41 protein-coding genes (1 of these 41 running past the window's edge) are annotated in these 57671 nt (G+C 66.7%); 7 read left to right on the forward strand and 34 right to left on the reverse strand.

Translation table 11 applies throughout. From position 1 onward, the window contains the following. Positions 1-364 precede the first annotated feature (364 nt). A complete protein-coding gene (locus tag GXP39_04255; protein NOZ27253.1) occupies positions 365-2104 on the forward strand; it encodes a hypothetical protein in 1740 nt (579 codons plus the stop codon). Beyond that, a complete protein-coding gene (locus GXP39_04260; GenBank protein ID NOZ27254.1) occupies positions 2104-3240 on the forward strand; it encodes a LysM peptidoglycan-binding domain-containing protein in 1137 nt (378 codons plus the stop codon). Before GXP39_04255 ends, GXP39_04260 begins: the two co-directional genes overlap by 1 nt. 548 nt (positions 3241-3788) lie before the next feature. Here GXP39_04260 and GXP39_04265 read toward each other — a convergent pair. The 4 genes from GXP39_04265 to iolB all read right to left on the reverse strand — a co-directional run bounded on the left by GXP39_04265 (position 3789) and on the right by iolB (position 9378). Next, the gene (locus GXP39_04265; GenBank protein NOZ27255.1) at positions 3789-5678 is read right to left on the reverse strand and encodes a hypothetical protein; all 1890 of its coding nucleotides are present in this window, start codon (positions 5676-5678) and stop codon (positions 3789-3791) included. Between the two features lie 20 nt (positions 5679-5698). Then, positions 5699-7300, reverse strand: coding sequence for a chaperonin GroEL (locus tag GXP39_04270; GenBank protein ID NOZ27256.1), 1602 nt, complete (start codon positions 7298-7300; stop codon positions 5699-5701). 228 nt (positions 7301-7528) lie between these two features. Next, positions 7529-8452, reverse strand: a complete 924-nt coding sequence (locus tag GXP39_04275; GenBank protein ID NOZ27257.1) for a sugar phosphate isomerase/epimerase — start codon at positions 8450-8452, stop codon at positions 7529-7531. A 77-nt stretch (positions 8453-8529) separates the two neighbouring features. Next, positions 8530-9378 carry a 5-deoxy-glucuronate isomerase gene (gene iolB, locus GXP39_04280; GenBank protein ID NOZ27258.1) on the reverse strand — a complete coding sequence of 283 codons (849 nt, stop codon included), beginning with the start codon at positions 9376-9378 and terminating at the stop codon, positions 8530-8532. Positions 9379-9705: 327 nt separating this feature from the next. On the opposite strand from iolB, the gene GXP39_04285 reads away from it, so the two are divergent. Both GXP39_04285 and GXP39_04290 read left to right on the forward strand, forming a co-directional pair. Then, positions 9706-11040: a M20/M25/M40 family metallo-hydrolase gene (locus tag GXP39_04285; protein NOZ27259.1), complete on the forward strand. Its 1335-nt coding sequence runs from the start codon at positions 9706-9708 to the stop codon at positions 11038-11040. A 28-nt stretch (positions 11041-11068) separates the two neighbouring features. Continuing rightward, the gene (locus tag GXP39_04290; GenBank protein NOZ27260.1) at positions 11069-11539 is read left to right on the forward strand and encodes a hypothetical protein; all 471 of its coding nucleotides are present in this window, start codon (positions 11069-11071) and stop codon (positions 11537-11539) included. Positions 11540-11830: 291 nt separating this feature from the next. Here GXP39_04290 and GXP39_04295 read toward each other — a convergent pair whose 3' ends face one another. The 3 genes from GXP39_04295 to GXP39_04305 form a co-directional block, all read right to left on the reverse strand. Then, positions 11831-12910 (reverse strand): site-2 protease family protein, encoded by a 1080-nt coding sequence (locus GXP39_04295; protein NOZ27261.1) that lies wholly within the window; start codon positions 12908-12910, stop codon positions 11831-11833. Positions 12911-13046: 136 nt separating this feature from the next. After that, positions 13047-14285: a DUF3048 domain-containing protein gene (locus GXP39_04300; GenBank protein ID NOZ27262.1), complete on the reverse strand. Its 1239-nt coding sequence runs from the start codon at positions 14283-14285 to the stop codon at positions 13047-13049. A 31-nt stretch (positions 14286-14316) separates the two neighbouring features. Continuing rightward, entirely contained in the window at positions 14317-15339 is a 1023-nt protein-coding gene (locus GXP39_04305) for a type I 3-dehydroquinate dehydratase (GenBank protein NOZ27263.1), read from the reverse strand. 635 nt (positions 15340-15974) lie between these two features. Between GXP39_04305 and GXP39_04310 the strand changes: the two genes are divergently transcribed. The 3 genes from GXP39_04310 (at position 15975) to GXP39_04320 (ending at position 19607) form a co-directional block, all read left to right on the forward strand. After that, positions 15975-17258: a glucarate dehydratase gene (locus GXP39_04310; GenBank protein ID NOZ27264.1), complete on the forward strand. Its 1284-nt coding sequence runs from the start codon at positions 15975-15977 to the stop codon at positions 17256-17258. A gap of 90 nt (positions 17259-17348) precedes the next feature. Then, a complete protein-coding gene (locus GXP39_04315; GenBank protein NOZ27265.1) occupies positions 17349-18719 on the forward strand; it encodes a M20/M25/M40 family metallo-hydrolase in 1371 nt (456 codons plus the stop codon). A gap of 30 nt (positions 18720-18749) precedes the next feature. Further along, complete coding sequence (locus GXP39_04320) at positions 18750-19607, forward strand: dihydropteroate synthase (protein NOZ27266.1); 858 nt, start codon at positions 18750-18752, stop codon at positions 19605-19607. A 163-nt stretch (positions 19608-19770) separates the two neighbouring features. Here GXP39_04320 and GXP39_04325 read toward each other — a convergent pair whose 3' ends face one another. The 27 genes from GXP39_04325 to GXP39_04455 form a co-directional block, all read right to left on the reverse strand. After that, positions 19771-25617 carry a DNRLRE domain-containing protein gene (locus GXP39_04325; protein ID NOZ27267.1) on the reverse strand — a complete coding sequence of 1949 codons (5847 nt, stop codon included), beginning with the start codon at positions 25615-25617 and terminating at the stop codon, positions 19771-19773. Between the two features lie 645 nt (positions 25618-26262). After that, positions 26263-26985, reverse strand: coding sequence for a sugar transferase (locus GXP39_04330; GenBank protein ID NOZ27268.1), 723 nt, complete (start codon positions 26983-26985; stop codon positions 26263-26265). Positions 26986-27039: 54 nt separating this feature from the next. Beyond that, on the reverse strand, positions 27040-28659 hold the full coding sequence (locus GXP39_04335) for a DNRLRE domain-containing protein (protein NOZ27269.1): 1620 nt from the start codon (positions 28657-28659) through the stop codon (positions 27040-27042). Between the two features lie 231 nt (positions 28660-28890). Continuing rightward, positions 28891-31512, reverse strand: a complete 2622-nt coding sequence (locus GXP39_04340; GenBank protein NOZ27270.1) for a hypothetical protein — start codon at positions 31510-31512, stop codon at positions 28891-28893. An 86-nt stretch (positions 31513-31598) separates the two neighbouring features. Beyond that, positions 31599-32777 (reverse strand): radical SAM protein, encoded by a 1179-nt coding sequence (locus GXP39_04345; GenBank protein ID NOZ27271.1) that lies wholly within the window; start codon positions 32775-32777, stop codon positions 31599-31601. A 417-nt stretch (positions 32778-33194) separates the two neighbouring features. After that, the gene (locus GXP39_04350) at positions 33195-34115 is read right to left on the reverse strand and encodes an NAD-dependent epimerase/dehydratase family protein (GenBank protein NOZ27272.1); all 921 of its coding nucleotides are present in this window, start codon (positions 34113-34115) and stop codon (positions 33195-33197) included. Then, positions 34112-35086, reverse strand: coding sequence for an NAD-dependent epimerase/dehydratase family protein (locus GXP39_04355; GenBank protein NOZ27273.1), 975 nt, complete (start codon positions 35084-35086; stop codon positions 34112-34114). The genes GXP39_04350 and GXP39_04355 overlap by 4 nt, the downstream gene beginning before the upstream one ends. 14 nt (positions 35087-35100) lie before the next feature. Then, positions 35101-36108: a Gfo/Idh/MocA family oxidoreductase gene (locus GXP39_04360; GenBank protein NOZ27274.1), complete on the reverse strand. Its 1008-nt coding sequence runs from the start codon at positions 36106-36108 to the stop codon at positions 35101-35103. 22 nt (positions 36109-36130) lie between these two features. Beyond that, a complete protein-coding gene (locus tag GXP39_04365) occupies positions 36131-37345 on the reverse strand; it encodes a glycosyltransferase family 39 protein (protein NOZ27275.1) in 1215 nt (404 codons plus the stop codon). Next, on the reverse strand, positions 37342-37929 hold the full coding sequence (locus tag GXP39_04370; protein NOZ27276.1) for an N-acetyltransferase: 588 nt from the start codon (positions 37927-37929) through the stop codon (positions 37342-37344). Before GXP39_04370 ends, GXP39_04365 begins: the two co-directional genes overlap by 4 nt. A gap of 7 nt (positions 37930-37936) precedes the next feature. Continuing rightward, positions 37937-38386, reverse strand: coding sequence for a hypothetical protein (locus GXP39_04375; GenBank protein ID NOZ27277.1), 450 nt, complete (start codon positions 38384-38386; stop codon positions 37937-37939). Further along, positions 38383-38859, reverse strand: a complete 477-nt coding sequence (locus tag GXP39_04380; protein ID NOZ27278.1) for a hypothetical protein — start codon at positions 38857-38859, stop codon at positions 38383-38385. Before GXP39_04380 ends, GXP39_04375 begins: the two co-directional genes overlap by 4 nt. Beyond that, complete coding sequence (locus tag GXP39_04385) at positions 38856-39791, reverse strand: glycosyltransferase family 4 protein (protein NOZ27279.1); 936 nt, start codon at positions 39789-39791, stop codon at positions 38856-38858. The genes GXP39_04380 and GXP39_04385 overlap by 4 nt, the downstream gene beginning before the upstream one ends. A gap of 10 nt (positions 39792-39801) precedes the next feature. Then, positions 39802-41616 carry a hypothetical protein gene (locus tag GXP39_04390; GenBank protein ID NOZ27280.1) on the reverse strand — a complete coding sequence of 605 codons (1815 nt, stop codon included), beginning with the start codon at positions 41614-41616 and terminating at the stop codon, positions 39802-39804. Further along, positions 41609-42679, reverse strand: coding sequence for a glycosyltransferase family 4 protein (locus tag GXP39_04395; protein ID NOZ27281.1), 1071 nt, complete (start codon positions 42677-42679; stop codon positions 41609-41611). The genes GXP39_04390 and GXP39_04395 overlap by 8 nt, the downstream gene beginning before the upstream one ends. Beyond that, a complete protein-coding gene (locus tag GXP39_04400) occupies positions 42676-43827 on the reverse strand; it encodes a glycosyltransferase family 4 protein (protein NOZ27282.1) in 1152 nt (383 codons plus the stop codon). Before GXP39_04400 ends, GXP39_04395 begins: the two co-directional genes overlap by 4 nt. Next, positions 43827-44966 carry a glycosyltransferase family 4 protein gene (locus GXP39_04405; GenBank protein NOZ27283.1) on the reverse strand — a complete coding sequence of 380 codons (1140 nt, stop codon included), beginning with the start codon at positions 44964-44966 and terminating at the stop codon, positions 43827-43829. Before GXP39_04405 ends, GXP39_04400 begins: the two co-directional genes overlap by 1 nt. Further along, positions 44963-46399, reverse strand: a complete 1437-nt coding sequence (locus GXP39_04410) for a hypothetical protein (GenBank protein ID NOZ27284.1) — start codon at positions 46397-46399, stop codon at positions 44963-44965. The genes GXP39_04405 and GXP39_04410 overlap by 4 nt, the downstream gene beginning before the upstream one ends. Positions 46400-46459: 60 nt before the next feature. Next, entirely contained in the window at positions 46460-47719 is a 1260-nt protein-coding gene (locus tag GXP39_04415; protein NOZ27285.1) for a glycosyltransferase family 4 protein, read from the reverse strand. 4 nt (positions 47720-47723) lie between these two features. Continuing rightward, entirely contained in the window at positions 47724-48953 is a 1230-nt protein-coding gene (locus tag GXP39_04420) for a hypothetical protein (protein NOZ27286.1), read from the reverse strand. After that, entirely contained in the window at positions 48950-50011 is a 1062-nt protein-coding gene (locus GXP39_04425; GenBank protein NOZ27287.1) for a class I SAM-dependent methyltransferase, read from the reverse strand. The genes GXP39_04420 and GXP39_04425 overlap by 4 nt, the downstream gene beginning before the upstream one ends. After that, positions 50008-51195, reverse strand: a complete 1188-nt coding sequence (locus GXP39_04430; GenBank protein NOZ27288.1) for a glycosyltransferase family 1 protein — start codon at positions 51193-51195, stop codon at positions 50008-50010. Before GXP39_04430 ends, GXP39_04425 begins: the two co-directional genes overlap by 4 nt. After that, positions 51192-52310: a glycosyltransferase gene (locus GXP39_04435; GenBank protein ID NOZ27289.1), complete on the reverse strand. Its 1119-nt coding sequence runs from the start codon at positions 52308-52310 to the stop codon at positions 51192-51194. The genes GXP39_04430 and GXP39_04435 overlap by 4 nt, the downstream gene beginning before the upstream one ends. After that, the gene (locus GXP39_04440; GenBank protein NOZ27290.1) at positions 52310-53779 is read right to left on the reverse strand and encodes a lipopolysaccharide biosynthesis protein; all 1470 of its coding nucleotides are present in this window, start codon (positions 53777-53779) and stop codon (positions 52310-52312) included. Before GXP39_04440 ends, GXP39_04435 begins: the two co-directional genes overlap by 1 nt. Before the next feature lie 42 nt (positions 53780-53821). Further along, positions 53822-54517, reverse strand: a complete 696-nt coding sequence (locus GXP39_04445; GenBank protein ID NOZ27291.1) for a methyltransferase domain-containing protein — start codon at positions 54515-54517, stop codon at positions 53822-53824. Positions 54518-54527: 10 nt separating this feature from the next. Then, complete coding sequence (locus tag GXP39_04450) at positions 54528-57278, reverse strand: alpha/beta fold hydrolase (GenBank protein NOZ27292.1); 2751 nt, start codon at positions 57276-57278, stop codon at positions 54528-54530. Between the two features lie 153 nt (positions 57279-57431). Then, positions 57432-57671, reverse strand: partial view of a glycosyltransferase family 39 protein gene (locus tag GXP39_04455; protein NOZ27293.1) — the end only. The gene runs 1599 nt beyond the window's last position; only the last 240 of its 1839 coding nucleotides appear in the window; its start codon lies off the right edge, out of view — the gene reads right to left on this strand; it ends in the stop codon at positions 57432-57434.

Genomic DNA, 57671 nt, shown 5'->3' on the forward strand with positions numbered 1-57671 from the left:
CTCGGAGGGGCGATAGCCCCTCCGAAGAACTCTATTTTCAGCCCCTCACCTGCCCCGTGGGGCCGGAGGCCACCGGCCAAAGCCCCAACCAGGCAGGGAAAATGCGAGAGAAAGAGTTTTCCTGCGGAGGGGCTTTCCCTCCGCACCTCCCCTTTCAGGCGCGACTGCCCGTGGAGGGGAAAAGCGACAGGCGGGGGCCTCGCTTATGCTGTTCAGTTGATGTGAATAGGGCGACCTGCAGGTCGCCTCTGCCCTTCACTTCGCTTGCCTCCATGGGGCCACAACTTGGGCCTCCACAGGTTGGAGGAGGCGAGCGAATGTGGAAGGTAGATAAGGAGATGGCCCTTAGTTTATGGAGATGCGTGTGAGACGCGGGGTTGAACGACGAATCCGACGTTTGTTCGATGACCGGCTGTTGTGGCTCACGCTGGGGCTGACAGCCTTCGCGTGGGCTGCCCTGCTGTCGCCGGGCTACTTCTTCAAGGCCCACGACGCCCGACACAGCGTCTTCTTCCTGGTGGAGTTCGACGCGGCCATCCGGGATGGCGCGTGGTGGCCGCGCTGGACCATGGACCAGGCGCTGGGATACGGCTATCCACTGTGGCTGTTCTACTCCCCGCTCTCCTACTACGTAGCTGAGGCGTTCCACCTGCTGGGGTTGGGGTTCACGGCCGCCGTCAAGGCCACCTACCTGGTCGGCTTCCTGGCGGCCGCCTGGGCCATGTACGCGCTGGTACGGCGGTGGTGGGGCCGCCCGGCTGCCATGGTGGCCGCGCTGGCCTACACCTACGCGCCCTATCACCTGGTGGACATCTACGTGCGCAGCGCGCTGGCCGAGTTCATGGCCTTCGTCTGGTTCCCGTTGACCCTGCTGACCTTCGACGCGCTGGTGAGCCGGGGCGGGCGCCGCAACCTGGCATGGGCGGCGCTGACCTTCGCCGGGCTGACGCTCACCCACTCGGTGACGGCGCTGGTGTTCACGCCGTTGCTGGCCGCGGCGGTGCTGTGGGATCTCCTGCGGCTGCACTGGCGCGATCGGGAGCGGCTGCTGACTCGCGCCGGGAGCGCGCTGGCGGCCGCGCTGCTGGGCATCGGCGCCAGCGCCATCTTCCTGGTGCCCATGCTCCTGGAGCGCCCCTTCATCGTCCAGGAACAATGGATGCACGGCACCTACCAGTACCAGCAGCACTTCATCTACCTCTTCCAGTTCCTCTCGCCGCTGTGGGACTTCCTGTACTCGGTGGAGGGACCGGGCGACGGAATGCCCTTCCAGCTGGGCGCCGCGATCACGGTCCTGGCGCTGGGGGCATCCGTCGTGGCATGGCTGCGCCCGGATCGGGACCGGGGGCGCATCCTGTTCCTGGTCGGTGCCACCCTGTTGCTGCTGTTCATGATGACGGGCGCCGCCCGGCCGCTGTGGGACGCGATCTCTCCGATCCAGCTCGTCCAGTTCCCCTGGCGACTGCTGGCACCGGTGGCCGTGACGCTGGCCATCCTGGCGGGGGCCTCCATCATCATCCTGCCCACGACGGACGCGAACGCCACGTCCACCGTGGCCGCCCTGTTGCTGGTCCTGGCCAGCCTGCCGTACACCGTGCCCCAGTTCACGCCGGTCACGCCGGAGGACGAGAGCGCCCTGGCCATCTTCCGCTTTGAGACCGAATATCCGGACATGGTGGGCATGACGGCCTGGGCCGAGGCGCCGCCGAAGAACTCGCCGATCCTGGAGCAGCTGAAACAGAATCGGCCGTTCGATCAGATGGATCGGATCCGGATCATGAGCGGCCGGGGCGAGGTGGAGACGACGCGCATCGGGGGCGCGTCGGTGGAGGGCCGGGTGCGGGCCCAGGAGCCGGTCACGGTGCAGTTCTTCACGTATTGGTTCCCTGGCTGGCAAGCCCGGGTGGACGGGAAGAAGGTAGACAGCTACCCCTCGGGGAAATACGGGTTGCTAGCCATCGATGTCCCGGCCGGAGAGCACACCGTATCCATTCGCATGGGCGGCACGCCGGCGCGCAACGCCGGGGCCGTCATCTCGGGGATCAGCCTATTGCTCATAGGAGCCATCGCCTTGCCTTTGCGGAGGCGACGGGAGGGGACGTAATGTCTCAGCCCATTGAACGGCGCTGTCCCAACTGCGGTATCCGGATCTCCTGGCGAGCCAAGACCTGTTTCATGTGCGGCGTCCGCCTCGACGAGCCACCGCGCCGGGGCCTGCGCATCGCCTGGTTCGAGGTGGCCCTGGTGGTGGGGATCCTGGCCGCCGTCTGGCTGTGGTGGGCGCGTGGCTACCGTCCACAGGACGTGCTCCCCTTCGCATCCCCATCCCCGCTGCCCATCGCCCACGTCTCGCCGACGCCGATCTCGACGCCGACGCCGACGCCCACCAGCACGCCCTCACCGGAGCCCACGCCGACGCCCGCCCCCATCATCCATATCGTGCAGGCAGGCGAGAGCCTGGAGTACATCGCGGGAAACTACGGGCTGCGCATGGACGATCTGATCGCCGCCAACGACCTGGAAGACCCCAACCTGCTGGTCGTCGGGCAGAAGCTGATCATCCCCCCACCGACGCCCGACCCACGTCGGCTGACGCCATCGCCCACGCCGGCCGGCGGGATCGTCAACTACGAGGTGCAACGCGGGGATACGCTGAGCGCCATCTCCGTCCGATTCGGCGTCTCGGTACGCGCCATCCAGCGGGCCAACAAGCTGGGCGACAGCGAGATCATCTTCCCGGGCGAGGTGCTGCTCATCCCGCTCCCCACCCCCGAGCAGGCGGAGCCCGCCGGGCCCACGCCCACCCCCACGCCGGAGGGATCCTATCGCTGGCCGGCTCCCTTCCTGCTCGGTCCGCCGGATGAGGCCCTCATCGCGAGCACGGCGTCCCCCGTGCTGCGGTGGGCTGCGGTGGGCCTGCTGGACGAGGACGAATGGTACATCGTGCGGATCTGGCCACAAGATCCGCGGCTGCCCCGCCCACCGGCGTATTGGACCAAGGGCACGAGCTGGCGGGTGGGGGCGGAGTGGCGGCCGCCCGACACCTCCGGCGAGCGGCGGTACTTCTGGCAGGTGATCGTGGTGCGTGCGGAGGGGGAGGGCGCAGATCGTCATGCGACGGAGGCCACCAGCCCCATGAGCGCCACCCGCAGCTTTATCTGGGGACAGCCGATCGGCGGCGCGAACGCCGGACAGGACACCGGGGGCAAAGGCGATAACGACGCCCACGAGGCCGGGTAGCTCGATTCGGAAGGAGGGCCGGTTTCCATACCGGCCCCTCTGCGCAGCACGAGGCCGAGACTGACGATCCCGCCCGAGAACCCAACAGGGCGGCCATCGAAAGCCACCCCCAATAAGGGCCGGTTTCCATACCGGCCCCTCTGCGCAGCACAAGGCCGGGGCTAACGATCTCGCCCGAGAACCCAACAGGGCAGCCATCGAAAGCCACCCCCAATAAGGGCCGGTTTCCATACCGGCCCCTCTGCGCAGCACAAGGCCGGGGCCGACGATCCCGCCCGAGAACCCAACAGGGCGGCCATCGAAAGCCACCCCCAACAAGGAGGGCCGGTTTCCATACCGGCCCCTCTGCGCAGCACAAGGCCGGGGCTAACGGTCCCGCCCGAGAACCCAACAGGGCGGCCATCGAAAGCCACCCCCAATAAGGGCCGGTTTCCATACCGGCCCCCTTCGCACAGCACAAGGCCGGGGCCGACGATCCCGCCCGAGACACAACAGGGCGGCCATGAAAGGCCGCCCTGACGGATGAACTGAAGGGATCGCGCCGCAACTCACTTCAGCCGATATCGCCACAACGTGCCGCCGGGGACCATCAACAACAGGCTCCGATCCTCCTCATCCAGGTGCACGTCCAGGATCGCCTGCCCTTCCAGCGGCCCCGGCACCGGATACCACGTCCGGCCGGTATCCTGCGAGCGGTACAACCCCAGGCTCGTGCCGGCATACACGGTCCGGGTCAGGCTGTCCACCACCAAGCTCAACACGGAAGCCGACTCCTCGCCGATGGGCACGGTGGTCCAGGTGTCCTTGCGCTTCCCCGTGGACACGATGCATACCCGGCCGGCTCCCAGGATGGCCCGGTCATACGGGCGGCGGCCGCGCACTGGCGGCACCGCCAGCACCAGCCAGGGGACCTCGGTCTTGGTCTCGTACACCATCTCCCATGAGCGGCCATCATCCAGCGAGCGCCACAGACGTGCGACCGAGTTCTCCTGCGCCAACGAGCCGACCAGCAACGTGTGATCCTCCTCGAAGTAGGGCGAAGGGGCCATGGCCAGGACCGTCTCGCCGGTGAACGGTGCCCTGGGAAGCCCCTCCCAACACGCGCCCCCGTTGCGAGAGGAGAACAGGTAGCCATCCCCCGTGGCCGCCCACGCCCGCTGCCCGCCGCGATCGAAGACCAGCACGGTGGCGGGGATGCCCACCGCACACGATGCCCAGCTCGCGCCGGCGTCCGTCGAGCGAAGGATGTGGCCCTCCTGGGTGCTGACGAGCAGGACGGGCGGCTTCTCCGCGCCCTGATTCGCCGCGGCGACGGCGTTCAACGGCAGGTAGTCGTCCAATCCGGGCACAGGCTGCCAGCTCGCCCCGCCATCCTGGCTCTGCACGATGCCGTCCTGTGGCCCAAAGGCCAGCACCAGGCCGGGATGCTTCGCCACCGTCAGCACATGGAGGAAGGGGCGCGCCGCCAGGCCCTCGTTCGACACCCGCCATCCCTGACCGCCATCCTGCGACCGCAGGATCCCCTGCTCCACCGTCCCCGCACATACGGAGGACTCGGTGCCCGCCAGGGCAAGCGGCATATCGCTACCCTGGTAGACGGGCTTCCACGTGTCGCCGCCATCGGCGGAGCGCAGGATGCCCGTCAGGGTCCCGGCCAGCACCAATCGGTCCTGGGAGAAGTTCGGGGAAACCCAGAGGCAGTTCACGGTCATGCCTTCGGTGCCCGTTCCGCTGGGCGCCCACGTCAGCCCGCCATCGGTGGAGCGGTAGACGCCATCGGCCTCTGTGCCCGCGAACAGCGTCCGATCCTCCGCGAAATCCGGGCTGATCGCCAGGGCCTGCACGACCTTTCCCTCCAGGCCCTCCCCCATGCCTCGCCAGGCCCGCCCACCGTTGGTGGAGCGATACACCCCCTCCGCCGTGGCGGCGAAGACCTCCTCATGAGCGTCCCAAACGGGGGCACAGGCCACCGCCAATACGTTGAGGTCCATCAGGCGGAAATTCGCCGGCGACCAATGATTGCCGCGATCGCTGGATCGCAACACGCCTCCCCCATCGGTGCCCACCAGCAATGTGGCATCCTCCGCGTATCGAGGGGATGGGGCGATCGTCGTGATCGGCTGATCCAGCCCGGCCGAGCGCGTTGCATACCAGGAACGCCCTCGATCCGTGGAGATCGCGATGCCACCGGAGAGTCCGCCGGCAAAGGCCGTGCCGTCAGGCGAAAAGGCCAGCGCGCTCACCTGCAACGACGGCAGGCCCTCGTTGGCCATCGTCCAACTCTGACCTCCATCCTCGGACCGGAAAATCCCCGTCTGCGTGGCTGCCAGGAAGACCTCCCCCTCCTCGCCACGGTGAGCGGCCAGCGCCATTACGGTTCCGCCGGGATAGATAGGCCCCACCTTTGTCCAACGAGTGTCTGCATTGCGTTCCGTCATCTCTATCTCCTGGCGTCGACTTATGGTTCTATGCTCTGAGAAGGATCACGATGCAGGACCAGAGCGCCGGTGGTGAAAGCCATCGTCGCGCCGCTGACGGCCGTCTCCAACGCCGTGCGCAGCACCTTGACCGCATCCATGATGCCGGCCTCCATCATATCCTTCATCTCGCCGGTAAGGATGTCGTAGCCATGCCCCGTCTCATGCCGCCGGATCTCGTCGATGATGACCGGCGGATACAGCCCGGCGTTGCGGAGCAACCGCTCCAGGGGCGCCTGCAGAGCGCGCGCCAGGATCTCTACGCCGAACGCTTCGTCACCCTCCGCCTCGATGGAACGCACGGCCGGAATCAGGTTCAAGTACGCCACCCCGCCGCCGGGGACGACCCCCTCCTCCATGGCGGCGGCGATGAGCTTGGCCGCCTCCTGAGCACGTTCCTTCTTGATCTCCCGCTCCTTTGCGGATGAGGCCCCGATCTTGAGGATGCCGATCCCACCGGACAGCCAGCCGATCCGCTCTCGCAGCTTCTCTCGCTCGTCCAGATCGGAGGTCTGCTGCAGCTCCGCCTTGATCTGCGCCAGACGCTGGCGAATCGCGGTGGGGTCTCCCTGTGGGCCGATGATGGTGAACTCCTTCTCGCCCACCTCGATCCGGCGGGCCCGGCCCAGGTCGTCCAACGTGGCATCGGCCACCCGCATGCCCGCCTGCTCCGTGATGAACCGGGCGCCGGTCATGATCGCCATGTCCTCCAGCGCCCGCAGGCGATGGTCGCCCAGCAGGCCGAACTTCACGGACACCGCCGGGAGCACCTTGCGCTGATGGTTGGTCACCAGCACGCTCAACGCCACGCCGGATACCCCCCAGGCGATGATGGCCAGCGGGCCGGCCTTGGACCGGATCATCTGCTCCATGATGGGCTGAATGTCGGACAGCTCGGAGATGCGTGCATCGGTGATCAGGATGCGAGGGTTCTCCAACACGCATCGCCGGTGAGGCGTATCATTGATGAAATAAGGCGAATCATAATTCCCCTTCCAACGAGCACCCTCCAGGTACTCACGCTCCAGATAAGTGCTGGCATACTCCTCGACGACCAGGGCGCCATCCGGCCCCAGGATATCGAAGATCTCGCCCAACATCCGGCCCATATCGGGGTCCCCCGTCACCGCCGTGGCCAGCGCGGCGATCTTCTCCTCCCCCTCCACAGGAACCGCCATCTCCCGCAGCCCTTCCACCGCGACCCTGAGCGCCCGCTCCAGGCCACGACGGATCACCATGGGATTTGCCCCGGCCGCGATGCAGCGATGGGCCTCACGGAGGATGGCCTGGGTCAACACCGCGGTGGTCACGCTCCCGTCCCCCATCTCCTGGCGCATGTGCCATACCATGTGGCGCAGGAGCATCGCGCCCACATCCGTGCTCCGCTCGGGCAACTGGATAATACGCCGCACGATCGTCGCCCCATCCGTGAGAAGCTCCGGCTCGGACCGACCGAAGACCTCATTGACGACGACACCCCCTCGCGGCCCCAGGGTTACACTGACCAAATCGGCCATGATATCGATGCCCCGTTTCAATCCCTTCTGCGCCTGATCCGCGTTGAGCACTCGTGGTCGTGGCATAATCACTCCCTCTCGCTCTGATATATGAACCGGGAATATCCTCCGCCCGTGCGCCGGTCCGATGATGGCCTTCCCTGTTTGAGCATCAGATACCCCCTCCGTCGCCCCAATCCGGAGAACGATCACCCTGAGCGGCCGCGCACCCCGTGGCGATGAAGTCCAGCCACGCCGGCGCGCCGCACCCATAGAGGCATCCCCGGCGATGCAAAAGCCCGGCCCACAGGGAGATCAGGACAACTGAGCCCACGCCTGTCGCCAGGCACGCTTGGTATTCGCCAGGATCAACTCGGAGGACTCCCCAGCCACGGGCTTTACCTCGAAGCCGACCCAGGGCCTGCCCCCAGACCCGTCCGGGCTGAGGAATCCAACCTCGAACAACGCCTTCAGGAACTCCGCCAGCTCGGGAACATCATTCTCCCCGCCCGGGAAACCGAAGCGCGGGTGCTGATCGCCGTACGCCTCCCGGCCGGGCACCTTCACGCAGTTGCCCACGTGGATGTGAACCAGGTACTCCTTCAACGCCGACAAGGCCTCCACCGCCGACTCGCCCAGCAGCGGCATGTGGCTCAGATCGTACATCAGGCCGAAATCGGGGAAGTCCGCCCGGATACGTGCGGCGAACTGAGCGGCCAGATCCGAGGGGCCGACGAGTGACTTCTTGTCCACATCCCGATCAAAGGTCTCCAACGTCAGGGCGACTCCTTTATCCTGCCCGTAGCGACACAGCTCGGTCACGGAATCCGCCAACAGGTCTAACGCTCGCTCACGATCCGCATCGCCGGGATCGGGGCCGGCCAGGAAGGCCACCCTCTGACATCCCAGCTCGGCGGCCTCGTCGATGCACGCCTTCACCTGGTCGATCGCCCGGCGCCGGCCGTCCGGGTCCAGATCGTTCAGGCTGAGCTGCTGGGTGAGCAGGGTCGGCTGCGCGCCGTACCCCAGCTCCAGGCGACTCTGCTCCGCGATCTCCCGCACGCGCGCCCGCTCCTGGGGGTCCTTGATCCACGTGATCTCGGCCGCGCCGAAGAAGTCATCCAGGGCGATCTTCGTCAACGTCTCGGCGATGGGACCCGTCCCTCCCATGCACTCCGGGAAGGCCATGAAATGCACCACGCTCAACGTCAACACCGATTCCCAGGGCCGATCCATCATGCGTCTCCTCCTGTGCTCGCCATCCTCACAATCTATTCCCCCCAGGCACGCACAACGCGCTCCCGGAGGCGCATCTCCTACGGCAACATCGGCTCCACATTCCGCACCCAGGCGTGATCGGGATCATCGGTCCAGGCGCCAAACACCCGCTCATCACCGGCCATGCACCACAGGTAGTACACCTGATAGCCGGGGGCCGCCGCCACCGGATGGTACCCGCCCGGTAACAAAACCGTATCCCCATGCCGCAGGCGATACACGACATCCACGGCATCGGGCGCTTCGGGGTTGGTGTAGATGCACTGAAGGGCAAATCCCTGCTCCGGCCTGATCTGGAAGAAATAGATCTTCTCCATGGGCATCTCGGCCGGCGGGTTCACCGCGTCATGCTTGTGTGGTGGGTAGCTGGACCAGTTCCCCGGCGGGACCAGGACCTCCCCCACCAGCAGGCGCTCGGCCGGGAACCGTCCGTCGATCCCCAGGATGACGGTGCGGCGCCAGTTCGCCGCGCCCACGGTGCGCCGGACGGCCTGCGCAGGGGTGATTAGCGCCGGCAGGCCCTCCCGGTGGCAGGGAGCGGAGAGCACGGCCATATCCAGCGGACCGGCCACCGCCTTCACCGAGTAGCGAGCGCCCCGCGGCACATAGACGAAGGTGGGGTCGCCATCGAACACGCTGCGGCGCCCCCCGATATCCACGTACTGGGCGGAGGGGAACCCGCCCCCCTCCACCGTGATCGTGGCCTTGCCGCCCAGGAGGCACAACGCCACCTCCTGGTCCCCGCTCTCGGCCTCATAGTCCGTCTCCCGGTCCAGCCACAGCCGTCCGAAGGTCAGGTAGCGCAGGGCAGAGGTCTCCTGAGGGCTTACGATCGGATTATAGCCTACCCGCAACGCTCGCGCTCTCACGACCAGGTCATCGTGCATACTTGCCCCCTTGCCCTGCGATCGAGGTTTGGAGATCATCCGGCGAAGAGCCCCACGCCATTGGGCCACCGGATGGGAAAGACGTCCCCGGGAACGATCATCCATACAAGACGCCCATCCCATTCCCCAGGGTACGTCTTGTGGCATCATCCATTATAGTGGGCCTGGAGCCGCTGTCAACCTTTGCACGGCACATAACGCCATGGTATCATGCCGCACACCGCGAGGTCATAGGCCGCCGGCCCGAAAGATGCCCGCCTCGAGCAGGAACGCCCCCTGTGGACGTTCCGAGCCCATCTGATCCCAATCCATATAACGGAGCCCCGTATGCTTATACAAGACCCATCCTCACTTATCGAAGAGACGGTGCGCCATCTGCAGGCGCTCATCCGGTTGGAGACGGTGAACCCGCCAGGGAACGAGATCCTGGCCGCGGAATACCTGGCCGACGTCTTGAGTGGCGAAGGATACGATCCCGTCGTGCTGGAATCCGCCCCCGGGCGGGGGAACATGGTCGTCCGCTACGCAGGCAACGGTGAACTCCCCCCTCTCCTGCTGCTGGGACACACGGACGTGGTACCGGCTGAGCCGGAGCACTGGAAACATCCGCCCTTCGGCGGGGATATCGCCGAGGGGTGCGTGTGGGGTCGCGGAGCGGTGGACATGAAGGGCGCCGTGGCCATGGAGCTCGCTGTCATGCTGGCGCTGGCACGATCGGAGGCGCCCCTGCGCCGGGATGTGATCTTCGCCGCCACCGCCGACGAGGAGGCGGGCGGGCACTTCGGCATCGGTTGGCTGGTGGATCACCATCCCGATCTGGTCCGAGCGGAGTACGCGCTGACGGAGTTCGGCGGGTTCAGCCTCGATCTGGACGGTCATCGGGTGTACCCGTGCCAGACGGCGGAAAAGGGGAACTGCCAGGTGCGACTGAAGGCGCACGGGCGCCCCGGGCACGGCTCCGTGCCCCATCGGGATAACGCGATCGTGCATCTGGCCGAGGCGGTCTGCAAGCTGAGGACGGGCCAGTTGGGCATGCACGTCACCCCCACAGCCCGCGCGTTCATCGAGGGGATGGCGGAGGCCATGGGCGGCTCACGAGGGCTTCTCCTCCGCCAGCTCCTGCGGACCAGCACCCACGACCTGGCCCTGGCCGCGCTGCCGGATGAGGGCATGCGCGCCATGCTCGCGGCCGTGCTGCACAACACGGCCTCGCCGACCATGCTCTCGGCGGGGAGCAAGATCAACGTGATCCCTTCCCAGGCGGAGGCCTCCCTGGACGGCCGTTTGCTGCCCGGGCAAACGGCACAGGATTTCGTCGCGGAGCTGCGCCAGCTCGTCGGCCCGGACGTGGAGATCGAGGTCGTCAAGGAGGTGCCAGCCCTGGAGATGCCTCGGGACACCCCCCTGTGGGAGACGCTCCGGCATGTCCTGCAAGCGCACGACCCCGAGGGGACGATGATCCCCTTCCTGCTGACCGGCGGCACGGACGCCAAACACCTGGCCAGGCTGGGGATCACCACATACGGCTTCACCCCGCTTCGCTTCCCGCCGGACTTCGACCTCTTCAGCCTGGCACACAGCCACGACGAGCGTCTCCCCATCGAGGCGCTGGCCTGGGGTCTGCCGGTTCTGATCGATGTGGTGCACAGCTTCTGCCGGTGACGAGAACCTCAAGGACTCGGGAGGAATCATGTCGGTGCAGTTACACGGAGTGGAGATCAAGGAGCTGGTGACGCACCCGGACGAGCGCGGCTTCTTCCGGGAGCTGATCCGGGTGACGGACGGGTTCTTCGGAGAGGGCTCCTTCGGGCAGCTCAGCCACAGCCACATGTACCACGGCGTGGTCAAGGCATGGCACATCCACTGGCGCCAGACGGACTGGTGGTACGTGCCGATCGGCAACCTGAAGGTGGCCCTGTATGACATGCGCCCGGACAGCCCCACTTACCGTCAGCTACAGGAGCTGCTCATGGGCGATCACTATCCGCCGATCGTGCTGAAGATCCCCCCGGGTGTGGCGCACGGGTGTCGGGTGCTGAGCGCAGAGGCGCACCTGCTCTACGTGACTTCCAGCGTTTACGACCCCAGCGATGAGGGGCGCATCCCCCACGACGATCCGGAGATCGGATACGACTGGACGGCCGGGCCGGAGATCCGCTAGACGCGAGCGATCCCCGGCCTGACGACCGGGGATCGTTCGCATCAGGAGGAGAAAGGAGGAAAGCCTCACATCCGCCCCACAGCCACTACGCCCCATGCTCACACTACCGCTCACCCTCTTCGTGGGGAAGAATCGCGTCGCAACATTAATGGGAGATGAGAGGAAGATAAGAGAATGATGAAAAATGTGCGTCCATCCGAACAGGATGAAACGCCAAAGGACACGCCCGAGGACGGGAGCGATCCGTCACGTCCTTCCCCAGCAAGTGAAGCTCCCATGCGGCGCGATCGATCAGAAAGGAGAGGGGGTGAGCGTCACGGCCAGCAGCGCCACGCTCAACAAGGCGCCCAACCGGCGCCAGCCATTCAGCCCAGTGATCTCGTTCAACGGCATGGGGTGCCTCAACCCGGTAAGCGCCACGAAGAAGGCCCAGATGAACCAGCCCGGCCAGTACAGCCACCCCAGGGCTACCAGCATCAGGAGCACGCTCGCCGTCATCCAGCGCGCTCGAACGCCCAACACCGCATAGGCGATATGTCCGCCATCCAGCTGCCCGGCCGGCAACAGGTTGAAACCCGTCACCAATAGCCCAAACCACGCGGCCAGCGCCAGGGGGTGCAAGGACACCGCATACCCCGGCGGATGCGGATGTACCCACTGCACCAGGGCGTCCACCAGCAGCGACTTCCCCAGCCCCGCGCCGCCCAGCCCGGCCACGAGATCCGACATCATCAGCCCGGCAACGAACAACGGGACGGCTACCAACAGCCCCGCCAGCGGCCCCGCGACCCCAACATCGAACAGGGCCCGGCGATCCTCCACGGGCGATTTGAGCTGGATGAACGCGCCGAACGTGCCCAGCCCCAGCGGGATAGGGATGAAATACGGCAGGGTGACGGCGACGCGATGGTATCGCGCGGCGACGTAATGCCCCAGCTCGTGCACCCCGAGGATCGTGAGCAGGCCGAACGCGAACCACATGCCCCACCACAGCCCGCGGGGGTGGAACAGGGGGTTCGCGCCCACCAACAGCGCCCCCATGAACGTGGTCGTCACGATCGTCGCCAGGAACAAGCCCAAATGCACCCACCAGCGCCCCCTCCCGGCAGGGCGCGCCACGCCAGGCATGGCGACGATCACATCCCGGCCGTGCTGCCGGCGTAAGACCGGCGTGTACCCGTGCGCAGAAAAGCGCCCCTTCAGCAAACGGAAGGCCTCGTCCGCATCCCGTTGCAGGCGCCCCTCAAAGGCGAGAGTCCCATCTCCATTCCGGACCACGCGCTGCACCACCAGCACATCCCATAGCTCGCCTTGCAGGATGCGCTCCGGGGTATCCTCCACCGGCCGCCAGATATTCATCTCCTGGTCCACTAGTCATACGCCTCACAAGGGGAGGTGAGATCTTCCAGGCGCACTCTCAACGAGGACAACATAAGGGCCGGGCATGTATCCGTCAGGAAGCCCAGATACAATCGCCCGGCCCCCGTCACTCAGGCGTACCCCAGCGCTACGGCGTAATCGTCACCGCCATGTCCAAAGGCGTCACCTGCCACCAGCTGTTCCCCGGCTTCAGCGGGATATCCCGCCCGGCCGCGTCCACGAAACGGAACGGTGCGTGGCGCTCCGGCCGGGTCCACATACCCTCGTACACCCGGCCATCCCGGAGGATCTTCAACGGCCCCTGCCCCCAAAGCTGGACCTCAATGGAGCGGTTGATGCCGATATCCTCCGTGCCATGCTCCAGGATCAGCGTCTGCACGTGATTGGCCCCCAGGATGACCACATCAGCGGCGGTAAGCTGCCGCCCATCCAGCGCCTCCACGTGGGGCTGCCCGGCCACGAACCGCTTCCACAGCCCGGTCGCCTCATCGTAGACCCAGGTCACCACGCCATCCGGGTAGTCGAGATCCACCCGGCTGGCCGGCGCCCCGCCCTCCGGAGGCTTCTCGGAGAAGACCCAGGAGGCGGTCGGATCAGGCCGGTGGTTCCATCCACGCTCCGTAATCGCCCGCCAGAGGGCCTCGGTGCTCGCGAACAGGTTGTGCGGCATCGGAATGCTGGGATCCCGGAAATACGCCGACCCGTTCAGGGCCTGCTCCAGCAGCTGGCCGCCGATATCGGAATTATAGAGCCGCTCACGCACCGGCTGCACCGCGCCCGAGAAGCACAGCACCGCGTCGAAGATGACCGGCAGTTCCACGTCGATCAGACGGGCGCTGCGGATGGAGCCCACCCGCTCGGCATCCTGGCTCTGATAGATCACCGTAAAACGGGTGAGATTGAACTCGATCCGGCTCTCCACCACGACATCCGCCTTGCTCAGCCCCGACTGCGGGCGCACGTTGGCGGTGTTGGCCACCTTAATCGCCAACGGCCGTCGCTCCAACACCGCCGGATCAGCCGGGCGCAGGCCGGTGAACGGGGACACGCTCGGATCGTCTCTGGGAACGATCAGGACGACGTCCGGCGTGGCCGTGGGCGTCGCAGTCGGCGTCGGCGTGGGCACAGGCGTGTCCGTTGGCGGGATGGGCGTCGGCGTGTTGACCTGCGCCGTGGGCCTCGGCGTCTTGGTGGGCGTCGGCGTGGGCGTCGGCCGCCGTCCCTTGCATCCGACCGCCGTCAACAGCACCAGCGCCAACGCCAGACACAACAGGATCGGTCGAGATCTCCCTATCGTCCCCGAGCCACCGCCATCACACGCAGATGATCCGGCGCGGCCCTTGCGTTGCGTTCCCAAAGCAGACATCGTGCGCTCGAATCCTCCTCATCCGAGATCTTCACGAGCGAATTCGCTCGATCCACCAACGCACCCAGGCATGCACATCCCCATCCAGATGGTGGCCCTCCCAACGGCCATCGGCCCGACGCGCCAGGATATTCACCCGCCCCGCTTGGCGCGCCGCCTCGGTGAGATGGGATACCTGCAGGGCCATCGCCCCCGCGAGGGAGGCATCCACACTGCACCCCACCAAGTCCAACGCATCCAATCCGGCAAGTGTTCCCGCGTCCACCCGGAGGGCGATCAGGGGCACCCAGACGGCGTTGAGCCTCGCGTCGCGCAGGGCGGCATTGCCGGACGCCATCACCGCCCGCGGCGGAAGCTCGGGCACCAGATGTCCGAAAGCGAGCGTCTCGGCGCCGATCTCACGAACCCGGTAGATCTCGTGCAGGTCGGCCACCGCGATCTGGCCCGGCGCCACCCGCTGCGCATCCCCCCCCAACGTTGCGTAGGTCAGGTAGCAGGAGGGATAGCGCAGCGCCAGGACCCGACTGGCCATCCCCGCCGCGTCCATGGCGATGGCGATGGTGGGACAATCGGCCTCCCGCCAGACCCGCATCACGGGCGCCAGATCGGCCACCTCACGGGCCATACCCACCAGCTTGACCACGTCCGCCCCCAGCCCCGCCAGCGAGCGATAACGATCCACCAGATCGTCCGGCATCCGGTCGAAATCATGCCGCGAGATGATCAGCCGGGTCCGGGGCCGCTCCGCGTCCGCCAGGAGATGCACCGCGTCCCACTCGATATCCACGTGCTCAGCCCCCAACTCGATCGCCTGGAGAAGCGGGCGCACACGCAGGAGCTCCTCCCCCTGGAACCGCCCTCCCTCCCGCACAGGGCGATGGGTGATCACCACCGGGCAAGGGCGATGTCGCAGAAGGGTCGGCAGGTCATACTCATCCATGAGGTCCAGGCGAATCTCCGCCACGTCGGCCACTCGGGCCACCTGATCCATTAGCCGCAACATCTCATCGGTGTGGGCCGCCCCCAAGGACACGGCGATCAACGGTCGCGACATACGCTTTCCTTTCATGTGAGACGATCTCTCCAACGGGCCAAGCGATTCTAACGTATCCGCCTGCCCCCGTCAACCGAAACCGCCCTCCATGCCCGGCCGCACAGCCGGTCAAGCTCACACACTCATCACACATCACACACAGCGGATTGAGCGTGGGAGCTGGCGCTGCTGTGGCCCGGCGCCAGCAGGCCGCCTCCTCGCACTCAACCACACACAGCCGGCTGAGCTCCCATGCTCAGCCGGCCACCGGCGCCAAGTGCATCACATGGGAGCACGCTTCTACACCCGCGGGGTTCTTCGGAGGGGCGGCCAGCCCCTCCGAAGAACTTTTTAGCCCCTTACCTGCCCCGTGGGGCCGAAAGCCCCCGGCCCAAGCCCCAGCCAAGCAGGTCAAGAGCTGGAAAGAAGATTTTCTGCGGAGGGGTCCTCCCTCCGCACCTCCCCTCTCGATCATACACAGCAGGCTGAGCTCCCATGCTCAGCCCGCCAATCAGTGCCGGCGCTGCTGCGGTCCGGCGCCAATCCGGCGCCGCCACCGGGCACATGATCCCCCACGCGGCCGGTTCGCACTTTTCACCAATCCGGGTATAATGACCGCGCTACCTGCGGATCGTGGTGCGGGCTCGCGCCCTCTCATGCAAAACTGCCCGCCCAGCGCCCGATCCCATCGGAAAGCGACGTTCCAACCCACCCAAACTCAGGAGGGCCCCTTGCACATCACCGATCTAAAGGCGACACCCGTCGCCTTCCCCGATCCGCCCCTACGCAACGCGTGGGGTGTGCACGCGCCTCTTGCCTTCCGCACCATCATTGAGATCACCACCGACGAGGGGATCACCGGGGTCGCCGAGGCGTACGGCGCCAGCGCAAGTTCCATCCTCTCCCCGGAACACGACCCAGGACAGGGCCCGTTCAGAGCCGCCCAACGCGCCCTCATCGGCGCGGATCCATACCACCTGAATCGTATCCGCTACCTGGTCCCCTCCCCGCGCATCTATCAGGCGGTGGAGATCGCCTGCCTGGACATCATCGGCCAGGCCGTGGGCAAGCCCATCTCCGACCTGCTGGGCGGCGCCGTGCGGGACCGCGTCCCCTTCGCCGCCTACCTGTTCTACAAATACGAGGGGGACGATCCCTGGGGCGAGGTGGGCACCCCGGAGGCGATGGTGCGAGAGGCGGAGATGTTCGTCCAGCAGCACGGATTCCGCACACTCAAGCTCAAGGGGGGCGTACTGCCCCCACGAGAGGAGGCGGAGACCATTCGCCTGCTGAGGGAGCGCTTCGGGCCCGACTATCAGCTTCGCATCGACCCCAACGCCATCTGGTCGGTGGAGACCTCCATCCGCATGGCCCGGCAGCTGGAGCCCTACGACCTGGAATATCTGGAGGATCCCACGTGGGGCATCAGCGGCATGGCTGAGGTCGCCCGGCGCACCTCGATCCCGCTGGCCACCAACATGTGCGTGACCCGATTCGAGGACATCCCGCAGGCGGTGCGCGCCGGAGCCGTCAACGTGATCCTAGGCGATCACCACAGCTGGGGCGGCCTCACCGCATTCCAGCGGCTGGGGCACATCTGCGCCACCTTTGGCCTGGGAATGAGCATGCACTCCAACTCTCATCTGGGCCTGTCCATGGCCGCCATGCTGCACGCAGCGGCCATCACGCCGAACTTGATCACCGCCTGCGACACCCATTACAATTGGCTGCAGGAGGACATCATCGCCGGCGACATGTTCCGATTCCAGGATGGGACGCTGCCCGTGCCCACCGCTCCCGGGCTGGGCGTGCGCCCGGATCCGGACAGGCTGGCCCGCTTCCACGAGCGTTACATCAAGAGCCGGGAGCGGGCAAGGGACGACACGGCCGCCATGCGCCGTCGTGATCCGGGCTACCTGCCACTACGCCCACGCTGGTGAGCCGTGAGCGCCGGTTCAACGCCCAGTTGGGCATCTCATAGCCGGCATTGCGTCGCCTGCCAAATCCTATCCTCGTAACCAGGAGGAGCCATGACCGATTTCGCCGCTTTCGATCGTTATGTCGAATCACATGCGGACCTGTACCTGGAGCGGCTCAAGGGCATTTTGCGCATCCCCAGCATCGCCGCCCAGGGCAAAGGGCTGCAGGAGGCCGCCGATTGGGTCTGCGACATGGCCCGAGAGATCGGGCTGGAGCCCCGCCAGATCACCGTGGACGACAGCGCGCCGTTCGTGGTGGCGCAGGGAGGCCAGGGCGATCGCGGGCTCATGATCTACAACCATTACGACGTGCAACCTCCCGAGCCGCTGGAGGAGTGGGAGTCGCCGCCGTTTGAGCCCACGGAGCGCGATGGCCGGATCTACGCCCGGGGTGTGGCCGACAACAAGGGGAATCTCGTCGCCCGGATGTGCGCCGTCGAGGCGTACCAGCAGGTGATCGGACCGCTGCCCGTGCGCGTGCAATTCGTCGTCGAGGGCGAGGAGGAGATCGGCAGCAAGCACGTGGAGGCGTTCGCCCATGCCCATCCGGAGCTGTTCCGGGACATGAACGGCTGTCTGTGGGAGGCCGGCTACCGGGATGAGAGCGGCCGCCCGGTCATCAGCCTGGGGCTGCGCGGCATCCTGGCCGTGGAGCTGCACGCGCGTACGGCCCGGATCGACGCGCACTCCGGCAACGGAAGCCTCTATCCCAACGCGGCCTGGCGGCTGGTGGAGGCCCTCAGCACCCTGCGCACGCCCGACGGCGAGATCACCATCGACGGCTTCATGGACCACGTGCGGCCGCCCACCCAGGCCGATCTGGAGCTGTTGGCCCGGATCCCCTACCCGGATGAGCTGATCCGCCAGCGCCTGGGCATGAAGTCCTTCCTGGGCGGGGTCACCGGACAGGAAGCGCTGCGCCAGCTGCTGTTCCGCCCCTCGTGCAGCATCAACGGCATCTGGGGCGGATATACCGGACAGGGCTCTAAGACCGTGATCCCCAAGGAGGCGGCAGCCAAGCTGGATATGCGGCTGATCCCCGATCTGACGCCTGATCTGGCCTATGATCTGCTATGCGCCCATCTGCAGCGGCGCGGCTTCGACGATGTGGAGGTGGTGCGCATGGAGGTGGGCGAGATGCCCGCGCGCACACCGCCGGACGCGCCGATCGTGGCCGCGGCCAAGGCCGTCGTACAGGAGGTCGCCCAGGCCGAGCCGATCATCTTCCCCTTCATGGCCGGCAGCGGGCCTATGTATCCACTCTGCCAGGCCTTTGGCATCCCGGCCGTGTCCTTTGGCGTCGGCCACGCGGCCAGCCAGGTGCACGCGCCCAACGAGAACATCTATATCCAGCACTTCATCGACGGCATCAAGGCCGCCGGGCGGTTCCTCGCGGCCGTGGCCGAGATGCCCGACGCATAACATACCCGCACGAAGAGGGGGGACTTTGCCATGCGTACAACGATCTCTTCCGCAACCCGCACGGTGACGATCAGCCCGGACGATCCGTTCGTCATCATCGGTGAGCGCATCAATCCCACCGGCCGCAGGCAGCTGCTGGCCGAAATGCAGGCCGGTGATCTCAGCCGCGTGCGTCGGGACGCCATCTCGCAGACGGAGTCCGGAGCCCATATTTTGGATGTGAACGCGGGTGTGCCGGGGGCTGACGAGGTCGCCCTGCTCACCCAGGTCGTGAAGGAGGTGATGGCGGTCACCGACCTGCCCCTCTGCTTCGATTCCGCCAACCCCGCCGCGCTGGAGGCCGCCCTGGAGCTCTACACGGGCAAGCCTTTGATCAACTCCGTCACCGGTGAGGAGTCGTCCATGGAGCGGGTGCTCCCGCTGGTGAAAAAGTACAACGCGGCGGTGATCGCCATGCCCAACGACGAGGGCGGCATCCACCTCGACCCGCAGGAGCGCCTGGCCGTCGCCCGCAAGATCCTGGAGCGGGCCCAGGATTATGGCATCCCGCCGGAGGACGTGATCATCGACTGCCAGGCGATGGCCGTCAGCGCCGATCACCGTGCCGGCCCGGCCACCCTGGAGACGATCCGCCTGGTCCGTCAGGAGTTGGGCAACAACACCACCATCGGAGCGAGCAACATCTCCTTCGGGCTGCCGGATCGCAAGGCGCTGAACGCTACCTTCCTGGCCATGGCCATCGCCGTGGGGCTCACCTGTGCCATCACCAATCCCAACGTGGCCGAGATCCGTAAGACGATCCGGGCGGCCGACCTGTTCATGGGCCGCGATGAGTTCGCCATGAACTGGATCACCGCCTTCCGGGCCGAGCAGGCCGAGAAATCCTAGCGCCTCCGGCAGCTCTCCCAGCTTCCATCCGCCCTGCGGGGCCGGAGGCCACCGCCCAAGCCCTCATTAAGCAGGTAGGCGATGGGGCTCGATTCGGAAAACGAAAAACGGCCGGCTCTCGTGTCAGAGAGCCGGCCGTTGGCGTTCCGATGCGATCAGCCCGTTACGGCACGTACTGGATCGTCAGCCGTGGGCGCATCTCCGGCTGCCACCACTCCGAGGAGTAGAACCGGTACTCCACCGCCCCCGGGCTCTGCCCCTTGAGGAGCACCCCGTAGTTGGCGCCGTCCACCCACCGCTGGACGATCGCCGTCACGTCCAGCGAAGCCCATCCGGATGCGCGCTCCAGCAGGGTGGAATCCGTCGGCTCCGCATCCCGATCGGTGTTCACATCATTGGCGCCGGGCTGTCCCCAACGCTGGCCCGCCTGCGCGTATTCCCAGGTGGCCTGGGCCGCGCTCCAGGGCCGCTTGACCCCATAGGCCTCCAGCGTCAGCGGGTTGCTGTTGGACCGGGCGTACTGGTACAGGTCCAGCGTCGCCCGAATGACCCGGGCGCCATCCGGCACCACCCCGTCCAGATCGAAGAACAGCAGCGCACCCATCACGTTCCTCGAGCGCACCTTCAGGCCCGTGCTGGAGCCGTAGTTGCTCCCAGGCGACCAGGCGTTGATGAACGTGTCCTGGGCGTTCACGTTTCCGGACACCCCATGCTGCACCACGATCGTCAACGGCGTCGGAGTGGGTGTGGGCGACGGGGTAGGCGTTGGCGTGGCGATGGCGCCCACCAGAGCCAGGTCCCCGAACTCGTTCTGGCGGCTGATGGTGCTGGTTCCCTCCCAGATGAGGTAGCTATCCCAGTCGCCGCCATCATCGTCATCGTGCAACCCGACGGTGAACCCGAGCACCTGGCCGGTGTAGAAGTTGCCGCCACCCAACAACTTCTTCGGCACGGCGATCTCGATGATGTACCCGTCAGCCGTGGTCTGGACGTTGGAGATCAGGTCCGGCACCGGGTTGACGCCGAAGTCGGTCACCCGGCCGTCCACGGCGAAGGTGAACTGGTGATCGTCCGCGCTGCCGCCCGCATCGTCGTTGCTGCCATCGAAGCCCAGCTCGACGCCGTCATCGCGCCAGATATCGGTGCTGTCCGCCACGATGATGTCATCCACGACCTGGATGGCAAGGTAGAGATAGTTCTGGTCCCAGCGGCTGCGCAGCGTCAGGCTGACGTCGCTCGGGGCAGGCGAGGAGCGCGGGTTCACGTAACGGGCCGTGTTCACGTCCAACACCAGCGTGGGCTCGCCACCCCAATCGCTCAGGTCGCCATCGATGACCGGCGGATTGGCCGTGTAATGGCTTTCGATCTGACGCCGCTGATCCGGCAGCGAGTTGGTCGGCGTCGCCGTCGGAACCGGCGTGGGTGTAGAGGGCAACGTGGCCGTCGGCGTCGGCGTGTACGTAGGCGTAGGCGTCGGCGGCGGCGCCGTCGTGTACTTCACCCGCAACCGCGGCCAATACGCCATCGCCGAATTCTCCCGCGACGCAAACGAATACTCCACCTTCCCACTACTCACCCCTCGCAACTGCATCCCCTCATTCGCTCGCTCCCCATTCACCCACGCCTGCACCAACGCCCTCACATCCAACCGCACATACCCCTGATCCTGATTCAAATCCACCATCGCCACAGGCTCACTATCCCGATCCGTCCCTCCTACCGCCCCAGCTACTCCCCACCTCTCTCCAACTCGCGCCCAATCCCAATTCGCCTGCTTCTCCTCCCAACCTCGCCGCATCCCATACACTTCCAACCGCAACGCATTCCCATTCGACCGACTGTTCTGGAATAACCTTAACTCCGCCTCCTGGATCACCACCCCCGACGGAATCTTGCTCACATCAAACCACACCAACCCATGCATCACATCCTGCGAACGCACACGGAACGTCGTCCGCCCACCATAATTCGTCCCCGCAGACCACGCATTCAAATACGTGTCCGCACCCGCTACCAACTCCACCTCCACCGGCGTGCCACCCACCGGCACCGTCGGCGTCGGCGTCACCGTCGCACCCCCAGGCGGAGGCACAGGCGTCGACGTCCACGTCGCCGTCGGAACCGGCGTGGAAGTAGGCAGAGGCTGGCCACTGCCACCACCGTAATGCCAGATGTGCCCCTGGTCATCGCCGACCCACAGGTCATCCTCGCCGAACACGTACAGCGACATCAGGTTCGCCGTCGTCGGCGGGCCGTCCATCCGCTGCCAGGTCTGGCCATCCGTCGTGCGATAGATGTGCCCCTCCCAGCCGATGGCGTATCCCAGCCGGTCGTTCACCATCTGCACGCGCTCTAGGGCCACGGGGACCTTCGCCTGGAGCTCGAACTTCGGCGAGCTGCTCGTCGCGTTGCTGATCTTGAGGATGATGCCGGGCGAATCGTTGGGCCCGGGATCCTCCAAAGTGGCCACGATCCACCCAGTGTCCTTGTCCACAAAGCTGATCCCGTACGCATACCGGACGTCAGCCTTGGGATCCAGGGCGAGCAACTGCTGGTCCGTGTACCAGGCCTTCATCCCCCAGTGAGCACCGCCGTCCCAGGAGTAGTACAGCCGTCCCTTGGCAGCGGCAAAGCAGACGCTGGTGGTCGGGCACTCGATGTCCCGCACCACGAAGTTGTTCGTGACGGGGACGGGGCCGAAGTTGTACCCGTCGGTGGAGCGCAGGATGAAGTTCAGCGTCGTGCCCACCAGGACGGTATTCCCCGTGCCGGTCCAGCGGACGGAGTACAGGAACCCGCCGTACGGGTTGCCGTACCGATCCGTCGGCCGCGGCGACTTCTGCCAGCTCGCCCCGCCGTTGGTGGTCCGCATGATGGTCGCAAACCGGCCGACCACCCAGCACGTGTTCTCATCCTTGCAGTCCACGGACGACAGGAAGGCCCGATTCGCCGTGGCCGGATGCTCGACCTCCGTCCAGGTACGCCCGCCATCCGTGGTCTTGTAGATGAAGGCCGTGCCGCTGCTCTCCGTCCACTCCGGCCCACCCACGGCATAGCCGACATTCCGGCTGGGGAAGTCGATCCACCACACCTTGAGAGAGGGCGGCGCCTTGGGCACCGTGAACGAGAGCTCCCAGCCGCCACTACCGCCAGGCGATGGTGTGGCCGTAGGCGCCGAGACGGTCGGGGTCGGCGTAGCCGTAGGCGGCGCCGACGTAGGCGTGGGGCCAGGCCCTCCTTCCACGTAGTAGGTCACGCGCAGCCGCGGCCGGATGGACACATTCTCCGCCTCCGAGCTGGCGTACGTGTACCGCACGTTCGCGTAGCTGGGCCCCTTCAGCAGGATGCCATGGTTGCTGGACGGGTTGGCCAGCCACTTGGCCACCAGGCTGGTCACGTCCAGACTCACCCAGCTGTTCAGGCGGCTGACGTTGACGCTGTCCACCGGATCGGCCGCCCGATCGACGTTCACGCCATTCGCGCCCGGCTGCGACCACAGCCCGCCGATGACCGCCTGCTGCCACGTGGCCTGCACATCGTTCCAGCTGCGCAAGACCTCGTACGCCTCTAACGTCTGCGTATTGGAGTTCGAGCGGGCGATGGGGTACACGTCCAGCCACGCCTTCGTGACCACGGCACCCGCGGGCAGACGCCCCTCCAGGTCAAAGCGCAACAGCGCGTGCATCTGGTCCCGGGAGCGCACCCGAAGCTCCACATCGCGGCCGTAGTTGCTTCCCGGAGACCAGGAGCTCAGCCACGTATCCGACGTGCCGTTGTAGCTGCCCACCCCCTCCTGCAGGACGATGGAGGACAGCTGGCTGGTGGGCGTCGGGGTAGACGTCGGCTGCCCCGGCGGGACCGGCGTCGAGGTCGGCACGAGCGTGGGTGTCGGGGTGGGCTCCGTCGAGCCACCCACCGTGTACGTGACCACCAGGCGAGGGCGCAGACTCGGGTCTATGGCGTCGGAGGAGTAGAAGCTGTACTCCACCTTGGCCTCGCTCTGCCCCTTCAGCAGCAGACCGTAATTGGCAAGCGGGTTGACCGCCCAGTCACGCACCAGCGACGTCACATCCACCGTCACCCATCCGTTGGCGTCCGGCAGCGGAACGCTGGCCACAGGCGTGGCATCGCGGTCCACCTGCGGCTGCTCCGCGCCGGGCGCGCCCCAGGCCGATCCCGACTGTGCGATCTGCCAGGTCGCCTGGGACTCTTGCCACGACCGCCTCACCCCGTACACCTCCAGATCCATGGGATTGCCGTTGGTACGATTGAAGCGATAGAGGTGAAGCGTCGCGCCGGTGACGGGCGCGCGGGCGGGGATGCTGGACAGGTCGAACTGCAGTAGCCCATTCATCACGCCCTGAGAGCGCACCGCGATGCGAGCCTCCTTGCCGAAGTTGCTCGTGGGCTGCCACGCGCTCAGGAACGTATCGGCCGTGCCCTGGTAGCCGTCCACCCCCTCCTGGAGGCTCACCGTGACGGGCATGCCCGGCTTCCGGATCACCTGGACGAAGTGGATGATCTCATCGCCATCGTCCCGGCTCCAGATGCGGAAGTCGCTGCCCGCGTACTTCCCGCCGCCGGGCTGACCATCGGCGAACTCCGCATCATCCAGCTCGAAGCTCACCTTCTTCCAGGTCCGGGTATTCGTCTTGCGCACGATGCCGGCGCTCTTGAAGTTGTCCGTGCCCACCGCGTCGTACTGGAGCTCCCACGTGTCCGTGCCCTGGTCGTAGTAAATGACGTTGATGGTGACCCGATTCGTGCCGCCGTAGATATACCCGTTGTCCACATCAAAGTACATGTACGGGTTATCCGTGGCCTCATCGGTACGACGCGTATATCGGCCCTCGGGAGCCGAGCCCACGCGCCAGAGCGGCACCGTCTTCCCGCCCGGCGCGTCGTCGTTCTGATACAGCCAGAAATCGTAATTGCCGTATTGAGGATACCAGGACCCTTCCGTCTCCCGGAGCGCCACCCACACGCTGGGCGTATCCTCCAGGGTGCGCCCCAGATGCTCGTTGGCGAACTCCAGGATCTCGAATCGATCGGGGTCCGTCACCACATCAAGGGAGAAGACGAAGTAATCAGCGTGCTTGTTCAGGCCGCTGTAGACGCCCCACAGGGTGCCCTCCACGCCGGTCATCAGGTTGTCGTAGCTCTCCCAGGCGATGGGCACCTTCTCCCACCACTTGAACATGGGATCGTACTGCCCCGCCCCGAACAGCGAGTAATCGGGATTGTCGATGATCATCCCATCGCCGCCGTCGGGCCGGAGGCCGTTGTGCTTGAGGCCAACGCCCCGGGACGCCGCATAGTCGGTGAACCGACGGCGCTCCGACTGGCGAATGAAGGTCGGGGCATACTGGAGGAAGAGGGTCGTGCGCGGGAACGCGTTCACGTACATGTCCACGATGCGGTTGACCGTCTCCACCCACAGATCGCTGGTCAGGCCGGCCGCCTCCAGGCAGGAATCGAACTGATTCTCCGCCGGCTGGGTCTCCCCATAAAGGCCGGCCGCCACCTGCACCCACTCGATGCGCGGGTCGCCATCGTACCGCGCGCCGACCGCCGACACGAACTTCTCGTACTCGGCCAGGAAGTCCGGATGCCAGTAACGGGGGATGATGTACCCGTCGCAGTTCACCTTCAAGTGCGGGTACTTGGCGAAGAGCCAGTCCGGCGTCGCGTAGCTCTCCTTGGAATCGATTCCCCCATAGGTATCAAAGGCGATCCCCACGTATTTGCCATAGGCGATATGATCGTCGACCCAACGATCCACCACATCCCAGCGATAATTCCCCTCCGTCGGCTCTAAACGCGTCCAGCTGAAGTCCTGATGGCTGCCGACGATGGGGTACTTCTGAGGATCCAGGTTCACGTAATCCCAAAAGACATAAATTCCCGGGCGACGCACGCCAGGCCGCGCTGCCGGCTCGCTTAAAGCTTCCTGTCGCGCCGGTTCCTGGACCGCGCCTGGAGCCGCCTCAGCCCGATTTGTACCCACCATAGAGGTCGAGCTCGCAAAGAAGCCGACCGCTATGAGGACCAAGCAGACAAACCAGGTGGACAGGCGGACAAGCGGGTTCATTTTCTGCATAGTTGCTCCCTCGCTCACGTTTTGGATTTCACGTGGGCAATCTCTCGTGAATCGTGCCAATGCGCCCGGCTGTCCAGACACAACCGGGCGCTCTACCAATTTATTCTCACTTCCATTCTAAGAGAAAAGGGACTCCGGAATCAATAGGCCCAATAGTCCATTAAACTACGAAACCCGGCGGATTTCAGGCGCTCCTCATACACAACGTAGCGAGAGCTGGAAAGGATACGCCCCAAGAAGCACCTCAGGATGATACCAGATGGGACATTGGAGATCTTCAAGCGGTGAATGCGTCCGGTCCGGGGCAAATCCCACGACCAGCAGGCCAGATCCCCACCCATCGCCCGCGCCCGGTCCCATCGGCGATGTGGGGGATGCCGTCTGCTGGCGTGAGCCAGATCAACCACATAGAGGATGATGGAAGCCTTCCAACGCCGCAGGAAAAGCACGTCCCGTCCGAAGCGCCCTGCCGGGTGCCCATGACCCCACCCATCAGAGGCCCACGGCCGAGGCGTCTGTCAAAAAGGCCGGGACTCTCCCCGGCCCTCCAGTGCGCTAACCAGCGTCCTTACCCGAGAGCACCACGGGAATGGTCTTGAGCAAGATCCACAGGTCCAGCGCCAGCGAGCGGTTTTCAATATACTGGATGTCCAGGGCCACGATCTCGTTGAACGTCAGACGGCTGCGCCCATTGATCTGGGCCAGCCCGGTGATCCCGGGCAACACCTCCAGCCGCCGACGATGCCAGTCGTTATACTGCTCCAGCTCATAGTCCGGGAGCGCTCGCGGCCCCACCAGGCTCATATCCCCCTTCAACACGTTCACAAGCTGGGGCAGTTCGTCCAGGCTGGTGCGTCGCAAGATCTTCCCCACGCGGGTGATGCAACGCCCATTGCTGGCCGGCTTGTAGAGGTGGTGATGATCGCCCGTTCCATTGCCGTTGATGTAGGTGCGCACGAACTCACGATGCGCCACGGTGTGATCCGTATCGGCGGTCATGGAGCGGAATTTATAGAAGCGGAAGACCCGGCCATTCTTCCCCAGGCGCCGCTGCACGTAGATCACGGGGCCAGGAGAGTCCAACTTGATCGCGATGGCGATGATGAGCATGAGCGGCGAGAGGATCACGAGGAGCGCGGTGGCCAAGACGATATCCAGCAATCGCTTGGTCAGCTCATAGCCACGCCCGGAAGCCCATAGGCCGCCCCGTGGGCGATCCGTGGAAGACGCAGGTGTCGTCTGCCGCCATGGAGTCGCCTGTCTCTGCCCTTGCAACATGCATCCTCCTCCAGCCGTAGTACGATGTGTGAGCATCTGGCCCCGGGAATCACCTCACGGCGCCACCCAATAATCGATAATCAACTGCGGCCGACGGTTGATGTTCCCCGTCTCCGAACTGGCGAAATCATACTGGACGTTGGCCTCGTCCAGGCCCGCAAGCCCTTTCAGGATCACACCCTGGTTCGTGCCAGGGTCAGCGACCCAATCCTGAGCCGCCAACGTGATGTTCCAACGATACCATCCCCCTAAAGCATTGACGGTAACGGTGTCCAAAGGCAACGCGGAACAGTCCGTCATCGAGTCATTACAGCCCGGCTGGGCCCATGGATTGTCCTTGCTGGCATAGTACCAGTTGGCCTGTCCCTCTTTCCAGGCACGCAGGACCTGATAGGCCGCTATCCGGATCTCGTTGTCATTGCTGCGATCCTGGGCGTACAACTTCAGCCAGGCGCCCGCAATGTGAGCCTTCGCGGGCAACACCCCTAGGTCGAACCGGATCAGAGAGGACATGATGTCCGTCGGACCCGGAGGACGATCATACCGGACCGAAAGCCAGGGCTCGTTCCCGTAGTTGGTGTTCGGGTCCCAGGCGTTCAAAAAGGTATCAGTCGTCCCATTATAACCGGATTGCCCGCTCTGCAAAATAACACGGGTGGTGATGGGCGTCGGCGTCGGTGTAGGCGTCGGCGGGGGATACGCCCGCAGCCAGGCCGGCAGATAAGCCAGGTGGCGGATCGGCGTAGGTGTCGGTGTGGCCGTCGGTGTGGGCGTGGGCGTCGGGGTGATCGTCGGCGTTGACGTCGAGGTTGGGGTCGGTGTCGCAGTGGCAAAGGGACCACCCTGGCAGGCCACGGAGAGTTCATAGGAGCCCGCCGACCCTCCATAACCATCCACGACGATGTACAGATCCTCGGGGCCCCACGAGATCTGCGTCCCCCAATCTCCATATGCCTCACAACGACCCGGATCCGGCGCCGAGAGCAGGAACACATCCAGGTCGGCCGATCCCGGATCGTAGTTCAGCGTGACGGTCACCCACTGGCTGGCCGCCGAATGCAGGACGTAGACCCGCTCCGGGCCGGTCTCCGGCCAGTAGGGGACGCAGCTGTACGTGTCAGCCCGCTGAGCCCCTCCCTCCGTGCTCCCCAAGTATACGCCCTGACAGTAGGCAGGCTCAATAATCCCTACATCCCAGTACGGGGTCGGCGTGACGGTCGGGGTCACGGTGGGGGTCGGCGTGGACGTGGGCGTGGGAGCGGGCGTGCCCACCTGCCGCAGCCGCACGTTCACCGTGAACGTCTGCCCGTCCTGCACCTGCACGAACCGGGGCCATGAGCCGGGATCGAACAGCTCATAGCCGCCGGGGGGGATCGCATCCAGCAGATATCCGCCATCGAGCCCCGTGAACCGATACGCGCCCTCCTGATCCGTATACTGCTCCTGGCGAAAGTCGTTCGCCCCCGTCAAGATCATCTGGACCCACGCCACCCGCGGCTCATCCGGGTCCAGATCCCCCGCCCCGTCCACATCCACCCAGGCCACACCGGTAAGCTGGCCGGTTCCGGAAAGCCCCACCAGGGAAGCCATCGCCGGCTGCCTGGGCGGGACGAACCAGGCCACCGCCAGCGCACAGGACAGGCCCACGACCAGGATGAGGACGGTTCGTCTCATAACGCCAGGCTTCCAGCGACGGACACGGCAAGGGACACTCCGCACGGAGCCAGAGAAACGGGGTTTTGCGACGGCACAGTGAGGCGACGCCGTCGCAAAACCCCCATGCAACCGCAGGCCAAGCGGGAGAGCTCAGCCTGCGGCTGCGTCGTCCAGGTCTCGAACGGTTTCCCCATTGCCCGAGCCATATCCGTCGCGAGACGTACGATCACGAAAGGTCCTCAACCGGCATCACCACCGGAGCAGCATCGGCAGATACAGATGGCTCGCCTCAGGCGTCGGCGTCGGGGTGATCGTGGGCGTGGGCGTCGGCGTCGCCTCCTGGTGCGGGAAGCTGTAGGTCATCACCTGGCCGGCGAAGACCTGCACCGGCATGATCGGCGCCACCCAGGTCCATCCCTCCGGAGGCTGGTCCTCCTGCAGCGTGTACTGGCCGGGATCCAGGGTCGTATACCGCACCCAGCCGTCCGCCCCACTGGTCTGCGTCTCCGAGTAGGAGCCCGAGTCCTTCAGCGTCAGCACGGCGCCGCTGAGCAGCGGCTCGCCCTCGTCGTAGTTCCAGTTCCCATTCAGATCGCCATAGGCCCGGACGTGGATGTCGCCAGTGGACGGCGTCGGCGTGGGCGTCGGCGTGGGCTGCGTGCCCAGGTTGGTCACGTCCACAAAGTGGATCCACTCGTCGCCATCGCCCCGGCTGTTGATGCGGAAGTCCATCCCTTCCCCGCTCCAGCCGCTGGGCTTCAACTGATTGTCAAAGCGCGCATCCGACAGGTCGAAGACCACCGTCTTGAGCTGCCCGGTGTTGGTCTTGGTCACGATCTCGGTCTCCTTAGGGCCGGTGACCGAGTCGTAGGTGATGTTGAAGGTGTCCGTACCCAGGTCCACGTACTTCACCGTGATCTGCACATGGCTTTGGCCGCCGCGCAGATACCCGTCATCCACGTCAAACCACATGTACGGGTTGTTGGTCCCCTGATCGGTGCGCCGGATCACGTAGGCCTCGGGCAGCGTGTCCGGGGTCCCCAGGTTTGGGTTGTACGGATTGGAGTAGCAGGGGTAGTTGGAGCCATAGATGTCCGTCGCGTAGGAGCCGCCACACGCGCCCAGCCCCGTCACGGAGGAGTCGTTGGTCTCCGGAACCGTCCGGCCGCCCGGGATATCGTCCCGCTGGTACAGCCAGAAGCTGTAGTTGCCCAACTGCGGGTAGGGGCCGCTTTCCGGGCTGGTCCAGCACGGCTTCCACGGCGAGCGGTGCTCCCGCAGGGCGACCCACACGCTGGGCGTGTTCTCCCGGGTCTTCCCCATGTACTGCCGCGCCCACTGCAGGATGTCCGCGAACTCCGGATCGGTCACCACCGACTGCTCCAGGCGGTAGAAGTCCGCGTGCTTGTCCAGGCCGTTGTACACGGCCCACAGCGCCCGCGCCTGATCGCACAGCATGTAGTCGTAGCTCTCCCAGGCCACGGGCACAGTCTGGTTCCACTTCATGATGGGCTCATACTTGCCCGCCCCCGGGTACGAGGCGAGCTGCCCTCGCACCGTGCCGTTGGCATCGTCGGTCAGACCGTTGAAGGAGAGGCCCGCGCCCACCGAGGCGGCATAATCGGTCGTGATCTGCTTCTCCTGAATGGTCTTGTAGCTGGGAGCGTACTGCAAAAGCACGGGCTTCAGCGGCTGATACGGCGGGTTGGGCGAGATGGAGAAGGCCTTCGCGTACTCCGTGGTGATCTCCTTGACGAAATTGATCCACACGTCGCCGGTCAGGCCAGCGGCCTGAATGACGCTATCGTACTGGTTCTCCACCGGCTGGTTCTCGCCCCAGACGCCGGTCCCGATCGCCACCATCGCCACCCGGGGATCGTTCTTGTAGCGGGCGCCCATCGCTCGGATGAAGCGCTTGTAGGCGTTCTTGTACCCATCGCTGTGATACTTGGGGATCAGGTGGCTGACCTCCAGGCCGACATCATCGATGTAGAACGTGGTGGGATTGGCCGCGTCGTTGACCAGCTTGAAGTGCACCTGGATGGTGTTGCCGCGATACGCGGCGAGGTCCACGGTCACCGGCGAGGACCAGGTATTGGTGATGACGGTGTTGTCCAGCGTGTACACGGTGCCCAGCAGGCTCCCGGCCCCGTTGCGGATCTCCACGGAGAGCTGATCATGCACGCCGGAGGTCTCCGTCGTCGTCATGTACCAGCGGAACGACAGCCGGGCGATAGGCACCTCCACGGGCAGGCGAATGTTCCAGTGATACACCCTGTCCGTGGTGTTCGGGGTGCCGCCCAGGCGAGCGGAGTAGCCGGAGCCACCGTAAGGGTTCTCATCATTGATGACGGCGTTCCCCTCCGTCGTCCACCCTCTATCGCCCCGGTCAAAGTTGCCGTTCTGGCCGCCCGCGTAGTAGTTCAGCGTATCACCGGCCTCAATGACGGTATCGCCGAGCCGGATCGCGTAATCGGGCATGGCCCGGATGTCGCCGCAGCACTTACCATCGTAGGTGCTGATGAAGATCCCCGCGCCCAGGCCGGCGTTATGCATCTTGTCCAGGAACCTGTCCAACAGGCCCCAGTTGTACACGCCATCGCCGATCTCCAGCTCGGACCACTGGAAGAATCGCACGCTGCCATCCACCGGGTACTGCGCCGGGTCTAACACCGTGCTGCCGTAGTTGAGGTAGTAGATGCCGGGCTTGATGTCCGCCGGGATCTTCTGCACTCCCTCCGGCCCCACCTGAGGCGTGGGCTCCGCAGCCGTCGACGGCACGCGTGTATCCAATGCCAGGCTCGCCGTCGACGCCAGCAAGGATATCACCATCACGAAGGTGAACGCCCATCCCAATCGCATTTTGCGCATCCGCTATACTCCTTTCCCATCTTCCAGACAAAGTTCATGTGCCGTATACACGGCATCGCCCAGGCGTCAAGGCCACGGGCGCGTCATTACGAGGAAACGGATACCGGACTTTCGGCATCGAGACGCTGACCCGGGCCGGGCCCGGTCTCCGGCCCCGTCCGCCCGGTCAGCAGAAACTTCACGTAGCGCTTGGCATCCTTCTTCAGCGCCACCTCCACCCCACAGGCGCTGTTACACTTCGGGCACGCACGCTGCTTCATGCGGTCCCGATACGCCAGGTTCTCCGGCGCATAATAGATCTCACTGACCGAACGGCCCTCATCCACCACGTTGCCGATCTTGCGAGAGGAAAGGCAGTAGTACACATCACCGAAGGAATCCAGGACCAGGCCGTCCATGGAGAACGGACAGGGGGTCTGGCGCGGCCGGCCGTCCCGATACATGTGCACCATGTCATCCCAGTAGAACGCCGTGACGTTCCGCAACGACCGCTGCGCCGCCAGCTCCCGCATGAAGGCGATCAGCTCCTGCCGATCCTCCTCCCGGAAGTCGACCTCGTTCTGGCGATCCAGATTGGACACGTACGAATCATGGAAGCCAACGATCTGGAAGCCGTACGGGATACCCCTCTCCTCACACCAGGCCCGAAACTGGCGAACGTGGCGCAGATTCTGGTGCATCACCGTGTACCCCACGCCCAGCCAGAACTCGTACCGCTCTTGCAACGCGCGCAGCCCCTCCAGGGTCCGCTCAACCCTGGAGAACCCGCCGGGCACGCCCCGGATCTGATCATGCAAGTCGCCGAGCCCTTCCAGGGAGACGGAGATGCTGAATCGGATCTTGCGAGCCTGGCACATCTCCAATATTCGCTCGGTGTCCTCCACGATGCGCTCGGGGAGAAAACCGTTGGTCACGGTGGAAAGCGCCTTCAGCCGGGGCATCCGGTCCAGGAACATGCCCACCAGCGGGACCAGATCCTTGCGCAGGCTGGTCTCCCCTCCCGCCACCGTCAGGCGCTCGATCCCGCGAAAGATGTCATCCTCCATGACGCGCGAGAATTCCTCCAGGCTCAACTCACGCTCCGGCTTCATCTGCCAGATGTTGCACATCGCACAGCGGGCATTACACCGGTAGTTGACGATCACCTGAAGGATCTTGGGAGGCAACGGCCTGACATGGGACCGCACGTTATAATCATAGACACCGCTCAACCAGGTCCCCCAATCCACCCTCGCCAATTTCGCCACAGCGCCCATCCACGACATCTTCTCCCCCTCACGCACACTAGCACACGTATATGAACTTCAAATGAACGAGCTCGCTTGCGAAGATGACACTTTTTTCACACAAGGCGGGGGATCACTGCGGTGCACCCAATGAGGCAGGAATCCATGAGACGACCCAAAGGATACCCACCGGAATCGATGAAATCTCGCCGAGATCTCCGGGCGGCAGATCTACGGGGAGATCACAGCGATGGAGGCCGGACCCACCACCAACCGGCCGGCGCCCATTGTAGCACAGAGCCGGTCGGCTTCCAAACACGGGGGGCCGTCGATAGTGAATCCAAATGCGGACAAGGCCAGACGAGGCAGGTCAGGAACGGAAGCCAGGAAGCTTCTTGCGAGGGGCTGTGCCCCTCAAAGCCCCCCGCCGTATTCCCACACGAAAAGGGCACAAGATCATCCCCCTCGCGCCCTCGTGATGGCACGCGCCAATGCGGCCAGCCCATCCTCCAGCGTGACCTCGGGCTCCCAACGCAGCCACCGACGCGCCCGGCCGATGTCCGCCTCCAGCCGAATGGGCTCCTCCGTTGGGGGTTCCACCTGGGGCTCTACCGACTTCCCCCACGCCCGACCGGCCATCCGGGCCAGCTGAACCATGGAGGTCCCGCGCCCCGTCCCGATGTTGATCGGCTCGCCGTCGGCCTGGGGGACCGCCAACGCCCGCTCCAGCGCCCGCACCACATCGGTCACATGCACGAAATCCCGCACGTGCTCCGGGTGCCCCCGCACGACGGGCGGCCGCCCCTCCCACACCGATCGCAGGAAGAGCGCCTCAACGGTCGGCCGGGGAGAGCCATCTACCGCGGGGCCGTACACGTTGAACAGGCGCAGCACGACCGCCTCGATCCCCTCCGCCTGGACCGCGGCACGGCACCAGATCTCCCCGCTCAGCTTGCCGGCGCCATACGGCGTGACGGGGCGGCAGGGGACATCCTCCGCCACGGGCAGCGACTCCGGCCGGCCGTAGACCTGAGCCGAGGATGTGTACACCACACGTCGTACACCGGCCCGACGAGCGGCGGTCAACACATGAACCGTCCCCAGCGCGTTGACCCGGAATCCCTCCACCGGGTCCTCCCAGCAGCCCGCCACGGGCATGCAGGCCAGATGCACCACGGCCTCACATCCGGCGAAGGCCCGCGTCAACGCGTCCAGGTCCAGGATATCCGCCACCCGCACCGCGGCCGCGTCCGGCAGAGGGACATCCCGGCGCACCACCGCCACGGCGGGCGATCCCTCACGCGCCCGCCAGCGCAGGAAATGCCGCCCGATGTAGCCGGACGCGCCCGTCACGGCTACCCGTTCGATGGCGCTCATCCCGCCGATCCCAGCCGGCTCACGTACCAATGCACCGTGCGGGCGATCCCCTCCTCCAGCGACACGCGGGGCCGCCAGCCCAGCAACGAATGAGCCAGGCTCGCATCCGCCAGATGACGGCGCACGTCGGCCGGGCGCGGGGGAGCATGATGGATCTCCCCCTCGTACCCCAGCGCCTGGCAGATCAGGCGGACCAGTCGGTTGACGCTGACCTCCTGTCCGCTCGCCAGGTTGATCACACGGCCACGAGCCGCCTCGCTCCGGGACGCGGCCACCATGCCCTCGGCGATGTCGGTGACGAAGGTGTAATCCCGGGTCTGCTCGCCGTCTCCGTAGATGACGGGCGCCTGCCCCGCCAGGATGCGCCGGATCACGATGGGGATGACGCCCGCGTACTGACGCTCGTTCTGCCGCGGCCCATAGGTGTTGAAGGGGCGCACGATGACCGTATCCAGCCCAAAGGTGCGGGCATAGGAGCGCACCAGGAGGTCGGCCGCCGCCTTCGCCGCCGCGTACGGCGTCTCCACCGCCAGCGGATGCGCCTCGTCCATGGGCACGTACTGCGCGCTGCCGTACGCCTCCGAGCTAGAGCAGTGGATCAACGTCCGGTACATCCCCTGACGCCCTAGCTCGCACACGTTCAGGGCCATCTCCAGGATGCTACGGCTGGCCCACTTGGGACGCCGCAGCGAGGCCGGCAGAGGGATGGTCGCCAGATCGAAGACGATCTCGACCTCCTCCTCCTCCAAAATGCGCCGCATGGTCTGCGGCCGGCTCACATCCTCCGGATAGAAGCGCAGGGACGGATAGGCCCGTCGCGCCTCCTCCAGGTTCTCCCGTTTGCCCAGGAAGAGGTTATCGACCACGATCAGGCGGCCCGGCCGCTCGGCGATGAGCCGGTCCACCAGATGACTGCCGATGAATCCGGCCCCGCCCGTCACCAGCACCGACTTCCCCGTAAGCGTCAACACGTCCGTCTCCGCGCTCACAAGTCCAGGCGGATGAGCCGCCGTTCCCGCCCCGACTCCACCAGCTTCTCCGCCAGGTACACGGCACGCAGCCCCTCCTCGCCGCCTACCAGAGGCGGCTCGCCCCGCCTCACGGAGCGAACGAAGGCCTCCAGCTCCTCCTTCAACGGCTCCCGCCGCAGGATCTCGTAGCGGGTCACCTTCCCCTCGCTCACCCCCATCAGGGCCACCAATCCCTCCCAGCCGTTGGCCGAGCTGTTCTCGTAAAAGAACAGTTCCTGGGTCAGATAGTTGACCAGGAACATGCCCCGTTCGCCCAGGACGGTGAGCTGTCGGATCTTGGTGGGCGTCAACCAGTTGACATCCAGCAGGCCGATGGTGCCGTTGCGAAACTTGAGGAGGCCGGAGAGCAGGTCCTCGTGCTGGGCGTGGATCTCCCGCTCCGTCTCCGCATACAGGAACTGGATGGGAGCCCCGTTCAGGTACTCCATGATGTTGAGCTCGTGGGTGGCCAGATCGAAGACGACGCCCACATCCTCCACGCGGGATGGGAACGGCCCCACGCGGCGGGCGATCATCTGGAAGACGCGGCCGACCTGTCCCGCCTCCAGCCGGCGCTTCAGCTCGATGATGACCGGGTTGAAGCGCTCGATATGCCCCACCGCCAGCGTGATCCCTCGCGCCCGGGCGGCGTCGATCAGCTCCCGCCCCTCACGCACCGAAGCCGCCAGCGGCTTCTCCACGAACACGTGCAGGCCATGGGCGATCACGTCGCTGGCTACCTTGCAATGGGCCCGGGTGGGCACCGCAATAGTCACGATGTCCAGCCGTTCCCGATCCAGCATCTCCCGATAATCCGTGTAGGCGTTGGCCTTGTACGTGCGCGCCACGCGCTCCACGATCTCGGGCTCCACATCTGCCACGGCCACCAGGTCGACATCTTCCATCTGCGCCAGGATGCGCGCGTGGTTGCGCCCCATCGCGCCAACGCCGATCACTGCCGCTTGTATCATCGCCATCTCCAAGCCACCACCACACGATCCTTCCTCATCGCGTGATGGCTTGCTGTTTGATCCCCACGCCGATGCGCCACAGGGCACCCGCGGCCAGAACCAGTAAAACCGGCTCCACCGGGGCACGCATACGAAAACCGCCCCAGAATACCAGCGCATTGGCGGTAAAGCAAATCACGACCACATATAGGGGGCTCAGGAGCTTCCATCGCGACCGGTATAGCCCCGCTCCCACCACGGCCAGCGCCGCCATCGCCACATAGGCGTAGAACCCCAGATTCTCCGGGAAGCCCCGCGTGAAGCGGTACAGGTGCCAGAAGTTGACGAATCGCCAAAACGCCATCTCCGGCAGATCTTTCACGTGCGAGCGGATGAAGGCCAACCCCATGGCGCGCCACAATCGATCGCGCGCCACCTCGCTCATCGCCTCGCCGCACCGGGCGCCCGGCACCCGGCACGGGGAGACCCAATCCCCCCGATACGCCGGATCCTCCAGCACGATCTCATTGTACGAGCCCAGCAGCACGGCCCCTCCCATCGTGCTCGCCGGGATGAAGGCGTCCATGGCGATCCAGTTGCGCACGACCCACGGCGTCAACAGCAGGAGCACGATCAGGGTGACGGCGCCCACGACGGGCCAGCCCCGCCGTCGCCAATACCACAGCGCCCAGATGACGACGCCCGCCCACAGGATGAGCCCGTTCGGCCGGGTGAGCGCCACCAGTCCCAACGCGATCCCCAGGACGACCACCTCTCGCGTGCGAAGACGGCGCGCCAGCCGCAGCATCGCCCACAGGGCCAGCGTCACCCACACCAGGAAGATCGTCTCCGACAAGAGCTGGCCATCATTGTAGATGAGCAGCGGATAGCCGGCCGCCATCCCCCCGGCCAGCCGGCCGGGCCACTCCCCAAACGCCTCAGCCCCTACCCGATACACGATCACACACGTCAACGCGCCCAAAAGCCCCTGCACCACCAGCGCCGCGCCGTAGTGGACGCCGAAGATCGCGTAGACCCCCGCCAACAGCAGCGGGAACAGCGGGGGTCGAATCGCGGTCAACTCCCCAGACGGCAGGCGATACCCATGGCCGGCAGCCAGGTTCGCCGCGATCGCGCTGTACTCGGCCGCATCGCGCTGGGGCACGTAATCCCATCCCACGAACAGGGTCACATACGCCAGGCGCAGGGCAAGCGCCAGCAGGAAGATGGCGATCCCCCACAGCGCCTGCGACCGCAGCAGCCTTCTCATGCGCCCTCGTCATCCCCCAGCCGATAGGAGGCGCCACACTTGGGGCAGACCTGCTCGTCGCCCTGATCGTGCAAGGGATGGCCGCAACGGCAGACATAGCCCGCCAGCCGCGCCGGGTTCCCCAACACCAGCCCCTGCGCCGGGACGTCCCGGGTCACCACCGCGCCGGCCCCCACCAGGGCGAACGGCCCCACGGTGACCCCCGCCAGCAGGATAGCGCCAGCGCCGATGGACGCGCCGCGACATACCCGGATGGGCAGCACCTCCCAATCCTCGTCCGCCTTCAGCCGCCCGTCGGGCGTGATGGCACGTGGGTATCGATCGTTCGTCAAACAGGCGTGCGGTCCCACGAACACGCCGTCCTCCAACGTAACGCCGTGATACACGGACGCGTTGTTCTGAATCTTCACATGATCGCCGACGACGACGCCACGACCGACATATACGCTCTTCCCCAAAACGCACTCCCGGCCGATCACAGCGCCCTCCCGCACCTGGGCGTGATGCCAGATGCGCGTCCCTGGCCCAATCTGGGCCTCGGGCGAGACCTCCGCGGTCGGGTGAATCCATGGCTTCTCGCTCATCGCTCCCTCAGATGCTCCGTAGATATGCGTGAATGACCTCGTGAATGCGACAGGGCGGCGGCTCATACGGTACCGGAACGAACGAGCGCGCCTGCTCCAGCGACTCCTTTAGATCCTCCACCCGACGGCACCAGATCAGATGCCCGTCGCGGGAGAAGATCTCCGCCAGGCTCGCCTGGTGGCCGTGGTAGGTGGCGGGATTGGGCACGCAGACCACCCTCTTCCCCAACCCCAGCGCCTCCACGATCACCCCCAGCCCCGCGTGGCAGACGACCACATCGGCCCGCTCCATGTACGGCTCCAAAGCGGGCGCGTAGCGGAAGTAGCGCGCATGCTCCGGCTCGTAAGCGCCCCGCCCGATCTGCATGAGCACCTCGTCGTCCAGCTCGGGCGCCAGCCGATCCATCTCCCGCACCAGCGCATCGAAGTCCGTATGGCCCACCGTGACGAAGATCACCACAGCCTCCCCGCGTAGATGGCGCCGGGCACCTGCGATTGCAGCTCCGGCCACTGGACGAAGAACAGATCAGCCAGATGCCGCATGATCTTGCCCGTGGTCGTCAGGTAATGAACGGGCGAGGCGGTCTCCACGTAGATCACCCGGGCTCCCATCCACTTGCCCAACAACGAGACCGGCACGGCCAGCCCAGGCCCAGCGCTCAACACCACGTCCGGGCGAACCTGGCGCAGTGCCCGCCTCGCCTGAACCCCAGAGATCACCAGCTTCCACAGGACCCGCCAGGGCGGATCGTCCTGAAAGCGCGGGCGCAACGCCCGGAACACGGGGCCGGGCTGCTGAATCTTGGACTCCGAGATCGGATCATCCTCGGCGATCAGATAGCTGTACTCGTACTCCGGCCCCAGCAGCTCGACCAGACGCACCATCTCCTTGGTATGACCGCCAGACCCCAGGACGACCAAAACCTTCAAGCCGCCTCCTCCATCACCATCCGATACACCTCCAAAACCTGACGGGCGACTCGATCCAGGTCGAACCGCTCTACCGCCGCCCGGCCATTCGTCCGACCATGCGCCAGCGCCCTCTGCAATCCCATCGCCAGCTTCTCGGGGTCGGCCTCCGCCACGACGCACCCTTCCGTCCCGCCGATCACCTCGGCCACGTCGCCGACGTCCACCGAGACCACGGGCAGATTACAGGCCATCGCCTCCTTCACCACCATCGGCGAGCCCTCGTGCGTCGACGTCAGGATGAGGACATCGCAGGCCTGCATGTACAACGGCACCCGGTCGTGCGGCTGCCCGGTGAGCGTGACCAGCGCCGCATCGGTGCCCATCGCCCGCAGGTGAGCGACCGCCGCCTGCGCCAACGGATACCGCTTCTCAGGGCGGAGATCGCCCGCGAATAACACCAGCGGGCGATCCGGCTCCAACCCCAGCGCAGCTCGAGCGGCCGCACGATCCCCCGGCCGGAATAGCGTCAGGTCCACGCCGCAGGGGATCACATGAGAGGGAATGGGCGCCAACGCCCGCTGCATCGCCTGCGAGACCACGATCACCTGATCGGCCCAGCGAGAGGCCCACCGACAGAGCGGCGCCGTCCAGCCCGTCAGCACCTCGATCCCGTGATGGGTAAGCACCAGCGGCCGTCCCCACTGCAACCGGGCGATCCAACCCGAAAACACGTAATGGGCGTGAATCAGATCATACCGGGCGCGACGCAGCTGGGCCCACAGGCGCGGCACACCCCACGCGTAGTTCAGGGAGCTCCGCCGCCCATCCACGTAGAGCACGTCAAAGGTCACGCCCAGCCTCTCCAGGGACGCCACCTGTTCGGCTACGAAGATCCCCGCCGCCGGACGATCCGGCGTGGGATACATGTTGGTCACCAGCAGGACGTGCACAGCCGCCTCGTCACGCCTCGCCTCGCGCCGATGCCTCGCGCAGCGCGGCGGGCAGTGGTCTGGGGTTGGAGAGCAGGATCACGTTCCAACGCGTCCAAAAGGCGTCGAAATAATCGGTGAGCGCCCGGTACACGATCTCGTCGCTCACGTCCTCCCACGGCCGATCGGCGTCCACCCGGCACACGCCCGGCTCGCCTGCAAGGCGGCGATACGCCTCCGACTGCGCCCGCAGCAGCGGCAGCCACTCGTCTCCCCCCTTGCGGGCCAGTGCGGTCTCCGGATCCAGATCCAACAGGAACGTCTCCCGCGGCCGCGGGGCCAGCCAGCGCGCCAGCCGAACGGCCGGATGGGCCCACACGCCCGGATCATCCAGGCGCGCCGCCAGATCCGCCAGCGCGTCCAGCACGTACCGATCCGCCACGACCACCCGGCCGAGCCACAGCCGGGGCCATATCCGGACGAGCACGGCCAGGCTCAGATCCGCCCCCACGATCCAGGGCCAGAGCGCACGCGCCCAAGGCTGACGGAAACGCCGGGCCCGCTCCGCCTCCCGCCGCGCCCGGTCCTCCACCGCCTCAGGATGGCGTCGCATCCGCCGCGCCACCCGGAGCGCGCCGGCCACCAGGGGTGAGCTACCGGGGCGGCTCCACACGCACTCCGTCCGCACGCCGCACTGCTCGAACGCGTCGTGGAGCGCCCTCGCCTGCGTCGTCTTCCCGGACCCGTCCACCCCGCTGATCGCGTACAGGGCCCCCGGCTGGCTCCGGATGCCCACGCGCCGTCGCGTGCCGTACACGGCGTGCACGACGATGTCCCGCAGTCGCTGGCGGGGCTCCCGATCGGCCGCCCGCCACATCTTGGCGAAGAACAGCCGCTTGGAGACCCCAAAGGGGATGGCGAACGGGAACTCCAGCCGCTGGCGCAGCCGCCGATCGAGCGCGCTCAGGAACGCGCCCGGCGCTGCTTCACGGGCGGCCTCCAGCACCTCGGCGGGCAACACAGACCGTCCGCTCAACGCCCGGGCCAGCGCGTCCCACAGCCACAACATCCCCGCCAGCCCGTCCAGCCATCCCTTTCCCTCGGCCGTGGCGAAGACGCGGCCCCAGTCGAAGCCGGGCCGGCGCACCGCGTACCCGGCGCGGGCCAGGTCCACCAGCCGCACGTCCTTGTTCTCGTACAACGCGTGGGCCAGCACGATCGCCAATCCGTCGGACGGATGCGGCGCCCACACCAGCGGATCATCCCCCGCCTGCCGGGCATCTCGCCCCACACGCCGGGCGTCCAGGAAGGGCACGTGCCACTCGATCTGTCCGTGCACGTGCACGGCGCTCACCTCACGACCGGCGTGGAAGCGTTTGAACAGATACTTGCTCGGCTCCTCCAGATGCCGAAGCTCCACATAGCCCAACCGCCGCAGGGCCGCGCGGGCGTCCAATATCCGATCGGGCGGCACCAGGGCGTCCACGTTGTCGCTGGTGTACGGGAACGCAGGCGACGGCCCCAGGGATTTGATGAGCACCGGCCGGATGCCCTCGGCCGCCCACGCCTCGGCCACCTCGGCGAAGGCCTCTCGCTGCGCCCGCCACCGCGCCTCCTCGGCCGCCATCGCCGCCCGCCAGCCGTCCCCGGCATACAGTGGCGCCCCCTCCGGGCGGCTATCCTCTCGTAACCAGAGCAACGGTACCTTGTTACGCTGCAAGAGGCGCAACACATCCGGACCGGAGAGGGGATACGACGGCAACGGGACCGAGATGCCCGAGATGGGCGCCAGCAGCCAGGTGGCCCAGGCCACATCGGGCGGGACGCCGATCATCGCCTCAGACACGGCCGCCTCCCGAGCCCGCCGTCGCCAACAGCGCCCGCGCCGCTCGCGACCACGTATGATCGGATACCTTCCGCCGCGTGTTCACGGGGACGCCCGCTCGCACCGTCCGCACGGCCTCCAGGATCTCCGCCTCCGTCGCGGCGTAGAACAGCCCGTCCCCCTCGTCGAACAGGCGCGGCAATCCTCCGAAGGGGGTCGTCACCACCGGCCGGTCACACGCCATCGCCTCCAGCACGGACAGCGGCACATCGATCGATGAGACCTCCCCCTCCGCATAAGGGGTCGGGAAGAGGTAACAATCGGCCACCTGGTAGATCTCCTCCACACATGGCAGATATTCGGTGATGACGCGCACGCCCGCGGCCTCCAACGTAGCCCTTAACGCCTCCTCCTGAGGCGTGCTCGTGCTGCCCACCAACACCGCCTGGATCCCCTCCCGCGCCAGGTCGGTCAGGAGACGGACGTTACGCCCGCTTCTGAGATGGCCCACGTGTGCCACCACGAAATCCCCATCGGCGAAGCCGTAGCGCGCCCGCAGGGCTCTGCGATCCGCCTCGTCCAGCGGCCGAAAGCGATGGACATCGACCCCGGGCGCCCACCAGATGGGTCGCAGCCCGAGCGTCTGGGTCTGCCGCGCCGTGCGTTCGCTCATGACGGCTATCCGGATCGCCGCCATCCCCGGCACCCGGGCCACGACACGAGAGAGCGATGTCACGGGGCGCGGCTGCAACGCCAGCATCAACAGAGAAGCCCCGCCGGCATAGCGTCGCAGGAGCCAGGCCCGCAGCAAAGCCGCCGCCGTCAGCGACGCCGTCGGCACGTAGATCACGACGTCCGCCCGGCAGTGGGCGACCCGCCGGGCCACCTCCCGCCCGAGCAGCATCCGGTTGGCCGCCACGTTCACGCAGCCCCACTCGGGCACATCCGCCCCGTGAGCGGTCAACAGGCTCACATCCGCGTGGTCACGCAGCGCCCGGGCCAGGCGGACCGTCACCTTCTTGATGCCCTCGTCGGCCGGGGGACGCAACCGCTCGCCGAACACCAGCACCCGTCGGCTGCTCATACCGCCTTCCCGTACGCGGCGGCCAACTCGTACACCCGCTTGTAGGCCGCCGCCACCCTGGACGCCCGAAACCGCTCCGCCGCCTTTCGCGCCCGCTCACCCATGGCCCGCCGCGACGCCTCGTCGCCCAGGATCCGGGCCAGCCGCTCGGCCAGTGCCGCGGGATCGCCCGGCGGCACCAGGAAGCCTGTCACGCCGTCCGCCACCAAGTCGGGCACGCCGCCCACTCGCGTCGCCACCACCGGCCGACCGGCCGCCATCGCCTCCGCCAGGCTCATGGGGGCCGCCTCCTGGCGGGAGGCCAGGGCCACCACCCGGGCCTCCTTTAGCTCGGCCAGCAGGCGTCGATGGTCCAGCAGGCCGAGAAAGCGCACGTGCTCCCCCAGCTTATGGGCCGTGACGTACTCCTTCACCCGGGCGAAATATACCTCATCCGTGCTCCGTCCCGCCACGTGTAACACAACCGATTGCCCCTCGTCGCGCAGGCGCTCGATCGCCGCCACCAGCGTGAGCACGTCCTTCAGCGGCATGATGGTCCCGGTCATCAGCACACGCCCCGGCCGGCCGTCACCCCGCACGGCGAAGAACCGCTCGGGCACCGGGTTGAAGATCACATGCCACCTCGCCCGGCGCCCCCCCAGCCGCTGATACTCGCGCTGCACGTAGGGGCTGACGGCGATGATGTCTCGCACACGGGCCAGGACATAGCGATCGTACAGGCCGGTCAGCCACAGGCTCAGGCGCAGGGATCGCGACCGGGCTACCTCCCGCTCGCGATGGGCGATCCCGTGCAACGTCCACACCGGCGTAAACCCGGCCAGCAACGCGGCGACGGCGTAATGGGAGCCGTGGGCGTTCACCACATCCGGCCGGATCTCCCGCAGCCGTCGGGCGACGGGAACCAGCCCGGTGATCATGTTGGGGATCACGCGGCGGCGCGGCCGGCTCAGATAATGCACGGTCAGCCCATCCTCACGTCGCACCTCGTCCCGCGGGATATCGGAGTGGCAACAGACGACGTGCAGCTCCAGGTCGGGATCGGCCCGCAGCGCGGCGGCCAGGTTGACGGCCACCGCCCGCACGCCACCGGGCACGCGGGCGGGATCGAACGGGTAGAGGCTGACCAGGGCGACCCGGAGCCGAGCCATCAGCCCGCCTCCAGCACCTGACGATACACCGCCAGCGTGCGCTCCGCCACCGCCGCCGCCCGAAAGCGCGTCTCCGCCTCCGCACGGCCGGCCGCGCCCATGACCCGCGCCCCATCGGGGTCGGCCAGCAACGCCCGCAGCGCATCCGCCAGCGCCGCGACGTCCCCACGCGGGACCACGCGCCCCGTGCGCCCATCGGCTACCATGTGTGCCACGCCGCCCACATCGGTGGCCACCACCGGCCGCCCGGCCGCCATCGCCTCGGCGATGACCACCGGGGCGGTCTCCTGGTGAGACGCCAGGGCGACCACGGCCGCACGGCCGTACGCCATCGCCATCTCATCGGCCGCCAGCGCGCCCAGGAAACGGACCTGATCGCCCAGGGCGTGATCAGCCACGTATGCACGGCACACGGCCGCGTAGTCCGGATCGACGTCCAGTTGCCCGACGATCTCCAGTCGGGCCCCTGGCAGGCGCTCGGCCACCACCCGAAACGCCCTCAACAGCTCCAGGATGCCCTTGCGCGGGATCACCCGGGCGGGACACAGAACCAGACCCGGCTCCGGCTCGCCGACCGAGGCGAAGAAGCGATCGTCGATCGGGTTCTCGACGGAATACACGCGGCCGCGCAGCCACCGGCGGTACTCACGCTGGATATACGGGCTGATGGCGATGACGTGCTTCGCCCGCCGCACGCAGTAACGCTCGTAGAGCGCGTCCATCTGCCACCGCAGCCGGTTGCGCCACCCCCTCACCAGCGCCGCCTCTCGGAAGATCACGCCGTGCAGCGTGATCACGGCCGGGCGGCCGCATCCCATCGCCGCATCGACGTAGACCATGCCCGCCCCATGGGCATGCACGAGATCGGGCTGCACGCGATCGATGGCCCGACGAAGCGCGGCGACGTCCCGCCGGTACAGCGTCAGCCGTCCCAGTGGGCGCCGGGGCACCACGTGCACCATCGCCTCAGGACGCTCGACCACACGCGCTTCCTCCCCGGCACGGGCGGTGATCACGTGGACCTCCAGCCGCCCCACACGGGCCAAGGCGGGCACCAGCGTCGCCATCACCGCGTCCACGCCCCCCGCCAGCGCATCGGGCTCCAGCGGATACGGCCCCAGCATCGCCAGGCGCATCACGCCTCCGTCTCCGCCACGGCCGCCTCCTGCGATCCGACGGCGATGCCCGTCACCAGGAAGAAGAGCATATTGGCGAACTGGGCGTTAGCGGCGTCGAAGGTGGAGATGGCGATCCCATAGGCAGCCACTGCCCCCCACAACGCGACCAGCAACGCCGGCTGCCCGCGTTTCAATCGGCGCGTCCGGAGGAACAGCCTCAAACTCACCCACAGAATGGCCGCGAAGAGCCCCAGATAGGGCACCAACGCCAACAGGCCGCCGGATGCGAGGATGAACAGAAAGGTGTTGTGCGGGGATGGGTCCACGTAAATGTTGCGATCCGGGTCCCATCCGTACATCCGGGCGGCCACCTTGCCGAAATTGCCGTATCCGATGCCGAGCAATGGATTGCGGGCGACCATGCGCCGGGTCAAGTCGAAGGCGGCCAGGCGATACTCGATCGGGCGGTAGGAGGAGACCCGCTCACGCACGATCCAGCTCTGACTGATAGGCCCCCAGAAGACGGCGATCAGGATCCCCGCCGTGAGGAGGGTCGGGATCACCACCCGCCGCAACCGTCTCTCATACGCGGACAGGACCAGCAAGGAGACCAGGGCGGCCAACCAGGCGGCGCGCACATACGTCATGGCAACACCCACCAACAACAGGAGGGCGACCACCCGCCCCAGCCAGCGGCGCGCTCGGGAGGACGCGTACAGGCCGGTATAGGCGGCGAAGGGCAGCAACACCGCTTGGGCGGTGCCCATGGAAGCCGGGTTCCCCAACAGGCCAATTACCTTGCGGATGTGCGGGCTGTAGCGGGTCCCCCAATCGCCGCCCCGGAACAGCACCTCGCCGGTGAGCTGCTCCCGGGTTGTGAGCACGGCCAGATAGCTCCCGATGATCAACAACGCCCCCAACGCCCGATCCAGGTCCGCAGGCTTCCGGATCAGATGCCGCGCCAGGTAGTAGACCAGCATCGGGATACCGAAGAAGTCCACCACCGTCTGCACGGCGGAGATGGGCCCCACGGAGGCGGAGAACGCCGAGAGTATGATGCCGACGCCGAAGGCCAGCGCCATCGCATCGATGCCGTTGACCCGCAGCGGCTTCCGCTGGCGACGAGCCATCTGCGCCAGCAGGATCAGGGTCAGGAACCCCGCGCACAGCCGGGTAAGCCCCAGATCGGGAATGCCACGCCCCAGCTTGATATCCAAATAGATGAAGCGGGCGTAGGGAGCCAGGATCATCCAGGCCAGGAAGCCGTCCCGCTGGTCTATCACGAGGAGCAACAGGATGGCGGACAGCCCCACGGCCGTGACGGCCAGCGGCCAGTCCGGGGAGGCCAAAAGCAACCCCAACCCAGCCCCCAGGGCAACCGCCAGGACCCCAATGGCCAGTCGTCCGGCGACCCGCACGGCCGGATGATCGATCAGGCTCCATACCCTCAACACGTCCACACTCCTCGCTCCGATCCCCCCTCACCGCGGGTTCGCGATCCTCTCCCGGCCCTATCATCTCACCATCAGGCGATCATACACGCCCATCACCCCGCGCACGTAGCGCTCCACGGTGAACGCACGCAGCACCCGGTCACGCCCGGCCGCGCCCATCCGCCTCCGCATCTCCCCATCGGCCAGCAGCGCGGCCAGCGCGTCCGCCAGCCGGGGAACATCCCCCGGCGGCACCAGCAGCCCCTCTCGGCCGTCCGTGACCAGCTCCGGGAGGGCGCCGATGTCCGCCGCCACCACCGGGCGACGCGCCGCCATCGCCTCGATCACCACCCGACCGAACGGCTCCGGCTCCACCGGCGTGTGCGCGATCACATCGGCCGCCGCCAGAACCCGCGGCACGTCCGGCCGATGCCCCAGGAAGCGCACATACCCTTCGATCCCCAGCTCGCGCGCCAGTGCCCGCAGCTGGGCGGGATACTCCGGCGCGTAGATCTCCTCCCCGCCCACGATCAGCCCCACCAGGCTGGGCCAGCGATCGATCAGGCGCGCCAACGCCCGCAGGAGCAGATCCTGGCCCTTCCACGGGACCAGACGACCCAACGTGGCCACGACGAGTGCATCCTGCGGGATCCCCAACGCGCGGCGAGCCTCATCCCGGCCCACCTCCACCTCAAATCGACGCGGCTCGACGGCATTGTACACGACCTCACCACGGCCGGTCGGGATCCCCTGCTCCTCGTAGGCCCGCTGCAACGCGCGGCTGATGTAAATGAACCGATGCACCCGTCCGGCCAGCCACCGATCCCCCCACCCCAGCCGGTCGAAGCTGCGCACGTGACACACGCACGGCCGGGCGCACCAGACCGCCGCCAGCAGGCCCGGCCGGCTCATGGTCAACGAATCGTTGAGATGAACCAGATCGGCCCCGCTCTCGCGCATCACCCGGGCCAGCGATCGGGCCTCGGGCAACAGCCGGGTGGCCAGCCGCCGTCCCCAACGGGCCAGGCCCCACGCCCGGGCGAACCAGGGCTGGCGCCACAAACGCCCGGCCACGGGGCTCGCGGCCGCTCGCTGCCCCAACGTGGGAGCTCGACGAGCCCCCACGCCCGTGCGCACCCGCCACACCGGGACATCGAGCGCCTCAAAGCGGGCGCCGGCCGGGCTGCGCGCCGACAACACCACCATCGGCTCCCAACGGGTACGATCCAGATGCGTCAGGAGCAGCAGCAAGCTATAGATCGACCCACCAAAGCCGGGGGCCAGGTCCACGTACAGGACCCGGCGGGGCCAGGCGCCCGTCGGATGTCGATCGGGGAGCACGATCCTACCCCGCCTGCGAGGCCCGGCGTCCGGCCTGGGGCCGCAAGCTCTCCAGGAACTCCAGAAGGAACGCCAGCACGCCGCCGGCCAGCAGGCTGAGCACGGCCCCGACCAACGCGATACGCCCGAAGCGGGAGGGGGCCGGTCGTTGCGGCGGCCGGGCCGGCTCGATGACCTGGAGATACCCCAGGCTGAGCGCCTGATCCTGCTTAAGCGTGGCCTCGTTCGCCTTGGCCCGCAGGAACTCGTAATTCGAGCGCGCCTGATCGACCGCCATCTGCAGCGAGTCCCACTCGGCCGTCAGCCCCAGCAGCGCCGCCAGATCCGCATCACGCCGGGCCGCCAGCTGCTCATACTCCGAGGCCGCCGTCCGCTGCGACGCCGCCTCCACCGCCTGGGCCGCGGCCATCGACTCGTAGTCTCGCGCCTTCTGGCGATAGTACGCCTCCTCCTCCTTTGCCCGCTGCAATGCGTCCTCGTCCTCCGCCGCCCGGGCGGCGGTCACCTTACGGGCAGCGGCGTTCGCCCACTCCTTCATGTTGCGAGCCAGCGTCTCATATTCGGCCTTGAGCGCCTCCGCCTGCCGGGCCGCGATCAGGGCATTGTCCCGTTTGGAGCGCAACGAGCGGATCGTGTCCTGATACGCCAGGATCTCCCGGTCCAGCGACCCCACGTTGTTCTGGAGCTTGAATTTCAGCAGCGCATCCTCGGCCGCCGCCAGCTCCTGTTTGGCGCGATCCAACTGCTGCTGGATGAACTGCCCGCTGGCCACGGCCGGGCGGGCGCGCACCTCCCGATAGTACTTCAGCGCGTTCTCCACCAGGGCGGTGGCGATCTCCTCGGCCCGCTGTGGGCTGTCCCCCTCCACCGAGACGATGATGAACTCCCCATCCCGCGTGGCCGTGATCCGATCCAGCAGATCCGACGCGCTGATGTTCAGATCGAGCTGGGCGATGGTGCGCAGGGCCACCAGGTCCGAGGTCACGGCGGAGATGAAATCCTCCTGGGTGGCGATGATCTGATCGCTCAGGGTGACGTTGCGAACCTGCGTGAACAGCGTCACCTCCTCCGGCTCCACGGGCAACACCTGCAACCGCACGGACGCCCGATAGACCGGCTTCGCCGTGAGCGCGCTGTAGCCAATCACGCTCATGGTGGTGATGAAGAGGAGCGCTACGATCCACAACCGCTTGCGCAACACGGCCCAATATCCCAAAGGTTGTCCTTCCATCATCTTCCCTCACCCCGGCGGCGGGTAATTTCCCTCGTGGACGCCGCCGAGCGGCCCACGAATCGCCCCTGCCCCTCCCGCTTGCGAAAACAGAGCGTCAGCTCCGGCAGCAGGGCGGTGCCGGGAACGCGCAGCGGCCGCAGGACCGCTCTCTCGACGGCCCGGGCCGCACCCCACACTAGCACCTTCGCCGCCCGGCGCGCCGGCGACTGCCCCGGCCGCGCCAGAGAGGCCCGGGCGTAGGCCGCGATGTCATCCCCTCGCTCGACGTTCAGACATACGGCATCCCCACCCAACGCCCGTCGGATCTCCCAATAGGTCACGCCCCGGATCCCATCCGCCACCAGATCCTCAGCCGTCTGTTCAGGCCGGATGCGGTCGCTGCGCCAGCGGGCGTACCGCCACGCCAGCCCCAGCGGCATATAGGGGACCCACCACAACCCGGTGGTGTGATGATCCTTGGGCCACAGCCGGTTGGGCGTCTCGGCGACGATGAGATGTCCACCGGGCCTCAGTGTGCGCCAGATCTCCCGGAGATGCGCGGCGCGCTGATGGGGCGGGATATGCTCCAGCACGGCATTGCACACGGCCAGATCTACGGCACCATCGGGCAGCGGCAGGTGCGTGGTATCCGGCACATGGTGGATACGCACGCGCCCGTCCAATCCGGATTCCTCCACACGCCGACGGGCGATCTCGGCAAACGTCGCATCCGGCTCCACGCCGTAGACCCGCGCCGCCCCCAGCCGGGCCAGCGCGATGGAGGAGGCCCCGCAGCCGCAGCCGAAGTCCAGAACCACCCGGTCGGCGATCGGCACGAACCGCTCGATCACCCGCCCCAACGGGCGCTGAATATAATCCGGATCCTCCGCCCGGGCGATCTCATCCCGCAACCAGGCCGCTCCCTTGGCGGCCAGGATCATCTCCAACAGCTCTCGGGTGTAAGCGGTCGTGAACTCGCTGTGGTGGACGACGCCACCGAAGCCGAATTGCCTCCCCTCGATCACCACGTGGCGCAGGCCATTCCGCTCCTCGATGCGCACCGTCACCGGCTCGGTCACGCACGCCCCTCCGTCCGCCGCAGCGCCTCGGCCACCAGCTCCGAGATCTGCTCCACGCGGGCATCCCAGTTGTGCTCCGCCACAGCGGCCTGCCGACGCCGCACGTGCTCCGGCGAGTCCTCCTCCAACGCCGCCTCGATCGCGGCCACCGCCTCCTCGACGGATCGGACCACATGCACCAGCCCGGGGAACCCGCGTGCGGCCGGGATATCCGTCGCCACCACAGGCCGGCCGCACGCCAGGTACTCGTACAATTTCAGCGAGTCGATGTTGCGCGTCCATTCGTTGCGCTCATACGGCAGCAGACAGACGTCACACACCTTGATGTGATGCGGGACCTGAGACACCTCTACGCGCCCCAACATATGCACGTTGGGCAGATCGATCAATCCATCCGCCTTGTGCGGCTGGGTGTACAGGCTCAAGGGCCCCACCAGCGCGATGCTCCAGTCGGGTCGGGCCAGGGCGATCCGCCGCACGAATTCGTAATCCAGCTTCTCGTTCAACACGCCCACATAGCCGATGATCGGGCGCGGCAGGGCCGCCATGCGCAGGGGCACGGACGGATCGGCCGCGGCCGCGGCGAAGCCCTGCACATCCGCCGCGTTGGGCACCAAATAGGTATGCGGATTCAGCGGCCGCTTGGACTCCACCAGCGCCTGAGAGGTGACCAGCACCAGATCCGCCCGTCGGATCAGCTCCGCCTCAGCCCGCCGCACAGCCTCCGGATCGCGCACCGCCGCATAGGCGGAGTATTCATCCGAAACGTGGTAGATCACCAAACGCTCGTCACACGTGCCCACCACATCCGCCTGATAGTAGCGGGTCAACCACAGCAGGGGACGCCCGAACCCCAGTTGCCGCATGGTGCGGCGCATGGCCCGCGTCCGCAGCATGCGCGTCAGGTCGCCCAGTCGCAGACGCCGTCCGGCGATGGGGGCATAAACCGGATCCCGATACACCCACAGGTTCTCCCGCACGGGCACGGCCAGGGGGCGACGCAGATCGCGCCAGCCGATCTCCCCCCTGCGCAACTGGCGCAGCACGGGACGCAGGTAGGCGCGCGGCTCCACCCACAGGACCTTGTTCCGTCGCGCCAGGCGGGTCATGATCTGATGGCGATTGCGCCAGATGTCATCCCAGGGGCCGGGAGCGAAGCAGACGATGCCATATCCCTCGATCATGGCCTTCGCCTCCGAACCCGCTGCCTGGCGCGGGCCACGGCCTCCTGATAAGCGGCCAGATGCTGACTCGCCAGCTCGCCCCAATCCTGATCGCGAGCGTACGCCAGCGCCGATGCGCCCGCCGCCTCCAGGTCCAGATCCCGAGCGCGCACCAGGGCGGCGGCCAGCGCCGCCTCATCGCCCGGGTCATACAACACGCCTCGCGCCCCCTCCCCCACCAGCCTCGGGAACGGCCCCAGGCGCGGCGCCACGATGGGACAGCCGAAGGAGAACGCCAGCAGGGCGCTGCCCGACGTCACCGCCCGCCGATAGGGCAATACGCAGACGTCGGCCGCGTTCATGTAATCCTGCACCGCGTCGTCCGGGACGTATCCCACCTCTATCCGAATGCGCGGGTCCACGGCGGCCCGCCGCAGGATGTGCTCCACATACTCGCCATCGCGAGGCCGGGCGTTCCCCGCCACCAACAGCCGATCCTGCTCCCGGGCCACGTAGCGGAACGCGTCCAACAAACGGTCCAGCCCCTTATACGGCCGGATCTGCCCAAAGAAGAGGTAGACGAACGCATCGTCCGGCAGATCCAGGCGGCGGCGCGCCTCCTCCCGGGAGCGCACGTTGGGGTAGATGTCCATGTAATGGCCGTGGGGGATCACCCAGACGCCCCGACGCCGACGTCCCCAGCGGAGCCGCCGGACCTCCTGCGCCGTCTCCGGATCGTGCACGTGCACCACATCCGCGCGACGCAGCAGCCAGATCGTCACCAGCCGATCCAGCCACGGCCAGCGCGTCTCGTGCGGCAGCAGGTTATGCACCGTGTAGACCAACGCCACGCCTCGCGCCTGCAAATCCGCCAGCACGCCCAACAGCAGGCCCGACACCCGCACGCGGCCCCACGCCGTCTCCGCCTGGCAGAAGAGGTCCGGCCAGTGCAGGTGCAGCACGTCGATGCGGTCGCCATACGCGGCGGCCCACGCGGGCGAGAGCTCGGCCGTCGCCCACCAATCCAGGCGAGGGGCGCGCTCCTGCAACGAGCGCCCCAGGAGCATCACATAGGGGTTCTGCCGCACCCTCGTCGCGTGCACCACCCGCAACGGGCCGACCTCCGGCGTCGCCATCACTTCATCTCCTCGACCGCGCGGCCGGGCCACCACGGCACCGCCCGGATCAACCTGCCCGTCTGGCGACGCGCCTCGCCATCCACCAGCCAGATCAGCGGCAGGTACGCCATCCCCATCACCAGGCCCGCGATGAGCAGCCCGATCAACGGCCGCGTGTGGGAGAACGTCTGCACAACCCGCCCCGCGCCCGCGGCCAGCATCGCACATGCCAGCGTGGGCCCGATGATGCGCATATACTCGAAGACGGGCGCATCCAGGATGCGGTTCACCAGCCAGGCGCTGATGAAGAAATCGACCACGGCGACCCCCGCGGAGAGCGCGCTCACCCCCACAATGCCGAACCGTCGGGTGATCGGATACAACAGCGCGGCCATCGTCAGCAGGCGCCAGGCAGCGATGTACGCCAGCCACTGCGGCCGCCCTCCCGCCCGGAAGATGTTGCCCATGTTGGCGGCGATGGAGCGGATGAACCCGTAGATGGCCAGCAACTGCATCGGCAGGATGGCGGGAGCCCAGGTATCGCCGTAGAGGGATCGGACGAAGTCCGGGGCGAAGACCACGGTAGCCACCGCGATGGGGGCCGAAAGCCAGGCGACGGTGCGCACGGCGGTGAAATAGGTGCGCCGCACCTCGGCCAGCTGGCCACGCATCCGGGAGAAGGCCGGGAACATCACCTGATTGATGAGCCGGGTGATCTGCGTGGCGGGAAGGTTGGAGATCTTATAGGCCAGGCCGTAGAAGCCCAGGGCGGCATCCCCGTTCAGCTTCCCCACGAACGCGTCGTCGATGTTGGTGATGAAGAAGATGAGCACCCGGGCGCTGATGATGTGCTTGCCATAGCCGAAGAGATCCCGGGCCAGGTCCCAGCGGAACCGGAAACGCGGCCGCCAGGGGCAAACCCACCAGACCGACGCCGCCCGGAGGCCACTCTCCAGGAGCTGACCGTACACCAGGCTCCACACGCCGAACCCGCTCAGGGCCAACGCGATCGAGAGCACGCTGCCGCCGAACCCGGCGATCAGATCCGGCGCCGCGCGGCGCCGGAAGTCCAGCTCCTTGGCCAACAGGACGTAGGGCACCTGGCCGAAGGAGCCGATCACCATGATCAGGGCCAGGACGCGCAGCACCGCCGTCAGGCGAGGCGTCGCGAAGAAGTGCGCCACGGCAGGCGCTCCCACCGCCGCCACCCCATATAGGATCAGGCTCATGGCGATGATGGAGAAGAAGGCGGTGTGCGTCGCCTCCTCTACGTCCTCCTGGCGGTAGATGAGCGCCGCGCCGAAGCCCAGCTCCTGGAAGAACTGCAGCGAATTGATGGCCAGCAGGGCCAGGGCCACCAGGCCGAAGTCGGCCGGCACCAACAGTTTGGCCAGGATCAGGGTGGTCAGGAAGGAAACCAGACGCGAGGCGACGGTCGACAGCGCGACCCAGAAGAGGCCAGAAGCAACCTGCCGCTTAAGTGCCATATACACGAACCCCGACCGCATGGGCGGGGCACACCGACCACCTCATGCGGCCTCCTTGTATCCGATGATCAGGAAATCGCGGGCCAGGAGCGAGGGCAGGCGTCGAGCGGCCCACACGTAGACATCGTATATGCCCGGCCAGCGGAGCCACCCGGGGTAAAGCCCCGGCACCCACAGGCTGGCGTTGCCGTCCACCTTACGCACGACCACCCCCCGCTCGGCCAGCAGCGACCGCACCTCGGCCAGGGTGAAGAAGCGAAGGTGCAGCCAGTCGGTCGGGCTATTCTCCAAATAGGGGAATCTCCCCCGCAACAGCCACAATCGGAAGCGCCAGTGGGCGATGTTGGGCAGGGAGATGACGAGCCGCCCCCCCGGCCGCAACACTCGCGTCAGCTCGTCGAAGACGTGCTCGAATCGTACCCGATGCTCCACCTGCGAGTCGGACACCACCACATCGAAGGCGCCATCCGGAAAGGGCAACGGTCCATCGTCCAGATCCACCCGACACACGGGGACGCCTCGCTCATGGGCCCGCCCGGTCGCCACCCGGGACAGATCGGTCCCCCAGACCCGCGCCCCCTGGGCGATCAGCATCTCCGCCAGCACGCCCGGACCGCAATCCACCTGGAGCACGCGCTCGCCGGAGCGCACGTAGCGGGCCAACAGCGCCAGCCGCCGCCGATCGAAGGTGTCCCCCTTCTCCCGCCAGTACGCGTCATAATAGGCGGCGAAGTCCATACCACCGCCCTCACCAGCGCCACAGCGCGGGCAAGTATATGCGCCGCTGGCGATAGTACGCGAAGTCCCACTGCAACACCTGGCCGCTCACCAGGCTGATGCCAATGCTCGTATCCCCCGCCGGCCGGAAGCCCTCCGGCGTGCCCGCCACCAGCGTATACGTCCCCGGCGTCACGCCGGTGAAGGCGAACAGCCCATCCTGACCGGTGACCTGGCTATCCACGACCGCCTGCCCCTGCTTCAACGTGATCTCCACCCCGGCGATCCCCGGCTCCTCCCCCTGGCGGACCCCATCCTGGTTGAGGTCCTCGAAGGCATACCCTCGCACCTCGCTCGCGGGGGGCGTCGGAGTGGGCGTTGGGGTCGGGGTCGGCGTGGGCGATGGCGTCGGCGTGGGCGTCGCCAGCGCGTACACGATCGTCAGCTTGGGACGATTGACCCAGTAGCCATCCGCAGATACGAAGGCGAACTCCTCCTTCTCGTCGTATTCATCCTTGGGAGGGGAGGACCGCACCACCACGCCGTAATTCGCCTCCGGCGTGGTCAGCCACGTCTTCACCAGGTCCGTCACATCCCAGCCATACCACCGGTCGATCGCGCCGCTGGCGGTGGACTGGACGAATCGCGTGTCGGCGGGCTGGGACGCGATGTCCCCCGGCATCCCGTTGGCGCCCGGGCTCGTCCAGGTCTCCCCCACCTGGGGCCGATTCCAGGTCGCCTCCCCCACATCCCAGGAGCGGGACATCGCATGCACATCGACGGGCACCTGGGCGTTCGTCTTCGGCCCGGTATCGGCGTACAGGCTGAGCACAGCGCCGCGCAGCCAGGCATCCTGGGGGACCCGGCCGGCCAGATCAAAACGCAGCAGCGCATTGCGGATGGTCTCCGGGCCCTCATGCCGCACGCGCAGGCGCTGGTTGGCCGCGTAGTTCGCGTCCGGGAACCAGCTATCCAGGAAGGTGTCCACCGTCCCCGTGTAATCGGCGCCCTGCTGCAACGTCACCGTGGCGTAGGGCATGGGCGACTCGCCGGGGTAGATGCGGTATCGGTGCGCGCCCGAGTCGATCGTCACCGTGACCAGACGCCCCGAGGAGATGGCGGGGGCGACGGAGAAGGCGCCGGTGTTCTTGTCCAGGTCCTCCAGGATGTAGCCAGCGGGCGTCTCCCCGCCCGGCGCGACCGCCTCCAGATCGAACCCCACGGACGCGCCCACGTCGTCCTCGACGGTGGCCAGCACGGTGCCATCCGCCGGATCGTAGAGCGCCGACCAGATCGAGGTCCAGTGATGCTGACCCTGGGAGACGTTCACCCAATACGTGCGCCCGGGCTCATCCCGCCGGAACGAGACCTGGCGGGGCATATCCCCCCGGGTCCACTGCGATAGCCAGTCCAGATACGCGTTGGCGAAATTCGGGTATCGATCGCCGTGCCCGCCCGGATGCCACCACAGCTCCACGTGGTCCGGGTTGTACCGCTGGATCTGATTGTACCAATTCTGGGCGTGATGCGGGGCGACCTTGGTGTCCGTCTCCCCATGGACGATGAGCAGCGGCATGTGCCGGAAGTTGGGCGCGTACTGGACCAGCGAGCGGCGCACGTAGCAATACGGGTTCTCCTGTGGGGTCTGCTTATCGATGACGTAGTGGTTGGTCGCCTCGTACAGGCCGCACTCACGACGCAGGTAGTTGAGATCCACCGGGTTGGGCGTGGTCCCCCCCTCCTCCACCGGCCGCATCTCGTACTCCCATTTGATCAGGTCCGTCGGCCCGCTATCGGCGACGACGGCGGCGATCTCCTGGGGCCATTTGGCGGCCACCAACCCGGCCGTGATCGCCCCCAGCGAATGCCCCACCAGGTAGATCCGCGACTCGTCCACGTTGTAGTGATCCTTGATCCACCGGATGGCGTCCATGACGTCCCACTGCGAGGCCCGGGCACCGAACACGTGGTGCCCCACCGTCTGCCCCTGATCGCCGGGGTTGGTCTCCCCGTGCATCTCCGGCGAGGCCAGCAGCCACCCCCGCGCCTCGGCCGCGGCCGAGAAGTCCAGGATAGGATCGACGCGCGTCCCTCCCAGCCCGTGCAGGGCCACCAGCAGCGGCACCGGCTGGCTGCCGTCATAGCTCGGCGGGAGCTGGATCTGCGTCCACGTGCCCTCGTTCTTGTAGGTGCTCCAGTTGTTGTAATAGGTGCTGGGGGCGACGAACTCCTCAAAACGCACCCCGTTCACATCCGGCCCCGAGACCTGGATCTTGGCCCGCACCAATCCCCACCCGGCCCGGTCCACCGAGTTGTTCACCAGCCGAATGCGGTTCACGCCGTTCACCAGGATGGAGGGATCGATCTTCCACTCCACCCGCTGCTCTTCCGGGTAGTTGATCTCGCAATAAGGGCCGTTGGTGTACGGGTCATTCCGTTTGGGCTGACCGATGAAGTGATCGTTGACGTAGATATAGTTGTAGGCGATGGCGCCCACGTTGAACTCATACGCGATGAGCTTGGCCTCCGTGGGCGTGCCGGTAAACCGCAGCACGACCTCCTGCTCCACCTCGTTCACGCCCGGCGTATACGCGTCGGGGCCCACCGGCATGCAGGTGGTGATGGTGGAATCGGCCACGCCCGTGACGTTTGGCGCGGCCACGCTGGGCAGAGGGGCCGCGATCCCCACCGGCAGGACGAGCGCGAGGATGAGGACAAAGAACGCCCACCCCGGCACGCGCCGGGGCCTTCCATGAATGAGCGATGATCGTAGGATCCGCATAGCTTCCCTCAAACGACGCTGGCGCAAGTATAGCACAAGGGGATGCAACCGCAAACTACTTTACGTCTATCCATCACGACGGCTTCCCATTCCTCATCGCGCGAGGCCATGAGACCGAGATGAACATCTCTCCGGAGGAACGTGACAGTTTTTTCACGGTCCGCCCCCCGACAGCCGATAGACCCGGATCTCCGGCCCCAACGCTCGCGGCCCCGGAACGAACTGCGCGATCGGCTTCCCCTCCCACAGGCCCCGATAGAACGCCTCGCGTTCCGGCGCCGTTCCCCGCCCCACGTATCGATTCCAGATATAGCTGCTGATGAACAGGTACTCCACCCCGCGATCCCGATACCAGGCCAGAGGTTCCTCCGCCAGGGAGAAGCGACGCTCCTC

The sequence above is a fragment of the Chloroflexota bacterium genome (assembly GCA_013152435.1).
In the GTDB taxonomy this organism is placed as follows: domain Bacteria; phylum Chloroflexota; class Anaerolineae; order DUEN01; family DUEN01; genus DUEN01.

Excerpts from the sequence above, each read along its gene's own strand:
- GXP39_04270 (NOZ27256.1), bottom strand. The coding sequence starts at position 7,300 with ATGCCACGACCACGAGTGCTCAACGCGGATCAGGCGCAGAAGGGATTG.
- GXP39_04290 (NOZ27260.1), top strand. The coding sequence starts at position 11,069 with ATGTCGGTGCAGTTACACGGAGTGGAGATCAAGGAGCTGGTGACGCAC.
- GXP39_04365 (NOZ27275.1), bottom strand. The coding sequence starts at position 37,345 with ATGAGAAGGCTGCTGCGGTCGCAGGCGCTGTGGGGGATCGCCATCTTC.
- GXP39_04330 (NOZ27268.1), bottom strand. The coding sequence starts at position 26,985 with ATGTTGCAAGGGCAGAGACAGGCGACTCCATGGCGGCAGACGACACCT.
- GXP39_04275 (NOZ27257.1), bottom strand. The coding sequence starts at position 8,452 with ATGATGGATCGGCCCTGGGAATCGGTGTTGACGTTGAGCGTGGTGCAT.
- GXP39_04335 (NOZ27269.1), bottom strand. The coding sequence starts at position 28,659 with ATGAGACGAACCGTCCTCATCCTGGTCGTGGGCCTGTCCTGTGCGCTG.
- GXP39_04305 (NOZ27263.1), bottom strand. The coding sequence starts at position 15,339 with ATGTCGCGACCGTTGATCGCCGTGTCCTTGGGGGCGGCCCACACCGAT.
- GXP39_04350 (NOZ27272.1), bottom strand. The coding sequence starts at position 34,115 with ATGAGCGCCATCGAACGGGTAGCCGTGACGGGCGCGTCCGGCTACATC.
- GXP39_04315 (NOZ27265.1), top strand. The coding sequence starts at position 17,349 with ATGACCGATTTCGCCGCTTTCGATCGTTATGTCGAATCACATGCGGAC.
- GXP39_04370 (NOZ27276.1), bottom strand. The coding sequence starts at position 37,929 with ATGAGCGAGAAGCCATGGATTCACCCGACCGCGGAGGTCTCGCCCGAG.
- GXP39_04395 (NOZ27281.1), bottom strand. The coding sequence starts at position 42,679 with ATGAGCAGCCGACGGGTGCTGGTGTTCGGCGAGCGGTTGCGTCCCCCG.
- GXP39_04265 (NOZ27255.1), bottom strand. The coding sequence starts at position 5,678 with ATGACGGAACGCAATGCAGACACTCGTTGGACAAAGGTGGGGCCTATC.
- GXP39_04400 (NOZ27282.1), bottom strand. The coding sequence starts at position 43,827 with ATGGCTCGGCTCCGGGTCGCCCTGGTCAGCCTCTACCCGTTCGATCCC.
- GXP39_04260 (NOZ27254.1), top strand. The coding sequence starts at position 2,104 with ATGTCTCAGCCCATTGAACGGCGCTGTCCCAACTGCGGTATCCGGATC.
- GXP39_04420 (NOZ27286.1), bottom strand. The coding sequence starts at position 48,953 with ATGATGGAAGGACAACCTTTGGGATATTGGGCCGTGTTGCGCAAGCGG.
- iolB (NOZ27258.1), bottom strand. The coding sequence starts at position 9,378 with ATGCACGATGACCTGGTCGTGAGAGCGCGAGCGTTGCGGGTAGGCTAT.
- GXP39_04320 (NOZ27266.1), top strand. The coding sequence starts at position 18,750 with ATGCGTACAACGATCTCTTCCGCAACCCGCACGGTGACGATCAGCCCG.
- GXP39_04300 (NOZ27262.1), bottom strand. The coding sequence starts at position 14,285 with ATGTCTGCTTTGGGAACGCAACGCAAGGGCCGCGCCGGATCATCTGCG.
- GXP39_04450 (NOZ27292.1), bottom strand. The coding sequence starts at position 57,278 with ATGCGGATCCTACGATCATCGCTCATTCATGGAAGGCCCCGGCGCGTG.
- GXP39_04435 (NOZ27289.1), bottom strand. The coding sequence starts at position 52,310 with ATGGCGACGCCGGAGGTCGGCCCGTTGCGGGTGGTGCACGCGACGAGG.
- GXP39_04325 (NOZ27267.1), bottom strand. The coding sequence starts at position 25,617 with ATGGTGGGTACAAATCGGGCTGAGGCGGCTCCAGGCGCGGTCCAGGAA.
- GXP39_04285 (NOZ27259.1), top strand. The coding sequence starts at position 9,706 with ATGCTTATACAAGACCCATCCTCACTTATCGAAGAGACGGTGCGCCAT.
- GXP39_04340 (NOZ27270.1), bottom strand. The coding sequence starts at position 31,512 with ATGCGCAAAATGCGATTGGGATGGGCGTTCACCTTCGTGATGGTGATA.
- GXP39_04345 (NOZ27271.1), bottom strand. The coding sequence starts at position 32,777 with ATGTCGTGGATGGGCGCTGTGGCGAAATTGGCGAGGGTGGATTGGGGG.
- GXP39_04440 (NOZ27290.1), bottom strand. The coding sequence starts at position 53,779 with ATGGCACTTAAGCGGCAGGTTGCTTCTGGCCTCTTCTGGGTCGCGCTG.
- GXP39_04310 (NOZ27264.1), top strand. The coding sequence starts at position 15,975 with ATGCAAAACTGCCCGCCCAGCGCCCGATCCCATCGGAAAGCGACGTTC.
- GXP39_04445 (NOZ27291.1), bottom strand. The coding sequence starts at position 54,517 with ATGGACTTCGCCGCCTATTATGACGCGTACTGGCGGGAGAAGGGGGAC.
- GXP39_04430 (NOZ27288.1), bottom strand. The coding sequence starts at position 51,195 with ATGATCGAGGGATATGGCATCGTCTGCTTCGCTCCCGGCCCCTGGGAT.